The sequence below is a fragment of the Streptomyces sp. NPDC006610 genome (assembly GCF_040611575.1).
In the GTDB taxonomy this organism is placed as follows: domain Bacteria; phylum Actinomycetota; class Actinomycetes; order Streptomycetales; family Streptomycetaceae; genus Streptomyces.
The window spans coordinates 1-57,671 of sequence record NZ_JBEXOP010000027.1; the positions used below are offsets into that span (position 1 = coordinate 1).

Annotated in this window: 43 protein-coding genes and 1 riboswitch (1 of these 44 running past the window's edge); of the genes, 29 read left to right on the forward strand and 14 right to left on the reverse strand. The window is 72.9% G+C overall.

Annotation, left to right across the window (positions count from 1 at the left end):
* Window positions 1–106: 106 nt before the first annotated feature.
* Entirely contained in the window at window positions 107–1,330 is a 1,224-nt protein-coding gene (locus ABZY13_RS21630) for a hypothetical protein (RefSeq protein ID WP_356633117.1), read from the reverse strand.
* Between the two features lie 1,086 nt (window positions 1,331–2,416).
* On the opposite strand from ABZY13_RS21630, the gene ABZY13_RS21635 reads away from it, so the two are divergent.
* The 3 genes from ABZY13_RS21635 to ABZY13_RS21645 are packed head-to-tail and all read left to right on the forward strand — an operon-like array spanning window position 2,417 to window position 6,996.
* Window positions 2,417–4,165, forward strand: coding sequence for an IucA/IucC family protein (locus tag ABZY13_RS21635; RefSeq protein WP_356633295.1), 1,749 nt, complete (start codon window positions 2,417–2,419; stop codon window positions 4,163–4,165).
* A 21-nt stretch (window positions 4,166–4,186) separates the two neighbouring features.
* Window positions 4,187–4,975, forward strand: coding sequence for a GNAT family N-acetyltransferase (locus ABZY13_RS21640; RefSeq protein ID WP_356633119.1), 789 nt, complete (start codon window positions 4,187–4,189; stop codon window positions 4,973–4,975).
* Window positions 4,976–5,022: 47 nt separating this feature from the next.
* The gene (locus ABZY13_RS21645) at window positions 5,023–6,996 is read left to right on the forward strand and encodes an ATP-dependent DNA helicase (RefSeq protein ID WP_356633121.1); all 1,974 of its coding nucleotides are present in this window, start codon (window positions 5,023–5,025) and stop codon (window positions 6,994–6,996) included.
* A gap of 175 nt (window positions 6,997–7,171) precedes the next feature.
* Here the strand turns inward: ABZY13_RS21645 and lexA are convergent, their stop codons facing one another.
* Window positions 7,172–7,951, reverse strand: a complete 780-nt coding sequence (lexA, locus tag ABZY13_RS21650; protein ID WP_356633123.1) for a transcriptional repressor LexA — start codon at window positions 7,949–7,951, stop codon at window positions 7,172–7,174.
* A gap of 561 nt (window positions 7,952–8,512) precedes the next feature.
* Between lexA and nrdR the strand changes: the two genes are divergently transcribed.
* On the forward strand, window positions 8,513–9,100 hold the full coding sequence (nrdR, locus tag ABZY13_RS21655) for a transcriptional regulator NrdR (protein ID WP_356633125.1): 588 nt from the start codon (window positions 8,513–8,515) through the stop codon (window positions 9,098–9,100).
* A gap of 160 nt (window positions 9,101–9,260) precedes the next feature.
* Entirely contained in the window at window positions 9,261–12,155 is a 2,895-nt protein-coding gene (locus ABZY13_RS21660) for a vitamin B12-dependent ribonucleotide reductase (protein WP_356633127.1), read from the forward strand.
* A 117-nt stretch (window positions 12,156–12,272) separates the two neighbouring features.
* Here the strand turns inward: ABZY13_RS21660 and ABZY13_RS21665 are convergent, their stop codons facing one another.
* Entirely contained in the window at window positions 12,273–12,806 is a 534-nt protein-coding gene (locus ABZY13_RS21665; RefSeq protein WP_356633129.1) for a TerD family protein, read from the reverse strand.
* A gap of 147 nt (window positions 12,807–12,953) precedes the next feature.
* Between ABZY13_RS21665 and ABZY13_RS21670 the strand changes: the two genes are divergently transcribed.
* The 5 genes from ABZY13_RS21670 (at window position 12,954) to ABZY13_RS21690 (ending at window position 17,034) form a co-directional block, all read left to right on the forward strand.
* The gene (locus ABZY13_RS21670; RefSeq protein WP_356633131.1) at window positions 12,954–13,559 is read left to right on the forward strand and encodes a YdbC family protein; all 606 of its coding nucleotides are present in this window, start codon (window positions 12,954–12,956) and stop codon (window positions 13,557–13,559) included.
* Window positions 13,560–13,632: 73 nt separating this feature from the next.
* Window positions 13,633–14,292, forward strand: a complete 660-nt coding sequence (locus ABZY13_RS21675) for a histidine phosphatase family protein (protein WP_356633133.1) — start codon at window positions 13,633–13,635, stop codon at window positions 14,290–14,292.
* Window positions 14,293–14,304: 12 nt separating this feature from the next.
* Window positions 14,305–15,207: an ADP-ribosylglycohydrolase family protein gene (locus ABZY13_RS21680; protein WP_356633135.1), complete on the forward strand. Its 903-nt coding sequence runs from the start codon at window positions 14,305–14,307 to the stop codon at window positions 15,205–15,207.
* Between the two features lie 415 nt (window positions 15,208–15,622).
* Entirely contained in the window at window positions 15,623–16,324 is a 702-nt protein-coding gene (locus ABZY13_RS21685) for a ribonuclease HII (protein ID WP_356633137.1), read from the forward strand.
* A 68-nt stretch (window positions 16,325–16,392) separates the two neighbouring features.
* Window positions 16,393–17,034, forward strand: a complete 642-nt coding sequence (locus ABZY13_RS21690) for a hypothetical protein (protein WP_356633139.1) — start codon at window positions 16,393–16,395, stop codon at window positions 17,032–17,034.
* Between the two features lie 480 nt (window positions 17,035–17,514).
* Here the strand turns inward: ABZY13_RS21690 and ABZY13_RS21695 are convergent, their stop codons facing one another.
* A complete protein-coding gene (locus tag ABZY13_RS21695) occupies window positions 17,515–18,150 on the reverse strand; it encodes a hypothetical protein (protein ID WP_356633141.1) in 636 nt (211 codons plus the stop codon).
* Window positions 18,151–18,404: 254 nt separating this feature from the next.
* Window positions 18,405–20,570, reverse strand: coding sequence for a RecQ family ATP-dependent DNA helicase (locus tag ABZY13_RS21700; RefSeq protein ID WP_356633143.1), 2,166 nt, complete (start codon window positions 20,568–20,570; stop codon window positions 18,405–18,407).
* 118 nt (window positions 20,571–20,688) lie between these two features.
* On the opposite strand from ABZY13_RS21700, the gene ABZY13_RS21705 reads away from it, so the two are divergent.
* The 6 genes from ABZY13_RS21705 (at window position 20,689) to ABZY13_RS21730 (ending at window position 29,795) form a co-directional block, all read left to right on the forward strand.
* Window positions 20,689–22,248, forward strand: coding sequence for a DUF4192 domain-containing protein (locus tag ABZY13_RS21705; RefSeq protein WP_356633145.1), 1,560 nt, complete (start codon window positions 20,689–20,691; stop codon window positions 22,246–22,248).
* Window positions 22,249–22,423: 175 nt separating this feature from the next.
* Window positions 22,424–23,182, forward strand: coding sequence for an NUDIX hydrolase (locus ABZY13_RS21710; protein ID WP_356633147.1), 759 nt, complete (start codon window positions 22,424–22,426; stop codon window positions 23,180–23,182).
* A 69-nt stretch (window positions 23,183–23,251) separates the two neighbouring features.
* Window positions 23,252–25,153 carry an ABC transporter ATP-binding protein gene (locus ABZY13_RS21715; protein ID WP_356633149.1) on the forward strand — a complete coding sequence of 634 codons (1,902 nt, stop codon included), beginning with the start codon at window positions 23,252–23,254 and terminating at the stop codon, window positions 25,151–25,153.
* Between the two features lie 161 nt (window positions 25,154–25,314).
* Entirely contained in the window at window positions 25,315–26,202 is an 888-nt protein-coding gene (locus tag ABZY13_RS21720) for a FadR/GntR family transcriptional regulator (RefSeq protein WP_356633151.1), read from the forward strand.
* 1,002 nt (window positions 26,203–27,204) lie between these two features.
* Window positions 27,205–28,752, forward strand: coding sequence for an RNA polymerase sigma factor (locus tag ABZY13_RS21725; protein ID WP_356633153.1), 1,548 nt, complete (start codon window positions 27,205–27,207; stop codon window positions 28,750–28,752).
* Between the two features lie 215 nt (window positions 28,753–28,967).
* Window positions 28,968–29,795 (forward strand): serine protease, encoded by an 828-nt coding sequence (locus tag ABZY13_RS21730; RefSeq protein WP_356633155.1) that lies wholly within the window; start codon window positions 28,968–28,970, stop codon window positions 29,793–29,795.
* Between the two features lie 264 nt (window positions 29,796–30,059).
* Here ABZY13_RS21730 and ABZY13_RS21735 read toward each other — a convergent pair whose 3' ends face one another.
* Window positions 30,060–30,287, reverse strand: a complete 228-nt coding sequence (locus ABZY13_RS21735; protein WP_356633157.1) for a hypothetical protein — start codon at window positions 30,285–30,287, stop codon at window positions 30,060–30,062.
* A 441-nt stretch (window positions 30,288–30,728) separates the two neighbouring features.
* Here ABZY13_RS21735 and ABZY13_RS21740 point away from each other — a divergent pair, with 441 nt between their 5' ends.
* The 3 genes from ABZY13_RS21740 to ABZY13_RS21750 all read left to right on the forward strand — a co-directional run bounded on the left by ABZY13_RS21740 (window position 30,729) and on the right by ABZY13_RS21750 (window position 35,050).
* Window positions 30,729–32,852 carry a DNA topoisomerase IV subunit B gene (locus tag ABZY13_RS21740; protein WP_356633159.1) on the forward strand — a complete coding sequence of 708 codons (2,124 nt, stop codon included), beginning with the start codon at window positions 30,729–30,731 and terminating at the stop codon, window positions 32,850–32,852.
* A gap of 93 nt (window positions 32,853–32,945) precedes the next feature.
* The gene (locus tag ABZY13_RS21745) at window positions 32,946–33,461 is read left to right on the forward strand and encodes a DUF485 domain-containing protein (protein ID WP_356633161.1); all 516 of its coding nucleotides are present in this window, start codon (window positions 32,946–32,948) and stop codon (window positions 33,459–33,461) included.
* On the forward strand, window positions 33,458–35,050 hold the full coding sequence (locus ABZY13_RS21750; protein ID WP_356633163.1) for a cation acetate symporter: 1,593 nt from the start codon (window positions 33,458–33,460) through the stop codon (window positions 35,048–35,050). The genes ABZY13_RS21745 and ABZY13_RS21750 overlap by 4 nt, the downstream gene beginning before the upstream one ends.
* 115 nt (window positions 35,051–35,165) lie before the next feature.
* Here ABZY13_RS21750 and ABZY13_RS21755 read toward each other — a convergent pair whose 3' ends face one another.
* The 4 genes from ABZY13_RS21755 to ABZY13_RS21770 all read right to left on the reverse strand — a co-directional run bounded on the left by ABZY13_RS21755 (window position 35,166) and on the right by ABZY13_RS21770 (window position 39,931).
* Entirely contained in the window at window positions 35,166–35,864 is a 699-nt protein-coding gene (locus ABZY13_RS21755; RefSeq protein WP_356633165.1) for a response regulator, read from the reverse strand.
* Window positions 35,861–37,546, reverse strand: a complete 1,686-nt coding sequence (locus ABZY13_RS21760) for a sensor histidine kinase (RefSeq protein ID WP_356633167.1) — start codon at window positions 37,544–37,546, stop codon at window positions 35,861–35,863. The genes ABZY13_RS21755 and ABZY13_RS21760 overlap by 4 nt, the downstream gene beginning before the upstream one ends.
* A gap of 101 nt (window positions 37,547–37,647) precedes the next feature.
* Window positions 37,648–38,607, reverse strand: coding sequence for a sucrase ferredoxin (locus ABZY13_RS21765; protein ID WP_356633169.1), 960 nt, complete (start codon window positions 38,605–38,607; stop codon window positions 37,648–37,650).
* Between the two features lie 64 nt (window positions 38,608–38,671).
* The gene (locus ABZY13_RS21770; RefSeq protein ID WP_356633171.1) at window positions 38,672–39,931 is read right to left on the reverse strand and encodes a citrate/2-methylcitrate synthase; all 1,260 of its coding nucleotides are present in this window, start codon (window positions 39,929–39,931) and stop codon (window positions 38,672–38,674) included.
* Window positions 39,932–40,040: 109 nt separating this feature from the next.
* On the opposite strand from ABZY13_RS21770, the gene ABZY13_RS21775 reads away from it, so the two are divergent.
* Window positions 40,041–41,222 carry a citrate synthase gene (locus ABZY13_RS21775; RefSeq protein ID WP_356633173.1) on the forward strand — a complete coding sequence of 394 codons (1,182 nt, stop codon included), beginning with the start codon at window positions 40,041–40,043 and terminating at the stop codon, window positions 41,220–41,222.
* A 186-nt stretch (window positions 41,223–41,408) separates the two neighbouring features.
* Here the strand turns inward: ABZY13_RS21775 and ABZY13_RS21780 are convergent, their stop codons facing one another.
* Together ABZY13_RS21780 and ABZY13_RS21785 are read right to left on the reverse strand one after the other, a co-directional pair.
* Window positions 41,409–41,645 carry a hypothetical protein gene (locus ABZY13_RS21780; protein ID WP_356633175.1) on the reverse strand — a complete coding sequence of 79 codons (237 nt, stop codon included), beginning with the start codon at window positions 41,643–41,645 and terminating at the stop codon, window positions 41,409–41,411.
* 328 nt (window positions 41,646–41,973) lie between these two features.
* On the reverse strand, window positions 41,974–42,531 hold the full coding sequence (locus ABZY13_RS21785; RefSeq protein WP_356633177.1) for a DUF6082 family protein: 558 nt from the start codon (window positions 42,529–42,531) through the stop codon (window positions 41,974–41,976).
* A gap of 320 nt (window positions 42,532–42,851) precedes the next feature.
* On the opposite strand from ABZY13_RS21785, the gene ABZY13_RS21790 reads away from it, so the two are divergent.
* Window positions 42,852–43,955, forward strand: coding sequence for a GTP-binding protein (locus ABZY13_RS21790; RefSeq protein ID WP_356633179.1), 1,104 nt, complete (start codon window positions 42,852–42,854; stop codon window positions 43,953–43,955).
* Here the strand turns inward: ABZY13_RS21790 and ABZY13_RS21795 are convergent.
* Window positions 43,952–46,408 (reverse strand): DNA topoisomerase IV subunit A, encoded by a 2,457-nt coding sequence (locus tag ABZY13_RS21795; protein ID WP_356633181.1) that lies wholly within the window; start codon window positions 46,406–46,408, stop codon window positions 43,952–43,954. The genes ABZY13_RS21790 and ABZY13_RS21795 overlap by 4 nt on opposite strands.
* Before the next feature lie 533 nt (window positions 46,409–46,941).
* Between ABZY13_RS21795 and ABZY13_RS21800 the strand changes: the two genes are divergently transcribed.
* The 4 genes from ABZY13_RS21800 to ABZY13_RS21815 all read left to right on the forward strand — a co-directional run bounded on the left by ABZY13_RS21800 (window position 46,942) and on the right by ABZY13_RS21815 (window position 51,864).
* Complete coding sequence (locus ABZY13_RS21800; protein WP_356633183.1) at window positions 46,942–48,324, forward strand: pitrilysin family protein; 1,383 nt, start codon at window positions 46,942–46,944, stop codon at window positions 48,322–48,324.
* Entirely contained in the window at window positions 48,321–49,709 is a 1,389-nt protein-coding gene (locus tag ABZY13_RS21805) for a pitrilysin family protein (protein WP_356633185.1), read from the forward strand. Before ABZY13_RS21800 ends, ABZY13_RS21805 begins: the two co-directional genes overlap by 4 nt.
* 273 nt (window positions 49,710–49,982) lie before the next feature.
* Window positions 49,983–50,150: riboswitch (cyclic di-AMP (ydaO/yuaA leader) on the forward strand.
* 12 nt (window positions 50,151–50,162) lie between these two features.
* Window positions 50,163–50,927, forward strand: coding sequence for a M23 family metallopeptidase (locus ABZY13_RS21810; protein WP_356633187.1), 765 nt, complete (start codon window positions 50,163–50,165; stop codon window positions 50,925–50,927).
* A 241-nt stretch (window positions 50,928–51,168) separates the two neighbouring features.
* Window positions 51,169–51,864, forward strand: coding sequence for a GntR family transcriptional regulator (locus ABZY13_RS21815; protein WP_356633189.1), 696 nt, complete (start codon window positions 51,169–51,171; stop codon window positions 51,862–51,864).
* A gap of 212 nt (window positions 51,865–52,076) precedes the next feature.
* Here ABZY13_RS21815 and ABZY13_RS21820 read toward each other — a convergent pair whose 3' ends face one another.
* The gene (locus ABZY13_RS21820; protein ID WP_356633191.1) at window positions 52,077–52,358 is read right to left on the reverse strand and encodes an HPr family phosphocarrier protein; all 282 of its coding nucleotides are present in this window, start codon (window positions 52,356–52,358) and stop codon (window positions 52,077–52,079) included.
* A gap of 191 nt (window positions 52,359–52,549) precedes the next feature.
* Here ABZY13_RS21820 and ABZY13_RS21825 point away from each other — a divergent pair, with 191 nt between their 5' ends.
* The 4 genes from ABZY13_RS21825 to ABZY13_RS21840 all read left to right on the forward strand — a co-directional run.
* Entirely contained in the window at window positions 52,550–55,474 is a 2,925-nt protein-coding gene (locus tag ABZY13_RS21825) for a GNAT family N-acetyltransferase (protein WP_356633193.1), read from the forward strand.
* A 136-nt stretch (window positions 55,475–55,610) separates the two neighbouring features.
* Complete coding sequence (locus ABZY13_RS21830; RefSeq protein ID WP_356633195.1) at window positions 55,611–56,207, forward strand: DUF5998 family protein; 597 nt, start codon at window positions 55,611–55,613, stop codon at window positions 56,205–56,207.
* On the forward strand, window positions 56,207–57,400 hold the full coding sequence (locus ABZY13_RS21835; protein ID WP_356633197.1) for a nucleotide pyrophosphatase/phosphodiesterase family protein: 1,194 nt from the start codon (window positions 56,207–56,209) through the stop codon (window positions 57,398–57,400). Before ABZY13_RS21830 ends, ABZY13_RS21835 begins: the two co-directional genes overlap by 1 nt.
* Before the next feature lie 40 nt (window positions 57,401–57,440).
* Window positions 57,441–57,671, forward strand: partial view of a thymidine kinase gene (locus ABZY13_RS21840; RefSeq protein ID WP_356633199.1) — the beginning only. 417 nt of this gene lie beyond the right edge of the window; the window shows 231 of its 648 coding nt (coding positions 1–231); the start codon lies at window positions 57,441–57,443; its stop codon lies beyond the right edge, outside the window.

Genomic DNA, 57,671 nt, shown 5'->3' on the forward strand with positions numbered 1-57,671 from the left:
GGTACTGGCGCTCAAGCCAGGCGGGCGGCGAGATGAGCGGGGTCTGGTAGTAGCCGGGCCACTCGCCGGCTTCGCGGCAGCCCTTCCGCATGCCACCGTCGGCCGGTCACTGCCCGGCGAACTTGCCGCTCACCGCGTCGAACACGCCCTTGGCCTCCTCGCCGAGGCGCGGACCGGCCAGCCAGCCGCCGGTCACCGGGCCGATCGAGGTGTTGGACACCAGCGCCGGCTTGCCGTCCGAGCCCGTGGCGACCCAGCCGCCGCCGGAGGAACCGCCGGTCATCGTGCAGCCGATGCGGTACATCGTCGGGTCCGACGCCTTCAGCGACAGCCGTCCCGGCTTGTCCTGGCACTGGTACATCGTCTGCCCGTCGTACGGCGCCGCCGCCGGGTAGCCCGTCGCGGTCACGCTGTCCGTCTCGGCGGCGGACGGCGCGGCGAAGTCCACCGGCAGGGCCGAACCGACCGTCTCCTCCAGCGACTTGCCGCCGCTGCCCTCCTCCGGCGTCACATGCAGCACGGCGAAGTCGTACGCGGCGCCGTCGCCGCCCGTCGCGCCGCCCTGCTCGATCCACTGGTCGGAGGTCTGCACCCAGTCGCCCCACCAGACGCCGTGCGGAGCGACCTGCTCCTTGGCCGCGCTCTGCAGCTGCTCGGCCGTCATGCCCGAGTCGTTGTACGACGGCACGAACGCGATGTTGCGGTACCAGCCGCCGCTCTTGCCGGCGTGCACGCAATGGCCCGCCGTCCACACCAGGTTGGACTTGCCCGGGTTGGCGGGGTCGGCCACGACCGTCGCCGAGCAGACCATCGTCCCGCCCGGAGCGTCGAAGAACACCTTGCCCGCCTCGGGGACGTTGGCGTGGTACGAGGCCGGAACGGGCTGCGCCTCCACCGGCTGCGGCTCCGGGTCGGTCACGCCCTGGTCACCGGAGATGTCGCCCTCGTCGACCTCTTGCTCCGGCTCCTCGGCCTCGCGCATCCGGTCCGGGTCCCAGAGGTCCTCGATGATCGGGTTGACGAAGTCCTCGGCCTCGCGCAGCCAGTCCTGCCGGTCCCAGTCCTTCCAGGCGCCGTCCCGCCACTTGTCCAGGTCGATCCCGTGTTCCTTGAGGCGGTCCTTCAGGTCGTCGGGGATCGATATCTTGCCGTCGCCCCCCGCCACCGAGGAGGCCGACGCCTGGGCGTCCGCCTCGGAGCCGCCCGAGTCGCACGCCGTGGCGGTGAGCGCGAGCACGGAGGCCAGCGCAACGGCGCCCAGCACGGGGGAGGTTCTGCGGCGCGCGCCCCTCTCGCGGCGAGCGGTGAACGACGGCCGTGTGGATCGCATGGTGCTTCTCCCCCTGATGTGGACGAACTGATGTGGACTGATCGGCGCGGCAGTTGAGATCCCGGACCGAACCCATGGGGCTCCGGCCGGAACACACGGCCGTCCGGGAACGGCACCTCACACTATGCGCTCGCTGTGGGGGACTTCCGACGGAACGGCAACGGTTCGGATACAAGCCGTCTGACCTGGCGGTCCGTGCGGCGGACGGCCGGAATCCCGGCCGGGATCACGGTCGGGACCTCGGCCGGGGATCTTGTCCTCGCCCGTAACCCGGCGGGCGGACGGCTGTTGTAGCGGTGGGGCCCGGGGCCGCGCTCCCGTGCCCGGGCGGCGTGAGCGACCGGCGCACGGCCCCCGCAGCGCGAGGACGGGAGCCGTGACGTGACCGAGGGGACGCTCCGTCGCCGACCGGCGCCCGCACCGGCCCCACGGACGCGTGCGGTCTGCGACGCCGGACCTTCGGGGTGGGGCCATCGGCGCCCGGCCGTACGAGACGCGGTCCCCGAAGTCCCGGACATCCGCGCGTGCTCGCGCGTGCCCGACCGGGTGGCGCCGGGCGAGGGCGGCTCCCGCGCGGGGCGGCTGCCGAGGTTCCCGGCGCGAGGGGTCGCCGGGTGCGCGCGTGCGCGTCGGGGGAGCGGGGGAGCCGGCTGCGGTGGTCGCCGTCGTAGGCGGTGGATGCCGTCGTCGTCCAGCGCGGCGACCGCGTACCGGACCGCCCCGCCGACAGTTCCGACCTGCGGCGCGGCAGCCGGTCCGACGCGTCTGCCGCGGCGACCGGTCCACACATGCCGTGCCCGCCGGCCGGCCGCTGCTGCCGGTACGACGGCCAGGACTGCCCCTGCCCCGCACGCTCCGACGCCGGCCGCCGCCCACCGGGAGCGCCGCGCCGGGGCCCCGGTCGTCGGAGTGCGCCATGGCGTCGTACCGCTGCTGCCGCCCCGATCACCGGCGAAGAGCAGGCCACAACGGCGCCGGATCGGCCGGCCACCTCCCAGCCGCGGTGGCGCGCCGACCGGCGGCCACTCACCACCGACCACCCCCCCACCTCCTCAAGGACCCCGCTTGATCACCACCGCCACCCCGATCCCCCGACCCGCCACCGACCGGCAGGCTCCCGGACAGCGCAGCGGTCCGGACGGCGCCGACGCACACGCCGCGGCCCAGGCGGCGGCCGTGGAGAACCTGCTGCGCTGCTGGGTGCGCGAGACCGGTCTGCCCGCGCCGCACGACGGCGTGCTGCACGTCCCCCTGCCCGCCAGCGGCACCGCCCTGCGCGTCCCGGTGCGCCACTGGTCCCCCACAGGTCTGCACCGCTTCGGCCCGCCCTCCCCGGCAGGCGCCGCCTGCGCCCCGCCGCTCGACGCCGTCGCCCTCGCCGCCCTGCTCGCCCGCGAGCACCCGGACGGCGGTGCGGGAGCCGACCTCGTCGCCCGCGTCGCCGACTCGGTCCGCCGTACGGCAGCCTTCCTCGGCGACCGCGGACCCGACCCCGTCGACCGCTTCCTCGCGGCGGAACAGGCGCTGCTGCTCGGCCACCCGCTGCACCCCGCGCCCAAGAGCCGGGAGGGCCTGACCGAGGCCGAGGCCCGCCGGTACTCGCCCGAGCTGCGCGGCTCCTTCCCCCTGCACTGGATGGCGGTCGCACCCGGCGCCCTCGCCACCGACTCGGCCTGGACCGAGGGCGGCCGAACCGTCCCCGCCCCCGACCTGACCGCCCGCCTCGCCGGAGACGGCCTCCCCCTGCCCGACGGGTACGCCGCCCTGCCCCTGCACCCCTGGCAGGCACGCGAGGTCCGGCACCGCCCCGAGACCGCCGCCCTCCTCGACGCCGGGCTGCTCCGCGACCTGGGCGCCCACGGTTCCCCCTGGCACCCCACCTCCTCGGTCCGCACCGTCCACCGGACCCATGCCCCGGCCATGCTCAAGCTCTCCCTGGGGCTGCGCATCACCAATTCCCGGCGTGAGCACCTGCGCAAGGAACTGCACCGGGGCGTCGAGGTCCACCGGCTGCTGCGCGGCGGCCTGTCCCGGCGGTGGCGGGCCGCGCACCCCGGCTTCGACATCGTGCGCGACCCGGCCTGGCTCGCCGTCGACGGACCCGACGGCGGCCCCGTGCCCGGACTCGACGTGATGATCCGGCACAACCCCTTTTCCCCGGCCGACGACGTCACCTGCGTCGCCGCACTCACCGCCCCCGGCCCCCTCGCCTCACCGGGCTCCCGGCTCGCCCGCGCGGTGACGCGGCTGGCGGCCCGGACCGGGCGGCCACGGGAAGCCGTCACGGCCGAGTGGTTCCTGCGCTACCTGGAACAGGTCGTCCGCCCCGTTCTCTGGCTGGACGCCGAGGCGGGCGTCGCCCTGGAGGCCCATCAGCAGAACACCCTCGTCCTGCTGGACGGCGACGGCTGGCCCGCGGGCGGCCGTTACCGCGACAACCAGGGCTACTACTTCCGCGAGTCCCGGCGCGCGGACCTGGAGTCCCGGCTGCCGGGCATCGGCGCCCGCAGCGACACCTTCGTCCCGGACGAGGTCGCCGACGAACGGTTCGTGTACTACCTGGCGATCAACAACGTGTTCGGCCTGATCGGCGCGTTCGGGGCGCAGCGACTCGCCGACGAGCGGCTGCTGCTCGCCGCCTTCCGACGGTTCCTCGAAGGGGCGGCCACCGGGCCCCGCCGGCTGCGCACCCCGCTGCCCGCCCGGCTGCTCGACGCGCCGGTCCTGCGCTGCAAGGCGAACCTGCTGACCCGGCTGCACGGCCTCGACGAACTCGTCGGCCCCGTCGACACCCAGTCCGTCTACGTCGCCGTCGCCAACCCGCTCCGCCCCTGACCCCTTCGAGAGGAGCCCTCCGTGCCCCCCACCGACGCGAGCCCCGACACCGAGGACACGCTGGACCTGGGCCTGCCCGGCGAACTCGCCGCCCTCCTCGCCGCGCAGGCCGCCGAGACCACCGAGACCGCCGAGACGGCGAAGGCCACCGAGGCCGTGGAGGCCGTCGAGGCTGCCGAGGCCGGCGCGCCGCGGTACGCCGTCCCCCGCGGCCTCCCGGTCCTTCCGCCGGCCCCCGAGGCCCTGCTCGACCAGGTGGGCGAGTGGAGCCCGGCCCCCACCCCCCTCGGCGCCTTCCGCCTCGTTCCCGTACGCCTCCCGGACGACCTCCCCCTCGTCGCCCGCTGGATGAACGACCCGGCGGTCGCCGAGTTCTGGGAGCTGGCCGGGCCCGAGCGCCGGACCGAGGAACACCTGCGGACCCGGCTCGACGGCGACGGACGCAGCGTGCCCTGCCTCGGCGTCCTCGACGGCACGCCGATGAGCTACTGGGAGATCTACCGCGCCGACCTGGACCCGCTCGCCCGGCACTGCCCCGCCCGCCCGCACGACACCGGCGTTCACCTGCTCATCGGGGAAGCCGCCGACCGGGGGCGGGGCGTGGGCGCCTGCCTGCTCAGGGCCGTCGCCGATCTGGTGTTCGCGCACCGGCCGGCGTGCGCCCGCGTCCTTGCCGAGCCGGACGTGCGCAACGTCCCGTCCGTGGCCGCCTTCCTCGGCGCCGGCTTCCGGTTCGCCGCCGAGGTCGAGCTGCCCGGCAAGCGGGCCGCGCTGATGATCCGCGACCGGTCCCTGCGGCACCTCCTGTAGCGCGCGATGACCTCATTGTCAGTGGCGGGCCGTAGGGTGGTCGAGCTATGACGAAGCCCTCACTCCCCGAACTCCTGCACGCCGCCGTCGCAGCCGTCGGCGGCATGGAGCGCCCCGGTCAGGTGACCATGGCGGAAGCCGTCGGCCAGGCCATCGACGACGGAACCCATCTGCTGGTCCAGGCGGGCACCGGCACCGGAAAGTCGCTCGGCTATCTGGTGCCCGCCCTGGCGCACGGGGAGCGCGTCGTCGTCGCGACGGCGACCCTCGCGCTGCAGCGCCAGCTGGTGGAACGGGACCTGCCCCGCACGGTCGAGGCCCTGCACCCGCTGCTGCGCCGCCGTCCGGAGTTCGCGATGCTCAAGGGCCGGTCGAACTACCTGTGCCTGCACCGCCTCCACGAGGGCGTCCCGCAGGACGAGGAGGAAGGGCTGTTCGACCAGTTCGAGGCCGCGGCGCCCACCAGCAGGCTCGGCCAGGATCTGCTCCGGCTGCGCGACTGGTCCGACGAGACGGAGACCGGCGACCGCGACGACCTCACGCCGGGCGTCTCGGACCGCGCCTGGCAGCAGGTGTCGGTCTCCTCGCGCGAGTGCCTGGGCGCAAGCAAATGCGCGTACGGCGCCGAGTGCTTCGCCGAGACGGCCAGGGAGCGCGCCAAGCTCGCCGACGTCGTCGTCACCAACCACGCGCTGCTCGCGATCGACGCCATCGAGGGCGCGCCGGTCCTTCCGCAGCACGAGGTGCTGATCGTGGACGAGGCGCACGAGCTGGTCTCGCGGGTCACCGGGGTCGCCACCGGCGAGCTGACCCCGGGGCAGGTCAACCGGGCGGTGCGGCGCGCGGCGAAGCTGGTGAACGAGAAGGCCGCCGACCAGCTCCAGACCGCCGCCGAGGGCTTCGAGCGGCTGATGGAGCTGGCCCTGCCGGGCCGCTTGGAGGAGATCCCCGAGGATCTCGGCTACGCCCTCACGGCGCTGCGCGACGCCTGTCGCACGGTGATCTCGGCGATCGGCGCGACGCGTGACCGGTCCGTGGAGGACGAGGACGCGGTCCGCAAGCAGGCGCTGGCCTCCGTGGAGTCCGTGCACGACGTGGCGGAGCGGATCACCCACGGCTCGGAGTGGGACGTCGTCTGGTACGAGCGGCACGACCGCTTCGGGGCCTCGCTGCGGGTCGCCCCGATGTCCGTCTCGGGCCTGCTGCGGGAGAAGCTCTTCGCCGACCGCTCGGTGGTCCTCACCTCGGCGACGCTCAAGCTGGGCGGCGACTTCAACGGTGTCGGCGCCTCCCTCGGCCTGGGCCCGGAGGGCATGGAGGGCGAGGATCTGCCGCAGTGGAAGGGCGTCGACGTCGGCTCGCCGTTCGACTACCCCAAGCAGGGCATCCTCTACGTCGCCAAGCATCTGGCCCGGCCCGCGCGGGACGGCGACCGGGCCGACATGCTGGACGAGCTGACGGAGCTGATCCAGGCGGCGGGCGGCCGGACCCTCGGCCTGTTCTCCTCGATGCGGGCCGCCCAGCTCGCGGCCGAGGAGCTGCGCACCCGCATCCCGGAGTACCCGATCCTGCTCCAGGGCGAGGAGACCCTAGGTGAGCTGATCAAGAACTTCGCGGCCGATCCCAGGACGTGCCTGTTCGGGACGCTGTCGCTGTGGCAGGGCGTGGACGTGCCCGGGCCCAGCTGCCAGTTGGTCGTCATGGACAAGATCCCGTTCCCGCGCCCGGACGATCCGCTGATGAGCGCCCGCCAGAAGGCGGTGGAGGAGGCCGGGGGCAACGGTTTCATGGCGGTGGCCGCCACCCACGCGGCGCTGCTGATGGCGCAGGGCGCCGGCCGTCTCGTACGGGCGTCGGGGGACCGCGGCGTGGTCGCGGTGCTGGACCAGCGGCTGGCCACGGCCCGGTACGGCAGCTATCTCAAGGCGTCCCTGCCCGACTTCTGGTACACGACGGACCCCAACCAGGTACGGAAGTCGCTGGCCGCGATCGACGCCAAGGCAACGGCTGACGGGCAGTGAACGCGGCGGCGCCCTCCGCGCCCGTCGCTTGAGCAACCACTACGGCCGTCAAACAGGTCCGCGGGAGCGGCGCCGGTTCAGCCGCAAAAGCAGACCCCGGAACCGGCGCAGGGGTCCCGGGGCCCGGTCAGGGCAGGGCGGCGGCCGAGGGGACGACGGCCGCCCGCTGCAGGCGTCAGACGCGCCGCAGGACTGCCACCACCTTGCCGAGGATCGTCGCGTCGTCGCCGGGGATCGGCTCGTACGCGGAGTTGTGCGGGAGCAGCCACACGTGGCCGTCCTCGCGCTTGAAGCGCTTGACGGTGGCCTCGCCGTCGAGCATCGCGGCCACGATGTCTCCGTTCTCGGCGACGGGCTGGCGCCGCACGGTGACCCAGTCGCCGTCGCAGATCGCGGCCTCGATCATGGAGTCGCCGACGACCTTCAGCACGAACAGCTCGCCGTCGCCGACCAGCTGCCGGGGCAGCGGGAACACGTCCTCCACCGACTCTTCGGCGAGGATCGGGCCACCGGCGGCGATCCGGCCGACCAGCGGGACGTAGGACGCGGCCGGCTTGCCCGCGGTGTCGGTGGGCTGCACGGAGGCTGCCTGGTCGGAGCCGCGCACCTCGTAGGCGCGGGGGCGGTGCGGGTCGCGGCGCAGGAAGCCCTTGCGCTCCAGTGCCATCAGCTGATGCGCCACGGAGGACGTGCTGGACAGGCCGACCGCCTGGCCGATCTCCCGCATCGACGGCGGGTAGCCCCGGCGCTGCACGGAGTCCCTGATGACCTCGATCACCCGGCGCTGCCGATCGGTGAGCCCGGAGCTGTCCGCCCTGATGCCTGGAGGTCGGCCCGGCAGGGAGCGCTTGTGCCCCTCGGGATTCACGGATTCGTTCATCGCATGCACCGGCTCGAGTCGGCCCTGGGAGCGGTCCTGGGCGGTGATGGCGGCACTGTCTGCGGTGGTGGTCACGTCGGCCCCTCTCGATGGTCTCCCTGCTGGACAACGGTAGATGGTTTCGAAAGGTTGCGCCAAACACACGTTCGAGTGAAAAACCGCGAATTCGCTTACGTGACCACGTGCCTGGGTGTATGTGCTACCGACGGCACCCGCGGACAAATGCGTCCATTGCTGTACTCTTCACCGCCGGGTCGCTCCCTCGTGGGGGCGGCGCCCAGTCTGCCATCAGGCGTCGCGCGGACCGAGCACCGGCCCCCGTAGCGCGGGATTTCCCACGCCTCCTCCCTGCGGCGCTCACCGTATCTCCGCAACCGCACACGCGTTGCCTACGCACGCGTGGCGGGTCGTCGACATCGTGTGACCGGTCGCGGCCCGTGTCGCCCCGGCGACACGCGGGACAGTGCTCCCGTACGGGCCGATCCCCACATCTAGTGGTTGGATGGCTACAGCAGCCCAGAACTTGTGGTCCCCATGGTCTCCGGGCCGAAGGTCATCGCCTATGCTGGTGCTCGCTTCGAGGGGCCCAAGGGTCTGTTGAGGCTGTTGAGTCTGCTGTGAGGAGGGTTCGGAACCATGCACTGCCCCTTCTGCAGGCACCCCGACAGCCGCGTCGTCGACAGTCGGACCACCGACGACGGCACGTCCATCCGCAGACGTCGCCAGTGCCCCGACTGCTCCCGTCGTTTCACGACCGTGGAGACGTGCTCGCTCATGGTGGTCAAGCGGTCCGGGGTCACCGAGCCCTTCAGCCGCACCAAGGTCATCAACGGCGTGCGCAAGGCCTGCCAGGGCCGGCCCGTCACCGAGGACGCGCTCGCCCAGCTCGGCCAGCGGGTCGAAGAGGCGGTGCGCGCCACCGGGAGCGCCGAGCTGACCACCCACGACGTGGGTCTGGCCATACTCGGCCCGCTCCAGGAGCTCGACCTCGTCGCCTACCTGCGGTTCGCGTCCGTCTACCGGGCGTTCGAGTCGCTCGAGGACTTCGAGGCGGCGATCGCGGAACTCAGGCAGCGGCCGGAGGACTTCGCCGGCGGCGACGAGGGCGCCGGCCGGGACACCGGCGGAGACACCAGCGGGAACACCGGCGAGGGGAGCCGGAAGGACGACCGCGGGGCGGACGGGACCGGGCAGGTCCCCCAGCCCGCGGCCGCCGCCGACTGACGGCGGACCGGAGCCGGAGGCGAGATCCGGGTCCGGCCGCCTCGGCGGCGAGGAAGGTCTGTTGCGGTGGCGGCGAGGGCCCCGCAACACAGGACAGAACACCGTGTCACGGGAACATCGTGGCACTTCAGGGCGTTTTCGCCCGTACCAGGGAGGCGGCATGACAGAGACGGCGAGCGGTCCGGCACGAGGTTCCCGAGTCAAGGGCGCCAAGGCGAGCAAGGGGCTGCGTATCGAGCGCATCCACACCACCCCCGGCGTGCATCCGTACGACGAGGTGACCTGGGAGCGCCGTGACGTCGTCATGACCAACTGGCGCGACGGCTCGGTCAACTTCGAGCAGCGTGGCGTCGAGTTCCCCGGCTTCTGGTCGGTGAACGCGGTCAACATCGTCACCAGCAAGTACTTCCGCGGTGCCGTCGGCACCCCGCAGCGCGAGACCAGCCTGCGGCAGCTGATCGACCGCATCGTGAAGACCTACCGGAAGGCCGGCGAGGAGCACGGGTACTTCGCGTCGCCCGCCGACGCCGAGATCTTCGAGCACGAGCTGGCGTACGCCCTCCTGCACCAGATCTTCAGCTTCAACAGCCCCGTCTGGTTCAACGTCGGAACGCCCCAGCCCCAGCAGGTGTCCGCCTGCTTCATCCTGTCCGTCGACGACTCCATGGAGTCGATCCTCGACTGGTACAAGGAAGAGGGCATGATCTTCAAGGGCGGCTCCGGCGCCGGCCTGAACCTCTCCCGCATCCGCTCCTCCAAGGAACTGCTCTCCTCCGGCGGCAACGCCTCCGGCCCCGTCTCCTTCATGCGCGGCGCCGACGCCTCCGCCGGAACGATCAAGTCGGGCGGCGCCACCCGCCGCGCGGCCAAGATGGTCATCCTCGACGTCGACCACCCCGACATCGAGGACTTCATCGAGACCAAGGTCAAGGAAGAGGAGAAGATCCGCGCCCTGCGCGACGCGGGCTTCGACATGGACCTGGGCGGCGACGACATCACGTCCGTCCAGTACCAGAACGCCAACAACTCGGTCCGCGTGAACGACGAGTTCATGAAGGCCGTCGAGCAGGGCGGCAGGTTCGGCCTCCGCGCGCGGATGACCGGCGAGGTCATCGAGGAGGTCGACGCCAGGGCCCTGTTCCGCAAGATGGCCGAGGCCGCCTGGGCCTGCGCCGACCCGGGCATCCAGTACGACGACACCATCAACCACTGGCACACCTGCCCGGAGTCCGGCCGGATCAACGGCTCGAACCCCTGCAGCGAGTACATGCACCTGGACAACACGTCCTGCAACCTCGCCTCGCTGAACCTCATGAAGTTCCTCAAGGACGACGGCAAGGGCAACCAGTCCTTCGAGGTCGAGCGGTTCGCCAAGGTCGTCGAGCTGGTCATCACCGCGATGGACATCTCCATCTGCTTCGCCGACTTCCCGACCGAGAAGATCGGCGAGAACACCCGCGCCTTCCGCCAGCTCGGCATCGGCTACGCCAACCTCGGCGCCCTGCTGATGGCGACCGGCCACGCCTACGACTCCGACGGCGGCCGCGCCCTCGCCGGCGCCGTCACCTCCCTGATGACCGGCACCGCCTACCGCCGCTCCGCCGAGCTGGCCGCCGTCGTCGGCCCCTACGACGGCTACGCCCGCAACGCCGACGCCCACAAGCGCGTCATGAAGCAGCACTCCGACGCCAACGGCGAGGCCGTCCGCATGGACGACCTGGACACCCCGATCTGGGCCGCCGCCACGGAGGCCTGGCAGGACGTGCTGCGCCTCGGCGAGAAGAACGGCTTCCGCAACGCCCAGGCGTCCGTCATCGCCCCGACCGGCACCATCGGCCTGGCGATGTCCTGCGACACCACCGGCCTGGAGCCCGACCTCGCCCTGGTCAAGTTCAAGAAGCTGGTCGGCGGCGGCTCGATGCAGATCGTCAACGGCACCGTGCCGCAGGCCCTGCGCCGCCTGGGCTACCAGGAGGAGCAGATCGAGGCGATCGTCGCCCACATCGCCGAGCACGGCAATGTGATCGACGCCCCAAGCCTCAAGCCCGAGCACTACGAGGTGTTCGATTGCGCCATGGGCGAGCGCGCCATCTCCCCGATGGGCCACGTCCGCATGATGGCCGCGATCCAGCCGTGGATCTCCGGCGCCCTGTCCAAGACGGTCAACATGCCGGAGACGGCGACCGTCGAGGAGGTCGAGGAGATCTACTTCGAGGCCTGGAAGATGGGCATCAAGGCCCTCGCCATCTACCGCGACAACTGCAAGGTCGGCCAGCCCCTCTCCGCCAAGACCAAGGAGAAGGAGAAGGCCGAGGTCACGGAGAAGACCGAGGCGACCATCCGCGAGGCCGTCGAGAAGGTCGTCGAGTACCGCCCCGTCCGCAAGCGCCTCCCGAAGGGACGTCCCGGCATCACCACGTCCTTCACCGTCGGCGGCGCCGAGGGCTACATGACCGCCAACTCCTACCCGGACGACGGTCTCGGCGAGGTCTTCCTGAAGATGTCCAAGCAGGGCTCGACCCTCGCGGGCATGATGGACGCCTTCTCCATCGCGGTCTCGGTCGGCCTCCAGTACGGCGTGCCGCTGGAGACCTACGTCTCGAAGTTCACCAACATGCGCTTCGAGCCGGCCGGCATGACGGACGACCCCGACGTGCGGATGGCGCAGTCGATCGTCGACTACATCTTCCGCCGCCTGGCGCTGGACTTCCTGCCGTTCGAGACGCGCTCCGCGCTCGGCATCCACTCCGCCGAGGAGCGCCAGCGCCACCTGGAGACCGGCTCGTACGAGCCGCTGGACGAGGACGTCGACGTCGAGGGCCTGGCCCAGTCGGCGCCGCGCGCCCAGGAGCTGAAGGCGGTCGCCACCCCGAAGGCCGACGTCGAGGCGGCCAAGCCGGCCCCGAAGCAGGCCCACACCAGCGCCGAGCTGGTGGAGATGCAGCTGGGCATCCAGGCCGACGCCCCGCTGTGCTTCTCCTGCGGCACGAAGATGCAGCGGGCCGGTTCCTGCTACATCTGCGAGGGCTGCGGCTCGACCAGCGGCTGCAGCTGACCCGTAGTACCTGAGAAGGGGGGCGCCGGCGTACTGCCGGCGCCCCCCTTCTCCTTGGGGAATCCTCCCTGGAGGGCTTGGAGAGTCTCCTTGGGGACGGAAACGCGGTGCGCGGGCTCAGGGCTTGAGCGCCGCGCCCATCGTGCGGGTGAAGGCGACCGGGTCGTCCTCGAAGCCGTGCACGCCCGCGTGCAGGTCCCATGCGCCGCCCTCGCCCCGGACGAACTCCGCGATCCGCGCCGCGGTGGACCCGAGGACGCCGCCGAAGTCGTCGGTGGCCAGCTCCGTGTAGCCCTCGCGAATGCGCAGCGCCGGGTTGAGCACGCTGACGAAGGTGCGGCGCCCGGGGCGCTGCTGGATGATGACGCCGACGACCACGCGCGCGTACCGGGCGTCGAGCCGGTCCAGCTCCACGGTCATGACCTCGTCCCAGCCGAAGCCCTTGCCGTCCTTGCTGTCCCGGTTGAGGGTGATCGTCCCGTCGGGGGAGCGGCTGTCGAAGTGCACGAGGTAGGCGGGATCGCCGTACGGGTCGTCGGCCAGGTAGGTCCCGGCGACTATGTCGAGATCGGTGGGCGGCTGCCCCGCCGGGCTCGGGTCCCACCTGAGCGCGATCTCGACCTTGCGGATGCCCTTGCTCATGCCGTTCACAGCCTGCCCCTTCCCCGTTCGCCCGCTGTCTGAACTCCTGGGCGCTCACAGCCGGTTGTCATCCTGCCACGCGCGCGGGCTCCCTCGCGCGCAACCTCTCGGCCGGACCGTGACCGGCGCCACGCCCCGCGGCCTTACGATGGCGCGGTGCTGGTCAAGTGGATTCGCTGCACCGTGGTCGACCGCCGCGGTTTCGAACGCGGGCAGCGGAAGTGGGCGGGGCTTCTGGGGGAGCCGGGGTTTCGCGGACAGGGCGGCGGCTGGAGCCGGGCCCGTCCGTCGGTCGCCCACATCTTCGCGTTCTGGGAGAGCCGGGCGTTCTACGACTCGTTCATGGCCCGCTCGCACGACCGGCTCGCGGCGGCCCAGTCGGGGACCTTCAAGGACCGGCAGGCCAGGCTGTTCGACCACCGCTTCGACGTGAAGACCGGCTTCGAACCGCGGTTCACGGACGCCGACCTGCTGCGGGTGGCCCTGTGCCGGGTCCACGAGGAGCGCGTCGACAACTTCACGCTGATGCAGGAGAAGGTCTGGAACCCGGCGATGGCCGGCTCGCCCGGGATGATCCGCGGGCTGTTCGCGGAGGCGCCGGGGCACGAGTTCATGGTCCTGTCGATGTGGCGGTCGGCCGCCGAGCACGGCAAGTACCGCACCGAACGCGTGGAACGGCTGGCCCTGCGCGCCCAGACCGAGGCCGACGTCGCGGCCCTGACCGGCGACATCGTGAAGCTGGAGCCGAGCTGGACGGTGTGAGCCGGGTGTGACTTACGCTGTATGGGGCCCGTACGAGTGCTCGACGGGCCGTCACTCGATCTAGGGTTTCGGCATGGCACGACCACGGCGCATCGTCCTTGTCCGGCACGGCGAGTCCACGGGCAACGTCGACGACTCCGTGTACGAGCGCGAACCCGACCACGCGCTCGCGCTGACCGAGCGGGGATGGCGGCAGGCCGAGGAGACGGGCAAACGGCTGCGCGAGGTGTTCGGCCGCGAACGCGTCAGCGTGTACGTCTCCCCGTACCGCCGTACGCACGAGACGCTCCGCGCCCTCCACCTCGACCCCGGCCTGATACGCGTGCGCGAGGAGCCCCGGCTGCGCGAGCAGGACTGGGGCAACTGGCAGGACCGCGACGACGTACGGCTGCAGAAGGCGTACCGGGACGCGTACGGGCACTTCTTCTACCGTTTCGCGCAGGGCGAGAGCGGCGCCGACGTCTACGACCGCGTCGGCAACTTCCTGGAGAGCCTGTACCGCAGCTTCGAGGCGCCGGACCACCCGCCGAACGTGCTGCTGGTGACCCACGGGCTGGCGATGCGGCTGTTCTGCATGCGCTGGTTCCACTGGACGGTCGCCGAGTTCGAGTCGCTGGCGAATCCGGACAACGGCGAGATGCGGATGCTCCTGCTCGGGGACGACGGCAAGTACACGCTCGACCGGCCGTTCGAGCGCTGGCGTGATCCCGAGCCGTACGGGATCACCGGATAGGGTGGCGGGAAGATGACTGACTCCTCTCCCCAGGAGCGCCTGGAGCGTGCCCTGGCCGCCCTCCGCGGACTCGCGGTGGGAGACGCGCTGGGCTCCCAGTTCTTCGTGCCGGTGAACTACCCGCTGCTGCAGCGGCGCGAGCTGCCGCCCGCCCCCTGGCAGTGGACGGACGACACGGAGATGGCCTGCTCGGTCGTCGCCGTCCTCGCCGCCCACCGGCGCATCGACCAGGACGCCCTGGCCCGCTCCTTCGCGGAGCACCACGACTTCGACCGCGGCTACGGCCCGGCGGTCAACCGGCTGCTGCGGCTGGTCCGGGAGGGCGGGGACTGGCGCGAACTGTCCGCCGCGCTGTTCAACGGGCAGGGATCGTGGGGGAACGGCGCCGCGATGCGGATCGCTCCGCTCGGCGCCTGGTACGCGGGCGATCCCGAGCAGGCGACGCATCAGGCGGAGATCTCCGCCTATCCGACGCACCAGCACCGCGAGGCCGTGGTCGGCGCCATGGCCGTCGCCGCTGCCGCCGCGCTGGCGGGCTCCCCGGGCGGCCCGCCGAGCGCGGAGGCGCTCCTGGACGGCGTCATCGCACTGGTCCCCAAGAGCGCCGTCGCGGCCGGACTGCGGCGGGCCCGGGACATGCTCGACTACGGCGACGCCGCCACGGTCGCCGCGGTGCTGGGCTGCGGGCGGCGTACGACGGCCCATGACACCGTCCCCTTCGCGCTGTGGTCGGCGGCGCGGGCGCTCGGCGACTACGAGCGGGCCTTCTGGACGACCGCGCAGGTCGGCGGCGACGTGGACACGACCTGCGCGATCGTGGGCGGGATCGTCGCCGCGGACCGGGCGGGGGCGCCGCCGGCGGAGTGGACCGCCCGTACGGAGCCGCTGCCAGGCTGGATGAGGGGTACCGCCTGACCGGCGCGGCGACGCACGCGCACCCGGTACGGCCCCTCGGCCCCGTCGTTCACGAATGCGACACCGCGCAGGCGGAGCGCTGCCACGAGGTCGTCCTCACCGGCGTGGCAGAGCCGGCGATCCGGCTCATTCGGGAGGAGCCCGACCGGGGGACCGCGGGCGGCGAGGTGCGCGCGGGGGCGGGGACGCCTGAGCGGCGCCCGAGTCCGCTACGCCGTCCCGGCGGCGGCCGTATGCCCGCCGACGATGTGCGCAAGCGAATCGGGCCACAGGGAGAGCGGGGAGACGGCCGACCGGTCGGTCATGCCGCTGCCGCGCCCGTCGAAGGCTGATTCCGGCCCAGTCGGGGGCCCCGGGCGGATCCGGCGAACCGGGGTGTCGCGGCGGTGTGCGAGCGGCGTAATCTAAGGGCGCCATGCCGTACGAACCACCCACTCACACCGTCGAGCGCTCCCTGCGCGCCACGACCGGAGCGAAGGTCATTGCCGGTGTCGACGAGGTGGGGCGCGGCGCGTGGGCCGGCCCGGTCACCGTCTGCGCGGCGGTCACCGGACTGCGCCGGCCCCCCGAGGGCCTCACCGACTCCAAGCTGCTCACGGTCAGACGACGCACCGCGCTCGCCGAGGAACTGCGCGCCTGGGTCACGTCGTACGCCCTGGGGCATGCCTCACCGGAAGAGATCGACGAACTCGGCATGACGGCGGCGCTGCGGCTCGCGGCCGTGCGGGCCCTGGAAGGCCTGCCGGTCCGGCCCGACGCGGTGATCCTCGACGGCAAGCACGACTACCTCGGTGCGCCGTGGAAGGTCCGCACGGTGATCAAGGGAGACCAGTCGTGCGTGGCGGTGGCCGCGGCTTCGGTGATCGCCAAGGTTCAGCGCGACAAAATGATGGCCGAACTGGGCATCGACCATGCAGACTTCGGTTTTGCGGACAACGCCGGGTATCCGTCGCCCGTGCACAAGGCCGCACTGGCGGAGCGGGGCCCCACCCCGTACCACCGACTCACGTGGGCGTATCTTGATGCGCTGCCCCAGTGGCGGCACCTCAAGAAGGCCCGCACCTGGGCGGACGGAAACGTTCCGGAGATCGAGGGCCAGCTCGGCTTCGATTTCTGACGATTCCGATCGCACGTTTGTGCCACCCACCGGCGCGAGCCGAATCAGCGTTTGATAGACATCACCTCATGCCTCTCATCCCCGAGGAGCCTCAGATTCACGAGAGTGCCCAGGGTCCCCGCGCCACGCCGGCCACCGGTCGCACCGCGCCGACCCCCCGTCCCGTACCCGGCCCCCGCCCCGCGGCTCCGCCGCGTCCCGGGCGTCCCGGGCCTCTCCGGCCCACGCCGCCGGCGCAGCGCGCGCCGCGCGACGTGACCGCCACCGCCGCGCCCTCGGGCCCGGCCGCCCCTGCCGCCGCCTCCGCCCAGGCTCCGGCGACCCCGCAGATCCAGCTGATCCCGGCCTCGGTCGAGGGTGCGCTCGACGCTGCCGAGGAAGCCGTCGACCTGCTGCTGGAGACCGGCCGCGCTCCGGGTGACGTACTGGTGATCACCACCGGTGAACTCCATCCGTGGGCCGCCCACGAGCTGTCGTTCGGCGAGACGTCCTACTGGGCCCAGCACGACGCCCGCGACGACGTCTTCTACGCCGACGCCGCCGTGGCGGACCGCGCAGGATCCCGGCCCGTGGTCGTCGTGGCCGTCAACGGCGGTTCCGACTCCGTCGCCGCCACCGCCCTGCCGCTCGCCCTCCGGCGGGCCGGCGCCCTGCTGATCGTCTGCGGCGACCCGCAGAAGATCAACTCGGTGCTGGGCGCGGGCGTCTGACCTGCTCCCCGGCCCGCCCGGGACGGGTCACGGCGACGGCCTGAACGCCGCCGCGGCGGCGCGAGCACGGAGGGCGGCTCGACGTGCGCGCGGATCCGCACGCGTCCGGTGCGCCTCGGTGGGTCGGCCTCGGTGGGCTGCTGGTGGTTTGTGCGGGGGCAGCTGTGTGCCGGGTCCGTGGTTCGGCGTCGGCTGTCCGGTGACCGAGCGGCTCGGTGACCGTGGTTCGAGTCCGTTCTTCGCCGTCCGTCATCCGGGGGCTTGCCGGTCGTCGTGCCGTACGGGGCCGGAGCCGCCGTGGGAGACGGTGCCTGCCATGGCCGGTGCCGACGACGGTCGGCCGCCGTCGGCCGGAGCGGCGTTTGCGTGCCTGTTGCAGGCGATTCTCCGCTCGCGCCGGTGATGTGCGTCCCGCCCGGATTTCCGCCTGCATCCCCAGCACGCCCAGCCTGCCCGGCGGCGTGTGCGGATGCCCCGCCGTCAGCGGGCAGCCGCGCGGCGCAGGACCTCGGAGGCGGCTCCGCCGGTGCGCGGCAGCGGGGCCGGCGCCTCGGACAGGCTGAACGGCTCGGGCGCCGAGGCGGAATGGGGGCGGCGACCGCCCCGGCCCTCGCCGAGCACCTGCCAGCCGTCGCGTGTCAGCGTGATGTACGCCCCGCAGCGCAGCCCGTGCAGGGTGCAGGCGTCACGCAGTCCCCACATCCACGCGCCGTCCTCCTCGGTCCAACGCGCGTCCCCCTCACGGCAGTAGAGCAGCACGGCCGTGCGCACCGGCGTGCGCCGGCGCAGGTCGTGCGGGATGACGCGGCGCAGCTGGTCCAGCAGCGCGTTGCGGAACATCCAGCCGTCGGCGGGCGCCTGGCGCCGGGTGAACGAGGCGCTGGCGATCAGCCGTTCCTCCGGGTCGAGGACCGCGACGACGGCGGTGGCCGGCCGGGGCCGGTGCCGGGCGTGCAGCCCGCCGACGACTTCCCTGGGGTTGCGCAGCAGGGGGATGCCCGCGGCCGCCCATTCCGCGGGTTCGAGCACGCGGGCAACGGGGTTGGCGGTTGCGGCGGACAGGTCGGCGGACGTCGACGTGGATGCCGCGGAGGACGGAGCGAATCCGAAGGTCACGATCCTCCCTTCGGCTACGCGCCCACACTGCGGGCGGGGTCGGGTTCGGGGGACGCCCACCACAGCAGAGCCCTACCTGGTCACGGGCGGGCCGTGCGGGGAGCGGACTTCAATTCTTCCTGTCGAACTTGAATGCGGCAACGAGCAATTGGGGCCACAGACCCTTATCGGGAGGTCTGTGGCTTATATCCGTACCCGGTGGGGCTCGGGTAATGCCCCGGGAAGCCGCCGCACGGGCGGGGCGGGACGCGCGGTCAGCCCTGAACGGCCAGCACCAGAGGCAACACCTCCCGCGCCCCGGCCCGTCTCAGCATGCGCGCCGAGACGGCCAGGGTCCAGCCGGTCTCCGTGAAGTCGTCCACGAGGAGCACGGGGCCCGCCGTCTCGGACAGGGCCGCGGCGAGCGCCGGCGGGACGGTCAGCGCCCCGTCGAGCGCCTTGAGCCGCTGGGCGCTGTTGCTGCGCGAGAGCCGGGGCGCGTCGGCCGCGTACTCGACCGCGCCCAGCAGCGGCAGGCGGCCGACCTGCGCGATGTGGGCGCCGAGGGACTCGATCAGCCGGGGCCGGGTGCGTGAGGCGACGGTGACGACGCCGAGCGGGCGCGGCGGGGCGTCGGCCGCTCCCGAGGCCCAGCCGCCCGGCCCCTTGGCCCAGTCGGCCAGGACACCCACGACGGCCCTCGCCACGTCGTCCGGCACCGGTCCGTCGGGCGCCTGCGGCGTGAGCATGGGCCGCAGCCGGTTGCCCCAGCCGATGTCCGACAGCCGTCCCAGCGCCCGCCCCGGCGAGGCCTGCTCCGCGGCCGGAATGCGCCCCTTGAGCGGGACCCCGATGGCCGGCAGGCCGGTCGGCCACATGCGGCGCGGCTCCACCTCGACGCCGGCCCGCCCCAGATCGCCCCGCGCGGCGTCCAGTGCCGCCTGAGACGTCCCCGCCGCGAATCGGGGGCCCGCGCAGTTGTCGCAACGGCCGCACGGCCTGGCGCCCTCGTCGTCCAGCTGTCGCTGCAGGAACTCCATCCGGCAGCCCGTCGTCGTCGCGTACTCGCGCATCGCCTGCTGCTCGGCCTTCCGCTGCCGGGCCACCCAGTCGTACCGCTCGGCGTCGTACGTCCACGGCCGGCCCGTGGCGACCCAGCCGCCCTTGACCCGGCGCACCGCCCCGTCCACGTCGAGGACCTTGAGCATGCTCTCCAGCCGGGAGCGGCGCAGCTCCACCTGCGGTTCCAGGGCGGGCAGCGACATGGGTGCGCCCGCGTGCGCCAGGACGTCCAGGGTGCGGCGCACCAGGTCCTCCGGGGGGAAGGCGAGGGAGGCGAAGTACTCCCAGATCGCCTCGTCCTCCTTCCCGGGCAGCAGGACGACCTCGGCGTGCTCGACGCCGCGTCCGGCACGTCCGACCTGCTGGTAGTAGGCGATCGGGGAGGACGGCGACCCGAGGTGGACGACGAAGCCGAGGTCGGGCTTGTCGAAGCCCATGCCGAGGGCGGAGGTGGCGACGAGCGCCTTGACCTTGTTGGCCAGCAGGTCGTCCTCGGCCTGCTGCCGGTCGGCGTTCTCCGTCTTCCCTGTGTACGCGGCGACCGTGTGGCCGCGGTGCCGCAGGAACGCGGTGACCTCCTCGGCGGCGGCCACGGTGAGGGTGTAGACGATCCCCGAGCCCGGCAGCTCGTCGAGGTGGTCGGCGAGCCAGGCCATCCGGTGCGCGGCGTCCGGCAGCCGCAGCACATGGAGGCTCAGACTCTCCCGGTCCAGCGGGCCGCGCAGCACCAGGGCGTCCGAGGAGCCGCCGGTCCCGAGCTGCTCGGCCACGTCCGCGGTGACCCGGGCGTTGGCCGTGGCGGTCGTGGCGAGCACCGGGACGCCCGGCGGCAGATCGGCGAGCATGGTGCGCAGCCGCCGGTAGTCCGGGCGGAAGTCGTGGCCCCAGTCGGAGATGCAGTGCGCCTCGTCCACCACCAGCAGTCCGGTGGCGGCGGCGAGCCGGGGGAGCACCTGGTCGCGGAAGTCCGGGTTGTTGAGCCGCTCGGGGCTGACCAGCAGGACGTCGACCTCGCCGGCGGCGATCTCCGCCTGGACCGACTCCCACTCCTCGGTGTTCGAGGAGTTGATCGTCCGGGCGTGGATGCCGGCCCGGGCCGCGGCCTCGACCTGGTTGCGCATGAGCGCGAGCAGCGGGGAGACGATCACGGTCGGTCCGCTGCCGCGGGCCCGCAGCAGCGAGGTCGCCACGAAGTAGACCGCGGACTTGCCCCACCCCGTGCGCTGCACCACCAGAGCCCGGCGCTTGTGGGCGACCAGCGCCTCGATCGCCCGCCACTGGTCCTCGCGCAGCCGTGCGGCGCCGGTCGCGTCCCCCACCAGACGGGCGAGGACGGCGTCGGCGTCGCTGCGCAGATCCGCGTTGCTCGTGTGCTCCATGCGTCCATACAACAGGACGCGACGGACGGACGACGGGTTCTCCACAGGGTGACGTGTCCCTGATCGGACTTATCCACAGGTTCGAGCGGGATTGCGCGATTCGCGGGATCGTCGCCGCATGACGAATCACAGCGAAACCACCGGATCCGCCGACGCCCACCAGGTCACGCTACGGACCCCCGCCGAACTGGCCGACGCCCTGCCCTACCTGCTCGGATACCGGCCCGAGGACAGCATCGTGCTCGTCGCCCTGCACGACAGGGGCGGGCGCGGCCGGTTCGGCGGCCGGGCCAGGCTCGGCATTCCCACCCATCCGCAGGACTGGCTCTCCGCTGCCCGGCAGCTCACGCACGGCCTGGTCGCCGGCAGCGAGCGGCGGGGCGCCCGGCCCGAGGAGATGGTCGCCTACCTCTGCCAGGAGCCGGGACCCGGGGAAACGGGCCGGCAGGTCATGGAACGCCTGCGCCCGCTGGCGCACGACCTGCGCGTCGAGTGCGGACTCCTCGACATCCCGGTGATCGACGCCCTGTGCATCTCGGACGGCCGCTTCTGGTCGTACTGCTGCGACGACCAGGCGTGCTGCCCGGACGAAGGGCTGCCCATGGGCCTGCCCGGCACCTCCGTGCTGGCCGCCGCGGCCACCTACGCCGGTGTGCAGGTGCGGGGCACGCTGCGCGAGCTGAGGGCGAGGCTGCTCCCGTGGGAGACGACGGCCGGAGTCCGGGAGCAGGAGGCCGCCCTGGACGCCGCCAATGCCGCCCTGGTCCCCAGGATGCTCGACGAGGCGGGTCGCCGCGCCGTGGCCGAGGAGACGCTGGCACTCGCCCGGCAGACCATGACCCGCCTCGCCGCGGCGCCCGCCGTCACCGGCGCGGCCCCGGCCGACCGGCGCGACGACGGACTCCTCGCGCACGACGAAGCCGCCCCGTTGATCATCGGACTCCAGGACCGCACCACACGCGACCGCGCGGCCGAGTGGATGGAGGGCGACGCGGCCGGCCCCGCCCTCCGCCTCTGGCGCGCCCTCGCCCGCCGCTGCGTCGGGCCCTACGGAGAGCACGCCGCCGCGCCGCTGACCCTGGCGGGCTGGGTCGCCTGGTCGACCGGCGACGAACTGGAGGCCAGGGAGGCCCTCGCCATGGCCCTCGGCGCGGACCCCGACTACCTCTTCGCCCGCCTCCTTCACCAGGCCGTCAACGAGGGACTGGACCCGGAGGCCCTGCGCCGCTGCCTGCGCCCGGGACGGCCCGACCGCGACCGGGCCGGGGCGGACGAATCCGGAGAGGCCGAGCCAGGAGAGGGCGAATGCGGGGAGGACGAGCGCGGGGAGGGCGGGAGCGGGGAGGGCGGGAGCGCAGAGGGCCAGGCAGGAGAATCGGCGGTGCCGGATGCCGTCGACGGCCCCAAGGTGGTGGCGCAGTCCCGCGGGACACGGTCGTGCACGTCGGAGCGGAAGGCCCCGCGGCGCCGCCGCCCGACACCGGCAGCGGGAGCCGGCATCGGGCCCGGGAGCGGACGCGGCGCAGGGACGCGTCCGTGGGCGTCCGGCAAGGGGCCGTCCGGCAACGGGCCGGCCGGCAGGGCGGCGACCGGTGAGACGGTCGGCGGTGAGGCGGTCGGCGGGAAGGCGGTGGGTGGGAAGGCAGGTAGCGGCGAGGCGGTCGGGGGTGAGGGATGAGCGGCGAGACGTGATCGGCAAGAGGGCGACGCGTCGGCGTGGCGCCCGGTGGCCCGGCCCGGTAGCCGAGGGAAGCGGCGCCGGGGGAGAAGCGTGAGCCGAACCATGCCGGACCGGCCACGATGCGGCCGACGAAGGGAGTGTTTATCGTCAGGCAGACGACTATGATCGCGGCATGCCCTACGACCCGTCAGCCTTTCCGCCCTTCGCCGTGACCGTGGACCTGGTCGTGCTGACCGTGCGCAGGCATGCCCTGTGCGCGCTGGCGGTGCGCCGGGGCGAACCCCCCTTCCAGGGGCGGTGGGCGCTCCCCGGCGGCTTCGTACGGGACGACGAGGACCTGGCCCAGGCCGCGGCGCGCGAACTGGCCGAGGAGACCGGACTGACCGTGCACGACCCGTCCGTCCCCGCCCAGGACAACGGCGCGCACCTGGAACAGCTGGCGACCTACGGCGATCCCAAGCGCGACCCGCGCATGCGCGTCGTCAGCGTCGCCCACCTCGCGCTCGCCCCCGACCTGCCCGCCCCCCGCGCGGGCGGAGACGCGGCCAACGCACGCTGGGCGCCGGTCGAGGAACTGCTGCAGCAGGGCGGCTACGACCGGGACGGCGAACCCGTGGCGCCGCTCGCCTTCGACCACGCGCAGATCCTCGCGGACGGGGTGGAGCGCGCCCGTTCCAAGATCGAGTACTCGTCGCTGGCGACGGCGTTCTGCCCGCCCGAGTTCACCGTGGGCGAGCTGCGCCGGGTCTACGAGGCGGTGTGGGGCGTGGCGCTCGACCCGCGCAACTTCCACCGCAAGGTCACGGGGACGCCCGGCTTCCTCGTGCCCACCGGCGGCACGACCACGCGCCAGGGCGGCCGTCCGGCCCAGTTGTTCCGGGCCGGCGGGGCCACGCTCCTCAACCCCCCGATGCTGCGCCCCGAGGTGTGACGCCGAGGCACGTCACCGGCAGCGCCCCGATGCCCGAAAAACCGGATATGGCACGCTATCTTGCTACGGGTGATCCAGGCCTTCGGACTGACCAGCAATCCCCGCAAGGGCCTTCCGCCCGCCCTCGACGACGTCTCCTTCGAAGCCCACGCGGGCGACGTCACCGTGCTCCTCGGGGCGTCCGGCGCAGGCAAGACCACGGCGCTCAGGCTGATGCTCGAGCTCCAACAGGGCCGGGGCATCACCTACTTCAGGGGCCGCCCCCTGCACCGCATCGCCCATCCGTCGCGCGAGGTCGGTGTGCTGCTGGGCGACCTGCCGGGGCATCCGGGCCGTACCGTCCGCGGCCATGTGAGGATGCTGTGCGCCGCTGCGGGCGTCCCGGCCCGGCGAGCCGACGAAGTCCTGGAAACCGTCGGCCTCGTCAGCCTGCGCGACGAACGCCTCGGCACCCTCTCCCGCGCCATGGACCGCCGCCTCGGCCTCGCCTGCGCCTTGCTTCCCGACCCGCACACCCTGCTGCTCGACGACCCCGCCGACGGACTCTCGGGACGGGAGAGCCGCTGGCTCCACGACATGCTCCGCGCGCACGCGGCCCAGGGCGGCACGGTGCTGCTCACCACGGCCGACCCGAAGGAGGCCGCGCGCATCGCCGACCGGGTCGTCACGCTGGAGGGGGGCAGGCTGGTGGCCGAACAGGACGCCGAGGAGTTCGCCCGCACCCGGCTGCGGCCACGCGTCGCCGTCCGCACCCCGCACGCCCCTCGCCTCGCCGCCCTGCTCACCAGGGAGGCCCGCAACGCCCACCGCTCCGTCGAGGTCGTCCAGGAGGGCGGCAACCGCCTGTCGGTGTACGGCAGTACCTGCGCCGACGTCGGCGAGACGGCGTTCCGGCACGGCATCCTCGTCCTTCAACTCGCCGACGAGATCGGTGACATGGGGCCCGGAGCGGGGGACCCCACGGACAGGGAGGGCAGGGAAGGCAGGGAGGACTGGCCGGGGAGGGGACACCAGGAGGCCAAGAAGACAGGGGCGAACGAAGAGGCTCAGGAAGCAACCGATCAAGGGGCGGCGGAAGCCACGACGAAAGGGACGGCAGCAGCGACGACGAAAGATGTGACGGCAGCGACGACGGAAGAGGCGACGGCAGGCCGTACCGCGCAGCTCCCCCCGCTCCCGCCCCCCATCTCCGTCCGCCCCGCCCCCAGCCCGCTCCGCCCGCTGCGCTACGAGTTGCGCCGGGCCGCCGGGATCAGCACCGGGTTCGTCACCGCGGCCGCCGTGCTCGTCGTCTCCGCGCTGACAGCGGTGTTCCTCGCCCGCGTCGGGCACACCCCGCAGCACCGGCTGCTCACCGCCTGGCCGAGGGAGCTGCCGCTGCCGCCCGCCGCGCTCGGCGCGGGTCTGCTCGGGGCGCTGGCCTTCGGGGACGAGTTCCGCCACCCCGCGCTGGCGGCCGACCGCGGCACCGTGCCGCGCAGGCTGGGGCTGCTGACCGCCAAACTCCTCGTCACCGGGGCCGTCGCGCTGATCCTCGCCGTCCTCACGGTGGGCTGCGACGCCGAGGTGCTCTATCTCGTCTACGGGCGGGAACTCGCCCAGGTTCCCGCCGACTGGCTGTCGCTGGGCGCGAGTTGGTTCGCGCTCATGGTCGGGTGCGCCTGGGCCGGGGTCCTCGCGGCCGGTGTCTTCCGGTCCACGACCGCCGGGCTCGCCGCCGTGGCGGCCGTGCCGATCGTCGTCGTACCCCTCGTACATAAGCTCTGGGAGGGACCATCTGTGCGGACGGCGGCCGGGATGCACGGGCGGATGCGCAAGGTGCTGCTGTCGCAGTGGCCCTTCGGGGGAGAGCGCTATCTCGAGGCCGCGGCGCGGGTGATCGGTCAACCCGTCGGGGGCGCGCTGACGTTGTCGCTGACCGCTCTGCTCTGCGCTTATCTGTTCACCACCCTGCGCGGGAGGCTCCGATGACGCCCTGCGCACCCTTCCGGTCGGGGAGTGCGCACAACTCCCTTGGGGACGCTCATTTCTTTCCGATAAGGCGTCAATTGCGACGGGGTGAGCGATCACCCTTTCGTGTGCTTTTCACCAAAGACCTCAAGGGAGTTCGGAGCGACGCCGACAAAGGATCCGTGAGTACCCTTGCGCACACCATGATGACCCCCGCCCGTTCCGCGGACTCCGGCCTCGCCGGCCCGGGCGATCTCGACCGATACCCCTTCGCGGAGGCTCCCGTTCCCGACCGTGTCGCCGCCCCCTCCTGGGAGGGCGCGGACCCCGAGCTGGGCCGGGTGAGCCGGCGCGCCGCCGGCAGCCGCGGCCGCGGACTGCACGGCCAACTCGTCCAGCAGCTGGGCCAGATGATCGTCTCCGGCGACCTGGGCGCCGACCGCCCGCTGGTGCCCGAGGAGATCGGCCAGCGGTTCGAGGTCTCCCGCACCGTCGTCCGCGAGTCGCTGCGCGTGCTGGAGGCCAAGGGCCTGGTCAGCGCCCGCCCCAACGTCGGCACGCGGGTGCGGCCGGTCAGCGACTGGAATCTGCTCGACCCCGACATCATCGAATGGCGGGCCTTCGGGCCGCAGCGCGACGATCAGCGCCGTGAGCTGAGCGAGCTGCGCTGGACGATCGAGCCGCTCGCCGCGCGCCTGGCCGCCGGACACGGGCGCGAGGACGTGCAGCAGCGGCTCAACGACATGGTGGAGATCATGGGCCACGCCCTGGGACAGGGGGACGCGCTCACCTTCTCCCGGGCCGACTCCGAGTTCCACTCGCTGCTCATCCAGATCGCCGGCAACCGCATGCTGGAGCACCTCTCCGGCATCGTCTCCGCCGCGCTCCAGGTCTCCGGCGGCCCGGTCACCGGCTGCGACCGGCCGACCGAGGCGTCCCTCGCGCACCACGCCCGGATCGTCGACGCCGTGGTGGCGGGCGACGGCCCGGCTGCGGAGGCGGCCATGCGCCAGCTGCTGACGGTCCACCCCGAGGTCGAGCGAGTGGTCCCCGCGCCACGCGAACACTGACCGCGCACCCCGCGTGCCATGGCCCCGGACGCCTCCCGCCGCACGGCCACGCCGTCGACCTTCCCGGCCCCGGGTCCCCTCCCCGGTCCGGAACCGCATCGGCAGCCGACGACAGGCAGTCGTCACCGTGAGGCAGGGAATCCGTCACCCTCGGCAGGGCCGGGTGCCCCGCCCGGTCGGGGCGGTACCACGCCCGGTCGGGGACGGCCGTACTACCGGACGGTTGCCGACACCGCCCGGCCGGCGGCCGTCGTACGACCGGGAGCCGCCGGTGCCGTCCGGTCGGCGGTCGTCGTACGAGGGGCAGGGCCGGTTCGGTCCGGTACGGGGTCGTCGCGGCGGCGAAGGACCGCCGTCCGCGCTCGGCCGGGGAACGTCCGTCACCGGAGGGATGCCGTCACCGCTCGGTCGGACCTCGCCGCACCGCCCACCGGCCGGCCGGGCGCCAATGCCGTCCCCTCACCCCCTCCGTCGCCGCCGGCGGCCGGACGGCAGCCCGCACCACGCCAACCGCCTCCACACCCGCCCCGTCACCCCGGGACCGGACCGGGCGGCATCGGCGGCCTGGCGGCCTCGGCGGATGCGTGCGGCATCGGCGAGGGAGCGCCGCGGCGGCCTCCGGTGCGGCCCCGAAGCCGCGTCGAGGACGGCTGACGGCGTGCCGAGGACGGTCGACGGCGCTCCCCGTACGCTCCCCGTATGCCCGCAGGGCACCCCCGAAGGCTCCCCAGGGCCACAAGTAGACCCCTTGTGTCCGTGTCTGATCGGTTTAGACCGCTTACGGGGTGTGACTCGGGCCACGCAGATTGGGCGTAACGCTCGTGGAAACAACGCGATGACCTAAGAGGTGACAGCCGCGGAGGGAATACGGACGCCGTCAACGGCGCTGTGCATCTTCCCGGCCCCCGCCCGCGCCGTCGGCCCATCCCCAAGCCGGCGGTCGGCTCCTGTCCGTCATGGACGGGGCCGGAAGTCGTTTTCCAACGTTCCGAGAGGTTGTTCGTGTCGGCCAGCACATCCCGTACGCTCCCGCCGGAGATCGCCGAGTCCGTCTCTGTCATGGCGCTCATTGAGCGGGGAAAGGCTGAGGGGCAGATCGCCGGCGATGACGTGCGTCGGGCCTTCGAAGCTGACCAGATTCCGGCCACTCAGTGGAAGAACGTACTGCGCAGCCTCAACCAGATCCTCGAGGAAGAGGGTGTGACGCTGATGGTCAGTGCCGCGGAACCCAAGCGCACCCGAAAGAGCGTCGCAGCGAAGAGTCCGGCCAAGCGCACCGCCACCAAGACGGTGGCGGCGAAGACGGTGGCCACGCGCAAGACCGCCGCCGCCTCGGCCGCCCCCCCGGCCGCGCCCGCCGCCGACGATCCGGCAGAGGAAACCGCGCCCGCGAAGAAGGCCGCAGCCAAGAAGACGACCGCCAAGAAGGCGGCGCCCGCGAAGAAGACCGCCGCCGCCAAGAAGGCCGCGCCCGCGAAGAAGACCGCCGCCAAGAAGGACGACGTCGAGCTTCTCGAGGAAGAGGTGCTCGAAGAGGCGCCCAAGGCCGGCGACGAGCCGGAGGGCACCGAGAGCGCCGGGTTCGTACTGTCCGACGAGGACGAGGACGACGCGCCCGCCCAGCAGGTCGCCGCCGCCGGCGCCACGGCCGACCCGGTCAAGGACTACCTCAAGCAGATCGGCAAGGTCCCGCTGCTCAACGCCGAGCAGGAGGTCGAACTCGCCAAGCGCATCGAGGCCGGTCTGTTCGCCGAGGACAAGCTGGCCAACTCCGACAAGCTCGCGCCCAAGCTCAAGCGCGAACTGGAGATCATCGCCGAGGACGGCCGCCGCGCCAAGAACCACCTCCTGGAGGCCAACCTCCGTCTGGTGGTGTCCCTGGCCAAGCGCTACACCGGCCGCGGCATGCTCTTCCTGGACCTGATCCAGGAGGGCAACCTCGGTCTGATCCGCGCGGTGGAGAAGTTCGACTACACCAAGGGCTACAAGTTCTCCACGTACGCGACCTGGTGGATCCGTCAGGCGATCACCCGCGCGATGGCCGACCAGGCCCGCACCATCCGTATCCCGGTGCACATGGTCGAGGTCATCAACAAGCTCGCGCGCGTGCAGCGCCAGATGCTCCAGGACCTGGGCCGCGAGCCCACCCCGGAGGAGCTGGCCAAGGAGCTCGACATGACCCCGGAGAAGGTCATCGAGGTCCAGAAGTACGGCCGCGAGCCCATCTCGCTGCACACTCCGCTGGGCGAGGACGGCGACAGCGAGTTCGGCGACCTGATCGAGGACTCCGAGGCCGTCGTGCCGGCCGACGCGGTCAGCTTCACGCTCCTGCAGGAGCAGCTGCACTCCGTCCTCGACACCCTGTCCGAGCGCGAGGCGGGCGTCGTCTCCATGCGCTTCGGTCTCACCGACGGCCAGCCGAAGACCCTGGACGAGATCGGCAAGGTCTACGGCGTGACGCGTGAGCGCATCCGCCAGATCGAGTCCAAGACCATGTCGAAGCTGCGCCACCCGTCGCGCTCCCAGGTGCTGCGCGACTACCTCGACTGATCCGCAGTCCCCGGGTCGCGCCGGCTCCGGGACCGCACCACGCCGAAGGCCCGGCCCCCGCTCGTGTGACGACGCGGGGCCGGGCCTTCGCGCTGTGGACGTCCTGCCGGCGCGCGTCGTGGCGGCGGTCCCGCACGCCGCGCCGCGCGGGTGCGGGCATCGGTGGGGTGGATCACCCTAGGTTTCTCATGACCACCCCAGAGTGAGGAGCGCGCATGAGAGGTTCCGTTGCCCGTGCGCTGTCCCGGCCGTTGGTGCTGGCGGCCGTGGTGACCGCGATACCGCTGGCCTCCGCCACCCCGGCCGCCGCCGACCGCGTCGTCGTCGGCGGGTTCGCCGCCGACGCGTCCGACAGTCCCTGGACGGTGGCGCTGGCCAGCCGTGCCCGGTTCGGGGGCACGAGGTCGGGGCAGTTCTGCGGCGCCGTCGTCGTCGGCCGCAGCACCGTACTCACCGCGGCCCACTGTCTGTCCGAGGAGGTTCTCGGGGCGCCCCCGAAGCGGGTCGCCGACCTCAAGGTCGTCGCGGGCCGCACGGATCTGCGCTCGTCCAAGGGACGGGAGATCCCCGTGCGCAAGGTCTGGGTGAATCCGGGCTACGACGAACTCAGCAACGCCGGTGACTTCGCCGTGCTCACCCTCGCCAAGCGGCTCGAGAAGCGCGCGGTGATCCGGATGGCCCCGCCGCGGGACCCCGCCTACGCCGTCGGCACCGAGGCGACGGTCTACGGGTGGGGGGATGCGACGGGCACGGGCGCGTACTCGGACAGGCTGCGGGCCGCGCGGGTGCGGGTGCTGGCCGACAAGGTGTGCGCGAAGGCGTACCCGGGCGGCGGGGGCGGCACCTACAAGGCGGCCGCCATGCTCTGTGCGGGGCGGCAGGAGGGCGGCCGGGACGCCTGCCAGGGGGACAGCGGGGGGCCGCTGGTGGCCCGGGGCAAGCTGATCGGCCTGGTGTCCTGGGGGAGCGGCTGCGGGCGGGCCGGGAGTCCGGGCGTCTACACCCGGGTGTCCGACGTCATGCGCAAGCTCGGCTGGGTCTGAGCCCCGCAAGACCGCGGTCCTGCGGGCACGAGGACGGGCGGCAGCCCCTCTGGGAGGGACGGCCGCCCGCTCTCATCCGCCGGTAAGGAGTCCGCCGGTGCGGAGTCCATCTGCAGGGGTTCCTCCTGTCCGGGGTCCCCTCGTCGGGGGCCCGCCTGTGCGGAACCCATCTCTACGGAGTCCGTCTGCGCGGCATCCGTCTGTACGGCATCCGTCTGTACGGCATCCGTCTGTACGGAGCTGGCTCGTCGTGGACGCGAGGTGTCAGCGCTCTTCTTCGGGAGCGGCCGGAGCGGACGTGAGCCGCTCCGTCTCGTCCTGTATCTCAGCGGCGATCTTCTTGAGTTCCGGCTCGAACTTGCGACCGTGGTGGGCGCAGAAGAGCAGTTCTCCGCCGCTCAGCAGGACGACGCGCAGGTATGCCTGGGCGCCGCAGCGGTCGCAGCGATCAGCGGCCGTCAGCGGGCTCGCGGGGGTCAGAACAGTAGTCACGTCGCCTCTTCTCTAGCTCGACGAGCTGTCGTACCAGGGTCAACATCCAACCAGCCCCAAAACGTTCCCGCTCGTGGCTTCTCCTCGAAAATTTTTTCCGAGTCGGCTGTCTGCTGCCGGTTGGCGGCGAATGTGCCGTATTGCGTGTCTATGTGTCTTACGGGTTCGCACTCATGGTCGGTCCGGTCCTCCCGGCTGGGTTGCCGGTGTGTTCATGAGGACGTGCCCGGAGCCTAAATGGTTCATGCCTCGAAGGGAACGTGATATGTGCTTCACCCCAACGAGGGATCGAACAAGCATGCGACCGTGGACTAGTCTGTGTTTCCGCACGAGGGTGGCGTTACAACGGCTCTACCAGGGCTGGGTACCCTCTGAGCGGCTACCCGAGCCGCGCCCTTACCCTTCCGGGGCCGAGACAAAATTCAGCGAGGAGCGAACCGCGTGACCGCCGAGACGTCCGTGCCGTCCACAGCGCTGCTGGCAGGAGCAGACCGGGACGGTTCCAACTACACCGCGCGGCACCTGCTCGTCCTCGAAGGGCTCGAGGCCGTCCGCAAGCGCCCCGGCATGTACATCGGATCCACGGACAGCCGTGGCCTGATGCACTGCCTCTGGGAGATCATCGACAACTCCGTGGACGAGGCCCTCGGCGGATACTGCGACCACATCGAGGTGATCCTGCACGACGACGCGTCGGTCGAGGTGCGGGACAACGGCCGTGGCATCCCGGTCGACGTCGAGCCCAAGACCGGCCTGTCCGGCGTCGAGGTCGTGATGACCAAGCTGCACGCCGGCGGCAAGTTCGGCGGCGGCTCCTACGCGGCCTCCGGCGGTCTGCACGGCGTCGGCGCCTCCGTGGTGAACGCCCTGTCCGCGCGGCTCGACGTCGAGGTGGACCGCGGCGGCCACACCCACGCCATCAGCTTCCGGCGCGGCGTCCCCGGCGAATTCGCCGCCCTGGGCCCCGACGCGAAGTTCGCCCCCGGCAGCGGCCTGCGCAAGACCAGGCGAATCCCCAAGACCCGCACAGGCACCCGTGTGCGCTACTGGGCCGACCGGCAGATCTTCCTGAAGGACGCCAAGCTCTCCCTGGAGAACCTGCACCAGCGCGCCCGCCAGACCGCCTTCCTCGTCCCCGGCCTGACCATCGTCGTCCGCGACGAGTACGGCCTCGGCGACGGCGGCAGCAAGGGTGAGGAGTCCTTCCGCTTCGACGGCGGCATCAGCGAGTTCTGCGAGTACCTGGCGAGCGACAAGCCCATCTGCGACGTCCTCCGCTTCTCCGGCCAGGGATCCTTCAAGGAGACCGTGCCCGTCCTCGACGAGCACGGCCAGATGACCCCCACCGAGGTCACCCGGGAACTCGGCGTCGACGTCGCGCTGCGCTGGGGCACCGGCTACGACACCACGGTCCGGTCGTTCGTCAACATCATCGCGACCCCCAAGGGCGGCACCCACGTCGCCGGCTTCGAGCAGGCGATCGCGCGGACGATGAACGAGGTGCTGCGCGCCAAGAAGCTGCTGCGCGTCGCCGAGGACGACGTCGTCAAGGACGACGCCCTGGAGGGCCTCACCGCGGTCGTCACCGTCCGTCTCGCCGAGCCCCAGTTCGAGGGGCAGACCAAGGAGGTGCTCGGCACCTCGGCGGCCCGCCGGATCGTGAACACCGTCGTCGCCAAGGAACTCAAGGCGTTCCTGACCGCCACCAGGCGTGACGCCGCCCAGCAGGCGCGCGTGGTGATGGAGAAGGTCGTCGCCGCCGCCCGCACCCGCATCGCGGCCCGCCAGCACAAGGACGCCCAGCGCCGGAAGACCGCCCTGGAGTCCTCCTCGCTGCCCGCCAAGCTCGCCGACTGCCGCAGCGACGACGTGGACCGCAGCGAGCTGTTCATCGTCGAGGGCGACTCCGCGCTCGGCACCGCCAAGCTCGCCCGCAACTCCGAGTTCCAGGCGTTGCTGCCGATCCGGGGCAAGATCCTCAACGTCCAGAAGTCGTCCGTCACGGACATGCTCAAGAACGCCGAGTGCGGGGCGATCATCCAGGTCATAGGAGCGGGATCGGGCCGGACGTTCGACATCGACGCCGCCCGATACGGCAAGATCATCATGATGACCGACGCCGATGTGGACGGCTCCCACATCCGCTGCCTGCTGCTGACGCTGTTCCAGCGCTACATGCGGCCCATGGTCGAGGCCGGCCGGGTCTTCGCCGCGGTGCCGCCACTGCACCGCATCGAACTGGTCCAGCCGAAGAAGGGCCAGGACAAGTACGTGTACACGTACTCGGACCGCGAACTGCGCGACAGGCTCATGGAATTCCAGACCAAGGGCATCCGGTACAAGGACTCGATCCAGCGCTACAAGGGCCTCGGCGAGATGGACGCCGACCAGCTGGCCGAGACGACCATGGACCCGCGCCACCGCACCCTGCGCCGGATCAACCTGTCCGACCTGGAGGCCGCCGAGCAGGTCTTCGACCTCCTCATGGGCAACGACGTCGCCCCGCGCAAGGAGTTCATCTCCAACTCGGCGGCGACCCTGGACCGGTCGCGCATCGACGCGTGAGGGCCACGGCGGCCAGGGCGCCGGGTCACTGGATGGGGTGAAGGGGACGGGGAAGATAAGTCCTGAATCTTCCCGTTCTGTCCATGCTGGGGCATGAGTATCGAGTACGACGATCCCTGGCACGACACACCGATCTCCCAGGACGACGCACTGGCCACCGGGTGCGACGCACCGGCCTCCGGCCGGGGTGACGCGGGCGGCGGCACGACGGCGCCCGCGACCGCCGTACCGACGCCCCGCGCGGCCGTTCGCGGGCCCGCGCGCGGGGCGGTCACCGCGGCCGACGTCTATCTGGAGGTCCAGCGCAGCGCGGCCTTCCGCGAGGTGCGCAGCCGGTACCGCAGGTTCGTCGTGCCCGCCGTGGCCGGATTCCTCCTCTGGTACCTGGCGTACGTCGTCGCCGCCATCAGCGCGCCGCGGCTGATGGCCCGGCCCGTGGCGGGCGCGGTCAACGTGGCGATGCTCGCCGGGCTGGGCCAGTTCCTCACCACGTTCCTGCTGACCTGGGCGTACGCCCGGCACGCCCGCCTTCGCCGGGACCGTGCCGCCCTGGAACTGCGCTGGGACACCCAGGAACTGACCAGGACCGCGGGAAGCGGCACCTCATGACGGGCAGTCACCACACCTTCTCACTGCTCCTGTTCGCCGCGTTCGTCGCCGCCACCCTCGCCATCACCACCTGGGCCAGCCGCAACCGACAGGGTTCGGCCGAGGAGTTCTACGCCGGTGGACGTCTGTTCTCGCCGATGGAGAATGGTTTCGCCATCGCGGGCGACTACATGTCCGCAGCCTCCTTCCTGGGCGTCTCCGGGCTGATCGCCCTGTTCGGCTACGACGGGCTGCTCTACTTGGTGGGCTTCCTCGTGGCCTGGCTCCTCGTGCTCCTCCTGGTCGCCGAACTCGTGCGCAACTGCGGCCGGTTCACGCTGGCCGACGTGGTCGCCGCGCGGATGCGGGAGCGGCCGGTGCGGATCGCTGCCGGTACCTCCTGCGTCGTCGTGTCCCTGCTCTACCTGGTGGCGCAGATGGTGGGCGCGGGCAGTCTGGTCGCACTGCTGATGGGCGGGAGCGGCGAGGCGGCGCGGTCGTGGACGGTCGTCGGCGTCGGCGCGCTGATGGTGGTCTACGTGTCGCTGGGCGGGATGCGGGCCACCACGTGGATCCAGATCGTCAAGGCGGTCCTGCTGATCGGCGGGGCCATCACGCTCACCGTGCTCGTCCTGGCGCGCTTCCACGGCGACGTCGACCAGCTGCTGCGCTCGGCGGCGGCACGCAGCGGCCACGGCGAGGCGTTCCTCGCGCCGGGCCTGAAGTACGGCGGTGACTGGACGGCCCGCCTGGACTTCATCAGCCTCGGTCTCGCCCTGGTACTCGGCACCGCCGGGCTGCCGCACATCCTCTCCAGGTTCTACACCGTGCCCACCGCGCGGGCGGCCCGCCGGTCGGCCGTCTGGGCCATCGGACTCATCGGCGGCTTCTATCTGATGACGATCGTCCTCGGTCTCGGCGCCGCCGCCGTCGTCGGACCGGACGCCGTACGGGAGTCCAACGCCGCCGGGAACACGGCCGTACCCCTGCTGGCGCTCGACCTGGGCGGCGGCGCGGACTCGACGGGCGGCGCCGTGCTGTTCGCCGTCGTCGCGGCCGTCGCCTTCGCCACCATCCTCGCCGTGGTCGCCGGGGTCACCCTCGCCTCCTCGGCGTCCGTCGCCCACGACCTGTATGCGTCCCTGCGGCGCCGGGGCACCGCGCCGCGCGGCGAGGTGGCGGTGGCGCGCGCCGCGGCCGTCGGCACCGGCGTCGCCGCCATCGCCCTCGGCCTGCTCGCCCGCGACCTCAATGTCGCCATCCTGGTCGGCCTCGCCTTCGCCGTCGCCGCGTCCGCGAACCTTCCCGCGCTGCTCTACGCGCTGTTCTGGCGCCGCTTCACCACCCGGGGCGCGGTGTGGTCCGTCTACGGCGGCCTCGTCCCGGCGGTCGCCCTCGTCCTGCTCTCGCCGGTCGTGTCCGGCAGCCCCGACGCGCTCTTCCCCGGCGTCGACTTCCAGTGCTTCCCGCTGAACAATCCCGGCTTGGTCTCCGTCCCGCTGGGCTTCCTCGCCGGCTGGCTCGGCACGGTCACGTCCGACGAGGAGCCGGACGAGGCCAGGCACGCGGAGACGGAGGTGCGGTCGCTGACGGGGGCGGGGGCCGTGTAGGGCGCGCCGGTCCGGGCGGGTCCGCAAGGCCGGTCCCGGCCGGGGCTGCCCGGGCCGGTTCGGGCGGGGACCGACAGGGGGCGGACCGCGCGGGGTGTTCCGGCCGGTCCGGGGTCTACCCGGCCCGGCCGCGGGTCGCCCACGCGTAACGGTGCTCCGGGCGGCCCGCGTCGCCGTATCTCAGGCTCAGCGTGGCGCGTCCCGTGCGCTCCAGGAGCTTCAGATAGCGCTGGGCGGTCTGGCGGCTCACCCCCGTCCGCTCGGCGATCTCCTGGGCCGACAGCGGTCCCTCCGCGTTGATCAGGCACTGCCGTACCATCTCCGCCGTGGTGGGGGAGTGGCCCTTGGGCAGCTGGGGCTCGGAGGGCGTGGACAGGGCGGCGAAGATCTGGTCCACCTGCGCCTGCTCCGCCTCGCCGCCGTCGTCCAGGGTGCGGCGCAGGTGCGCGTACGCCTCCAGCCTGGCGCGCAGGCCCGCGAAGGCGAACGGCTTGACCAGGTACTGCAGCGCGCCGTGCCGCATCGCCTCCCGCACGGTGGCGACGTCACGGGCGGCCGTCACCATGATCACGTCGGTCCCGAGGCCGCGCCGGCGCATCTCCCGGACGACCGCCAGACCCGTGCCGTCGGGCAGGTAGTGGTCCATCAGCACCAGATCGACCCGGGGCAGCGTCTCCAGCCGCCGCAGCGCCTCGTCCGCGCTGTGCGCCTCCCCGGCGACGTGGAAGCCGGGCACCTTCGCGACGTACGCGGCGTTCACCCGCGCGACCCGGGTGTCGTCGTCCACGACCAAGACCTCGATCGTCCCGGTCATCGCGCCCCCTCCTCGCCGGTCGGTCGGGCGGCCGGCACGGCGAGCGCCGGCTGCGGCCCCGCCGACGGCCCCGGTTCGGTCAGCGCCTCGGGCAGGACGACGGTGAACTCCGCGCCGCCGCCCGCCGCCTCGCCCACCGTCACGGCGCCGCCCTGCCGCTCGGCCAACCTGCGCACCAGGGACAGCCCGAGGCCGCGCTCACGGTGCGCGGGCGGCGCCTTCGTGGACCACCCCTCCGTGAAGATCACCTCACGCCGGTCGGCCGGGACGCCCGGTCCCGAGTCGCGCACCCGCAGCACCACGCCCCGCCCCTCGGCGTGCACATCGACCTCCACGCGCGCGTGCGGCGCACCGGCCGCCGCGTCCAGCGCGTTGTCCACCAGGTTGCCGGCGATCGTCACCAGCTCCCTGGAGTCGACCAGCCGGTCCGGCAGCCGCGAGCCGTCGGAGATCCGCAGACCCACGCCCCGCTCGGCCGCCACGGTCGCCTTGCCCACCAGCAGCGCGGTGAGCAGCGGGTCGCCGATCCTCTCGGTCACCTCCTCCGCGGTGGCCCGGTGCTCGCCGACCGCCTCCCCCACGAACTCCAGCGCGTCGTCGTACATCTCCAGCTCCAGCAGGCCCAGGAGCGTGTGCATGCGGTTGGCGTGCTCGTGGTCCTGGGCGCGCAGGGCGTCGATCAGGCCGCGGGTGGCGTCCAGCTCCCGGCCGAGCCGCTCCAGTTCGGTGCGGTCGCGCAGGGTGGCGACGGCGCCGCCGTCGTCCGTGGGCATGCGGTTGGCGACCAGCACGCGCCGGCCGCGGACCGTGAGCAGGTCGGCGCCCGTGACCCGGCCGGCCAGCACGTCCGCGGCGCGTCCGGCGCCGAGCGCCTCGTCGGGGGAGCGGCCCACGGCCTCGTCGCCGAGGTCCAGCAGGCGCCGCGCCTCGTCGTTCAGCAGGCGGATGCGGCCGGAGCGGTCCAGGGCGACGACACCCTCCCGGATGCCGTGCAGCATCGCCTCGCGCTCCGCGAGCAGCCCCGCGATGTCCGAGAACGCCAGGTCGCGGGTCTGCCGCTGGACCCTGCGCGCGATCAGCCAGGCCGCCAGGGAGCCGACGGCGAGGGCGCCGCCGGCGTACGCCAGCAGCTCGGGGATCGCGTGCAGAAGCCGCGCGCGGACGCTGTCGTAGGCGATGCCGACCGAGACCGCGCCCACGATCCGACCGCCCGAGTCGCGCAACGGCACCTTGCCGCGCGCGGAGCGGCCCAGGGTGCCCTCGTCGATCTCCATGACCTCCCGGCCGGCGAGCGCGGCACCGGGATCGGTCGACACATGGCGGCCGATCCGCGCGCGGTCGGGGTGCGACCAGCGCACGCCCCGCCGGTCCATCACGACGACGTACTCGGCGCCGGCGGCCCTGCGGATGCGTTCCGCCTCCCGCTGGACCGGACCGTCCGCCGTCGCCGGCGTGGCACGGAGGTCCTCGGCGAGCCGGGGCCGGGCCGCGGTGGTCTGGGCGATGGCGAGTGCGCGGCGCATGGCCTGGTCGTCCAGCTGGTCGCCGAGCGGCGCGAGGAACAGCCCGGTCGCGAGCACCGCGACGCCCGCGGCGATCGCCACCTGCATCAGCAGCACCTGCGAGAACGCCCGGCGGGGCAGAACGAGACGCAGGCGGCGGGCGTGGGAGGTGGTGCGCATACCCACGACGGTACGTGGGCGCGCCCCGAGGCCGAAGACCCCGGACGGGGAGCCCACGGGGCGCGCGCGACGGCGTGAGCCCCGGCGTGCGAGCGCGAAGGTCAGCTCGCGAGCGCCGCGTGCCGCAGTTCGCGCACCGCCACCACGTCCATGCGCGCCGGAGCGCCCAGCACGGACGTCCCGCAGCTCTCGGCCCGGGGCGGCTCGGACGCGGTCTGGGCCACGACGACCCGCCAGTGGCGCCCGTCGGCGTGGGCGACGGTCACCTCCCAGTGGCGGGCCGGGCCGTCCGTCCGTGCCGCGGGCGCGGTCCGCACGACGGTCAGCGCCTGCGCGGCGTACTCCCCGGCGGCCGCGCGGACGGCCAGTTCGGCCGCCTGGCCGGGCCGCTCCCAGGCGGAGCTGCCGCGGCAGCCGTCCACCACGATCCGGCCCTCCCGGACGCCCTGGAGGACCTCCTTGACGGTGTGGGCCTCGGCCCGGCCGTAGGCGTAGCCGTACGGCAGGACGAGCACGGTCGGCGAGAAACGGTGGCCGCCCAGATGGGTGACCTCCCAGACGCCCTCCACGCCCGAGGCGGCCAGCTCGGCCGCGAGGGGGCGGCCCAGCAGGGCGCAGCAGCGGTCGCGCTTGCCGTTGGTGCAGACCAGGGCGAGGGGATCGCCGGTGTGGGGCAGGCCACCGAGGCGGGTGTCGAAAGTGTGCGAGTCACCCATGCCGAGGGCGGTGAAGTCGAGGTCGAGCAGCCCGCTCGGGTCGGTGGTCGTGGCGGTGCGCACCCATGCGTTGCCGGGCGTCGTGTGGGCGGCGTACACCCTGCGTACCTCGGGGGTGCGGCTGTCGGCGTGCCGCCCCGCGCGGCGGATGAGCGCGATGCGGACGCCCGTGCCCTTGGCAGCGGCCTCCAGCGCACGGCCCAAGCGGGGGTCCAGGTGGCTGGAGGTGAGCGCCCGCGCGCCCCAGGGACCCGGCTGCTCCAGCAGGAGCCAGGTCCTGGCGGTGGCCGCGGTTCCGGAAACGGGCTCGTCGAGGTCCCGCGAGACGGTCGCACACGTACTCACGAAGGTGAGCCTAACCTGAGTTTGTCCGACGCGCCTTTCGAATGGGACGGACGGGGCGCGTGTTCTAGTCCGGCAGGGGCTGTGGAGGCCTGGGGCCCACGTAGTGACCGCTGGGGCGCATGCGCAGCGGGCGCTCTGCGTACTCTTCCAGGGCGTGCGCGATCCAGCCCGCCGTGCGGGCCACGGCGAAGATCGTCTCGCCCGCCGCGGGGTCCATTCCGAACGACGCGGTGAGCACGGCGAGCGCCAGGTCGACGTTGGCGTGCAGCGGCGTGTGCCGGGCGGCCGTCTCGACGACGTGCCGGGCGGCGGCGAGGGCGGGCTGGGCGGCGGGGATGGCCTCCAGACGGGTGAACAGGGCCGTCGCGCGGGGGTCCTCGCCGGCGTACAGCCGGTGGCCGAGGCCCGGGATGCGCCGGCCGGCCCGCAGTTCCTCGGCGACCACGGGCATCGCGTCGCCGCGGTCCAGCACCTCGGTGAGCAGCCGGTGGGCGAGTCCGCTCGCCGCGCCGTGCAGGGGGCCCTCGATCACGCCGAGTCCGGCGGAGACGGCGGCGTAGGCGTGCGCCCTGGCCGACGCGGCGACGCGGACCGCGAGCGTGGAGGCGGCCAGGTCGTGGTCGACCAGCAGACCGAGAGCCATGTCGAGGGCGCGCAGCCCCGCCTCGTCCGGCGGGCGCACGCTCAGGCGCGCCCAGAGGCGGTCGGCGAGCGGGCCCTCGTCCTGGTTCCCGTCGCGCCCGACCGGGGGCAGGGCGGCGACGAGGGTGGGGATGAGGGTCCGCGCGGTGCCGAGCACCGCCTGTTCGGACAGGTCGTAGCGGAGCGGGTCGACCGCCGAGGCGGCGATCGCGGCGACCCGGAGCCGGTCGGTGGGGCCGCTGTGCTCGGGCAGCGCGCCGACCGCCCGCCGGGCGGCCGAGACGGCGGCCTTCGGCGCGGTGAACGTGACGCCGGGGGAGAGGACGCCGGTCCACAGCCACTCGGCGATCTCCTCGTAGGAGTGCCGGGTGGCCAGCTCCGTCGCGTCGACGCCGCGGAAGTAGTACCGGTCCTTGTCGATGAACGTGATGCGTGTGCGCACCGAGGGCTCGGCGGCCGGGGCCTGACCGCCGCCGCCGTCCCGGCGGTTGCGCCGGGCGAGCGCCTCGACCTCTTCCGCGTCGAAGGTGCTGCCCCGGCCGCCGGGTTCGCGCCTGCTGCTGAGCTGACCGCGGCTGACGTAGGCGTACACCGTCTCGGGCTTCACGCCGAGGAGTTCGGCGGCCTCCCTGGTGCTCAGCCGCCGGCCCGGCCGGGCCGGGTCGGGTTCTTGATCGCGCATGGGCTCACCGTATCGGCCTAGAGGATGCATTGACTGAACATTGATTTAATCAATGTTGACAGAGATTGAGTCAACCATGGACAGTCGAATCAAGTCCAGGGAGGAAAACATGTCCGTCAACAGGTCAGCAGCCACCTCTGTCGACGTGCCGCGGGGGCTCGCGGGCGTCGTGGTCACCGACACCCGAATCGGTGATGTGCGAGGACTGGAGGGCTTTTACCACTACCGCCAGTACTCGGCCGTCGAGCTCGCGCAGACCCGCGGGTTCGAGGACGTCTGGCACCTGCTGGTCCACGGCGAACTGCCCGACGCCGCGCGTGCCGCCGCCTTCACCGCCGAGACGGCCGCACTGCGCCGGCTGCCCGACGAGGTGTCGGCGGCGCTGCCGGTCATCGCCGCGGCCGGCGCGCGCTCCGGTCCGCTCGCCGGGCTGCGCACGGCCCTGTCCCTGCTCGGCGCGGCCCGGGGCTTCCGCCCCGTGTACGACATCGGCGCCGACCGGCGCCGCGCGGACGCCGTCGCCGCGACGGCCGCCGTGCCCACCCTCCTCACCGCGCTGCACCGGCTCGGCAGGGGGCTGGAGCCCGTACCGCCGCGCGAGGACCTGTCGTACGCGGCCAACTACCTGTACATGGTGACCGGCGAGGAGCCCGATCCCCAGCGGACGCGGGCCGTCGAGCAATACCTCATCTCAACCATTGACCACGGATTCAATGCGTCAACCTTCACCGCCCGGGTGATCGCGTCCACCGGCGCCGACGTCGCCGCCTGTCTCGCCGGTGCGGTGGGCGCCCTGTCCGGGCCGCTGCACGGAGGCGCCCCGAGCCGGGCGCTGGACACCCTGGACGCGATCGGCACGGTGGCCCGCATCGATCCCTGGATCCGGGAACGGGTCCTCGCCGGCGACCGCATCATGGGCTTCGGGCACCCCGTCTACCGGACGGAGGACCCGCGTTCGCGGATGCTGCGCGGCATCGCCCAGAAGTTCGGCGGCCCGCTGGTGGACTTCGCGGTGGAGGTGGAGCGGCGCGTCGAGGCGATCCTCGCCGAGCTGAAGCCCGGCCGCGCACTGCACACCAACGTCGAGTTCTACGCGGGCGTCGTCATGGAACTGTGCGGCATCCCGCGCGAGATGTTCACGCCGACCTTCGCGGCGGCGCGCGCGGTGGGCTGGAGCGCCAACATCCTGGAGCAGGCCGAGGACTCGAAGATCATCCGCCCGGCGGCGCGGTACGTGGGCCCCGAGGCGCCGGTGGACGTGCCCCGCGCCGGGGCGGCGCCGGCGGCCTGAGCCCGGCGGGGGCCGGACATGTGTGTGGCCTGGAGCCGTTCTGGCGCCAGGCCTCATCGGCGGGGCGTCGAGCGGGGTCGGGGTGCCGGGCTGCTCGCCGGCCCGGCTCCGGCGCGGGTGACGGTGGGCGTACGGCCGGGCGGTTGCGGGACGGACGCTCCGGGTGGACGCGTGCGCGTGCGGCGGTCATGCGTCGGGGATGTCCGCCTTGGCTCGGATCAGCGTCTCCCGGCTGACGATGACGATGCGTTCGTAGTCGGCGCGGGCGGCGTCCGCGGGCAACTCATGCTCCAGCGCCTCGGTGGCCTCGGTGCCGATCACGGCGAAGTTGCCGTCGCTCAGCTCGAAGACGTCCGGGCAGGTGGCTCCGGAGTTACTGCCCCGGGCGCTGGGAGGCACACCGATGCGGCGCACGATTTTCAAAGGTACCGATCCTTATGCAGAAGACTGGCCACAGTGGTGGGGAGAACGCTACTGGTGCGGGAGAGGCCGGTGTGACGGGATCGGCGAAAGTCACCGGTCGTCTCACCCGGTCGTCTCAATCGGTCGTCTCACCCGGTCGGCAGGCAGGTCGGCAGGCATGCAGCTCGGCAGGCAGGCAGGCAGGTCGGCAGGCAGGCAGGTCCGGCGATCGGGACGCGGATGGGTCCGCAGGCAGGTCGGCCGGTCCGCGGGTCGGCCGGCCGACGGGGCAGCGGTCGAAAGGCCGGCCGGCGGAAGCAGTCGACCGGCAGGTCAGTCGACCGGAAGGTCAGTCGCTCGGCGGGTTGCCGACCACCCACCACTCGTCCGTGTCGGCCTCGTCCAGATCACGGACCAGACCGTCGACCATGACGCCGAGCCGGGCCTCCTCGGACGACTCGTTGAGGGAGGCGCGCATGTGCCGGGACGCCTCCCAGTACTCGCGGAAGACCGGGCTCTGGAAGAACTCTCGCAGATGCCGGTACAGCTCCTCCCTGTCCAGCAGACCCGCGCGGTGCAGGTGATAGAGGTGGACGTACCAGGCGTTGGCGTAGAAGAACTGGCGGCGGCGCTCCGCCGGGATGCTCTTGTCGTAGGTGTCGATCACCGCGGCGAGCGAGGGGTCGTCGATCGCGCGGGTCAGCAGTTCCCACTGCATGCGCTGCTGGTGGGCCAGCGCCGTGCGCCTGATCGCCAGTTCCTCCAGTTCCAGCCGCCGCTCGTGCAGGCGCGCGTCGCCGTAGCGGCGTTGGCGTGCCGCCAGGGTGGCGGCGGCCGTGGCCGTGGTGGCGGCGAAGAGCGCGAGCGCGGCGGAGCCGAACCTCGCGCGGAACTTCCGTGTGGCCATGTCAACCCCCGGTTCAGGGCGGCGTCCGCCGGTCGTCGGGGTGCGGGCCGAGGGGAGGGGACCGGCGAGCGGTGGGTGGCGCTGGGCGTCTCCCAGGGTGCCGAGCGGCTCTGATCGGCGGGGAGGCGGAGAGAAGGCGCACGGAAGGAAGCGGGGTCGCACAAACCGGCGCCATGCCCAACGTCTGCCCCGCGAGCGCTGCTAACAATCGTTCACTTCGCGGTGATTCTCCGGGCTCGTATCCTGGGACGGCATTCCCATCCCGGTACGTGCGCCGGACCGCGAACCGGTGCACGCGTAGGCGTGAGAGAGGTCGCACAGTGGGGCAGAGCCCGACTCCGCAGCAGGATCCGGGCCGACGGCGGACCCCGGCCCGGCAGATCCCGGTCGTGATCCTCGCCGGGTTCCTGGGTTCCGGCAAGACGACCCTGCTGAACCATCTCCTCCACCACAGCGGAGGCAGCCGTATCGGCGCCGTCGTCAACGACTTCGGGGCGATCGAGATCGACGCGATGGCCGTGGCCGGCGCGCTCGGGGACTCCACCGTCTCGCTCGGCAACGGCTGCCTGTGCTGCGCCGTCGACGCCGGCGAACTGGACGTGTACCTCGACCGGCTGACCCGGCCCGAGGCGGGGATCGACGTCGTCGTCATCGAGGCCAGCGGGCTCGCCGAGCCGCAGGAACTGGTGCGCATGGTGCTGGCCAGTGAGAATCCGGAGATCGTGTACGGCGGCCTGGTGGAGGTCGTGGACGCGGCGGAGTTCGCCGCGACGCGCACCAGGCACCCGGAGATCGACCGGCATCTCGCCCTGGCCGACCTCGTCGTGGTCAACAAGACCGACCGCGCGCCGGACGCCGACGGCGTGCTCGCCGCCGTACGCTCCCTCGCCGACCGCGCGGCCGTCGTACCGGCCGCCTACGGCCGGATCGACCCGGAGTTCCTCTTCGACTGCAGGCCGTCGCGCGAGCGCATCGGCCAGCTGTCCTTCGACGACCTGCACGTCCACGAGGACGGCGAGGACGGCCACGCCGGTCACCTGCACACCGGGTACGACAGCCTGTCGTACGTCTCCGAAGTGCCACTCGACCCGAGGCGGTTGATGGCGTTCCTGGACAGCCGGCCGGACGGGCTGTACCGGATCAAGGGATACGTCGACTTCGGCGTCCACGACCCCCGCAACCGCTACGGCGTGCACGCCGTCGGCCGGTTCCTGCGCTTCTCCCCCGAGCCGTGGGGAGGGGCCGGGCAGCAGCACCTCACCCAGCTCGTCCTCATCGGCTCCGGCATCGACGCCGACGCCCTCCACAAGGAACTCCGGGCGTGCGAGGAGGACGCCCGCCACGCCGACGAACACGGCATGTGGGGCGTCCTGCGCTACGTACGCGACACGCAGGACCCCGATTCCGAGGAACCGCCCGTCTAGACCGGCCCGGCCACCGCCCCCACCGGCTTGGCCAGGGACACGCCCGAGCCGTCGCGGCGCGGGTCCATCTCGGGCAGGGTCGTCGGCGTGCCGTTCTTCTGCGCGGCGCGGGCCGGGGCGGCGCCCGCCCAGGCGAACGACAGGCAGTCCTCGCCCTTCAGGAACCGCTGGCAGCGGACCCCGCCCGTGGCCCGGCCCTTGCGCGGGAACTGGTCGAAGGGGGTCAGCTTGGCGGTCGTCTGGACCGAGTCGTCCAGCGTGCCGCGCGAGCCGGCGACGGTGAAGACGACCGCGTCCGCCGCCGGGTCCACGGCCGTGAAGGAGATCACCTTCGCCCCCTCCGCCAGCTTGATGCCCGTCATGCCGCCGGCCGGGCGGCCCTGCGGGCGGACCTGCGCCGCCTGGTAGCGCAGCAGTTGCGCGTCGTCGGTGATGAAGACCAGGTCCTCCTCGCCGGTGCGCAGCTCCACCGCGCCCACGATCCGGTCGCCCTCCCTGAGACCGATGACCTCCAGCTCGTCCTTGTTGGCGGGGTAGTCCGGGACCACGCGCTTGACCACGCCCTGTTCCGTGCCGATCGCCAGGCCCGGGGAGGACTCGTCCAGCGTGGTCAGGCAGATGACCGTCTCGTCGTCCTCCAGGGAGACGAACTCGGCGAGCGGCGCACCGCCGGACAGGTTCGGCGCGGCGGCCGTGTCCGGCAGCTGGGGCAGGTCGACGACGTTGATGCGCAGCAGCCGGCCGGCCGAGGTGACCGCGCCGATCTCCCCGCGCGCGGTGGCCGGCACCGCCGAGACGATCACGTCGTGCTTGGTGCGGCGGCCGTCGGAGTCCTCCGCGAACGGCTCGGCGTTGGCCGTACGCGCCAGCAGTCCCGTCGAGGACAGCAGCACCCGGCACGGGTCGTCCGCCACCTGCAGCGGCACGGTGGCCGTCGTGGACGCCGCCGACTCCAGCAGGACCGTACGGCGCTCGGTGCCGAACTTCTTGGCCACTGCTGCCAGTTCGGCGGAGACCAGCTTGCGCAGCTCCGCGTCGGAGTCGAGGATCCGCGTCAGCTCCTCGATCTCCGCGGTGAGCCGGTCCTTCTCGGCCTCCAGCTCGATGCGGTCGTACTTGGTCAGCCGGCGCAGCGGCGTGTCGAGGATGTACTGCGTCTGGACCTCGCTCAGCGAGAAGGCCTCCATCAGGCGCTCCTTGGCCTGCGCGGAGTTCTCGCTGGAGCGGATCAGGCGGATCACCTCGTCGATGTCCACCAGGGCCGTCAGCAGGCCCTCGACCAGGTGCAGCCGGTCGCGCTTCTTGCCGCGGCGGAACTCCGAGCGGCGGCGGACGACCTCGAAGCGGTGGTCGAGGTAGACCTCGAGCAGCTCCTTCAGGCCGAGGGTGAGCGGCTGGCCGTCCACCAGCGCGACGTTGTTGATGCCGAAGGACTCCTCCATCGGCGTCAGCTTGTACAGCTGCTCCAGGATCGCCTCGGGCACGAAGCCGTTCTTGACCTCGATGACCAGGCGCAGCCCGTGCTCGCGGTCGGTGAGGTCCTTGACGTCGGCGATGCCCTGGAGCTTCTTCGAGCCGACCAGGTCCTTGATCTTCGCGATGACCTTCTCCGGGCCGACCGCGAAGGGCAGTTCGGTGACGACCAGGCCCTTGCGGCGGGCCGTGACGTCCTCCACGGAGACCGTCGCCCGCATCTTGAAGCTGCCGCGGCCCGTCTCGTAGGCGTCGCGGATGCCGGCCAGGCCGACGATCCGGCCGCCGGTGGGCAGGTCGGGGCCCGGGACGTGCCGCATCAGGGCGTCCAGGTCGGCGTTCGGGTGCTTGATCAGGTGGCGGGCGGCGGCGATGACCTCGCGCAGGTTGTGCGGAGGCATGTTGGTGGCCATGCCGACGGCGATGCCCGACGAGCCGTTGACCAGGAGGTTGGGGAACGCGGCGGGCAGCGCGACCGGCTCGCGCTCCTGGCCGTCGTAGTTGGGATTGAAGTCGACCGTGTCCTCGTCGATCGACTCCGTCATCAGGCTGCTGGCCTCGGCCATACGGCACTCGGTGTACCGCATGGCCGCGGGCGGGTCGTCGTTGCCGAGCGAGCCGAAGTTGCCGTGGCCGTCCACCAGGGGCACGCGCATCGAGAAGGGCTGGGCCATGCGCACCAGGGCGTCGTAGATCGACGCGTCGCCGTGCGGGTGCAGCTTGCCCATGACCTCGCCGACGACGCGGGCGCACTTGACGTAGCCGCGGTCGGGGCGCAGGCCCATCTCGTTCATCTGGTACACGATGCGGCGGTGCACGGGCTTGAGTCCGTCACGGGCGTCCGGCAGGGCGCGGGAGTAGATGACCGAGTACGCGTACTCGAGGAAGGAGCCCTGCATCTCGTCCACGACGTCGATGTCGAGGATCTTCTCCTCGTACGAGTCGTCGGGCGGCGGGGTCTTCGTGCTGCGGCGGGCCATCGCTGCCGGCTCCTTGCTGAAGCGTTGGACGGATCTGACGCGGACCATTGTGGACCGCGGCACTGACAACGCGGACCCAGGACCCGACGTCGGCCACCCGACCCCACGCTGCCCGCAGGCTACGCGCCGTCGCCGTCGGACCTCGCGCCGCCCGCAGCCTACGGGCCGCGGCGGGCGCGTGTGCGCGGTGCGTGGTGGGCCGTCGTCCGCCCGTGGCCCGTCGCCCGTCCGTCGCCCATCCGCCGTCCGTCGGTTGTCCGCCGTCCGCCGTCCGCCGTCCGTCCGTCGGTTGTCGGTCGTCCGCCGGTGAGGGCGGGCGCGCCTCGGTCCGCCGCGCGCCCCTTGGGGCGACGCGCACCCCCCGCGGGCGATCCGCGCTCCCCGCGCGCCTCCGTCCACCCGTCCCGTCGCGTTTCTCGCTCTCGGCGTACCCGGGCCGGGAACTTCGCAGGGGGTCGCGCCGCTTGCATACAGTGGCAGGACCGGCAGGAAATCCGCGGTTTCACGACCGCATCGCGATCGAAGGGACGTACATGCCCATGGGTCACACGGCCACAGCCGAGGCAGGCTCCGGCGGCCTGACAGCGACCGAGCACCGCCTCGCCAACGGGCTGCGGGTGGTGCTCTCCGAGGACCATCTGACCCCGGTCGCGGCGGTGTGCCTCTGGTACGACGTCGGCTCCCGTCACGAGGTCAAGGGGCGCACCGGCCTGGCTCACCTCTTCGAGCACCTGATGTTCCAGGGCTCCGCCCAGGTCAAGGGCAACGGGCACTTCGAACTGGTGCAGGGCGCCGGCGGCTCGCTCAACGGCACCACCAGCTTCGAGCGCACCAACTACTTCGAGACCATGCCCGCCCATCAGCTGGAGCTCGCGCTCTGGCTGGAGGCCGACCGCATGGGCTCCCTGCTCGCCGCCCTCGACGACGAGTCGATGGAGAACCAGCGCGACGTCGTCAAGAACGAGCGCCGCCAGCGCTACGACAACGTCCCCTACGGCACCGCCTTCGAGAAGCTGACCGCCCTCGCCTACCCCGAGGGCCACCCGTACCACCACACGCCGATCGGCTCCATGGCCGACCTGGACGCGGCCACGCTGGAGGACGCCCGCGCGTTCTTCCGCACCTACTACGCGCCCAACAACGCCGTGCTGTCGGTCGTCGGCGACATCGACCCCGAGCAGACCCTCGCCTGGATCGAGAAGTACTTCGGCTCCATCCCGGCCCACGACGGCAAGCCCGCCCCGCGCGACGGCTCGCTGCCCGACGTCATCGGCGAGCAGCTGCGCGAGGTCGTCGAGGAGGAGGTCCCGGCGCGCGCCCTGATGGCCGCCTACCGCCTCCCGCACGACGGCACGCGCGCGTGCGACGCGGCCGACCTCGCCCTGACCGTCCTCGGCGGCGGCGAGTCGTCCCGCCTCTACAACCGGCTGGTGCGCCGCGACCGTACGGCGGTGGCGGCCGGCTTCGGCCTGCTGCGGCTGGCCGGCGCGCCCTCCCTGGGCTGGCTGGACGTGAAGACCTCCGGCGACGTCGAGGTGCCGGTCATCGAGGCCGCGATCGACGAGGAGCTCGCCCGGTTCGCCGAGGAGGGCCCCACGGCCGAGGAGATGGAGCGCGCCCAGGCCCAGCTGGAGCGCGAGTGGCTGGACCGGCTCGGCACCGTCGCGGGCCGCGCCGACGAACTGTGCCGGTACGCCGTCCTGTTCGGCGACCCGCAGCTCGCCCTGACCGCCGTCCAGCGCGTGCTGGAGGTGACGCCGGAGGAGGTCCGGGAGGTCGCCGAGGCCCGCCTGCGCCCCGACAACCGCGCGGTGCTCGTCTACGAGCCCACCCCCGGGGCAGAGACCCCGGCCGATGCCGCCGATGCCGCGGAAGCCGCCGAGTCCGACGACGAGAACGAGGAGGCGGCCAAGTGACCGAGCTCGCCACCATGGAATTCCACCCCCAGCCCCGCGCGGGCGAGCCCAAGCCGTGGGCCTTCCCGGCCCCCGAGCGCGGCAGCCTCGACAACGGCCTGACCGTCCTGCGCTGTCACCGCCCCGGCCAGCAGGTCGTCGCCGTGGAGGTCCTCCTCGACGCCCCCCTGGACGCCGAGCCGACCGGCCTCGACGGCGTCGCCACGATCATGGCGCGGGCCTTCTCCGAGGGCACCGACAAGCACTCCGCCGAGGAGTTCGCCGCCGAGCTGGAGCGCTGCGGCGCCACCCTCGACGCGCACGCCGACCACCCCGGCGTCCGCCTCAGCCTCGAGGTCCCCGTCTCGCGCCTGGCCAAGGCCCTCGGCCTCATCGCCGACGCGCTGCGGGCGCCCGCGTTCGCCGACAGCGAGGTCGAGCGCCTGGTGCGCAACCGCCTCGACGAGATCCCGCACGAGCTGGCCAACCCCTCCCGCCGCGCCGCCAAGGAACTGTCCAAGGAGCTGTTCCCGGCCACCTCACGCATGTCGCGCCCCCGTCAGGGCACCGAGGAGACGGTCTCCGGCATCGACGCGGCGGCCGTGCGCGCCTTCTACGAGAAGCACGTCCGCCCCGCGACCGCCACCGCCGTGGTCGTCGGCGACCTCACCGGCGTCGACCTGGACGGGCTGCTCGGCGACACGCTCGGCGCCTGGACCGGCTCCACGGCGCAGCCCCGCCCGGTGCCGCCGGTCACCGCCGACGACACCGGCCGCGTCGTGATCGTGGACCGGCCCGGCGCCGTCCAGACGCAGCTGCTGATCGGCCGGATCGGCGCCGACCGGCACGACCGCGTGTGGCCCGCGCAGGTGCTCGGCACCTACTGCCTGGGCGGCACCCTCACCTCCCGTCTGGACCGCGTCCTGCGCGAGGAGAAGGGCTACACCTACGGGGTGCGCGCCTTCGGCCAGGTGCTGCGCTCGGCGCCCGACGGCTCGGGCGCCGCGATGCTCGCCATCAGCGGCTCCGTGGACACGCCCAACACCGGCCCGGCGCTCGAGGACCTGTGGAAGGTGCTGCGCACGCTCGCCGCGGAGGGCCTGACCGACGCCGAGCGGGACGTCGCCGTGCAGAACCTCGTCGGCGTCGCGCCGCTGAAGTACGAGACGGCGGCGGCCGTGGCGAGCACCCTCGCCGACCAGGTCGAGCAGCACCTCCCGGACGACTACCAGGCCACCCTCTACCGGCAGTTGGCCGCGACCGGCACCGTCGAGGCCACCGCGGCGGTGGTCAACGCCTTCCCGGTGGACCGGCTGGTGACGATCCTGGTCGGCGACGCCGCGCAGATCAAGGCGCCCGTCGAGGCCCTCGGCATCGGTCCGGTCACCGTCGTGTCGGCCGAGTAACCGCGCCGGGCGGACGCGACGACCGCGCCGGGCGGCTTGCGCGGTACGACCGCGCGTGCGGCCCGCCCGACGGCACGCAAGCGCGTGACGGCCCTGGTGACCCGGGACGCCCCGAGTGTCACCAGGGCCGACGTATGCCCGAATTGGTCCAGGAGATGCCGCTCTGCCCTGTGGGATGCGCTACAAACCCCCGGCTGCGTTTGAGAATTGAAGACAGCCGCGCTTAGCGTCTTGCGGGCTGTCCGTCAGGCAGTGCGCCGCACCCGCGGCACCGGACAGTCATCGCCGAGTCCCCGTACGGCGCGAGCCAGGGGAGCCGGGGACCCAACCACCAAGTCCCTGGGGTGAATCGGACGCCCGCGCGCACGGCGAGGGAGTCCGTAGGAGACCTTCCTGCTCCGAACCCGTCAGCTAACCCGGTAGGCGAGAGGGAAGGAAAGGACAAGCCACTCCATGGCGTTCACCTGCGCCACCGGGAAGCACCGTCGTCCCGGCCGTATGCAGCGCACCACCGCCCGTATGGCCGGCGCCGCCGCCCTCACCACCAGCGGCGTCATGGGCATCCTCGCGGCCCCCGCGGGCGCCGCCGAACCCGCCGCCGGGCAGACCGGCCTGCTGCCGGTCGTCACCATCGGCGACTCGGTCGCCGAGCAGATCGACGCCCAGGCCGCCGCGCAGCACCAGGCCGCGGAGCGCGCCGCCGCCGAGGCGAAGGCGGAGGCCGCCGCGAAGAAGCGGGCCGAGGCCCGGGCCGAGCAGGCCCGCGCGGAGAGGGCCCGAGCGGCCCGCGAGGCCGAGCGGCTGCGCCTCAACACCTACGTGGCGCCGATCGCCGGCTCCTACGTCTCCACCGCCTACCGGGCGGGCGGCGCGGTGTGGTCCTCCGGCAGCCACACGGGCATCGACTTCCACGCCGCGAGCGGCACGCCCGTCCGCGCGGTCGGCTCCGGCACCGTCGTGGAGGCCGGCTGGGGAGGTGCGTACGGCAACCAGGTGGTCCTCCGGATGAACGACGGCACCTACACCCAGTACGGCCACCTGTCCTCCGTCGCCGTGTCCGTGGGCCAGAGCGTCACACCGGGGCAGCAGATCGGCCTGTCCGGCGCCACCGGCAACGTCACCGGGGCGCACCTGCACTTCGAGGCCCGCACGAGCGCGCAGTACGGCTCGGACATCGACCCGCTGGCGTACCTCCGCGCGCACGGCGTGAGCCTGTGACGCAACACGCCGCGTGAGCCTGTGACGGCGCCCCGCCGTGTGGGCCTCTGACGGCGCCCCAACCCGAAACACCCGCGGCCCCGGCTCCCCGAGCCGGGGCTTTCGGTCTTTTCGGACGTGCGTTGTCCAAAAAATATCCCTGGATTCCGGCCTGCCATCGGAAATTCCGGCCCGCTGCCATAGAGTCACTGAACACACGTCAATCGTCGACGTTTCACGGGGATTAAGGCGGAGGTCGGTCATGCGTATTCCGGCGCACTCGGTATGCACGGCGATCCGGGACGACATCGTCGCCGGTGTCTACGAGCGCGGCAGCCGGCTCACCGAGGAACTCCTCGCCCGCCGCTACGGCGTCTCCCGCGTCCCCGTCCGCGAGGCCCTGCGCACGCTGGAGGCCGAGGGCTTCGTGGTGACCCGGCGGCACGCGGGCGCGTGCGTCGCGGAACCCACCGAGCAGGAGGCCGCCGACCTGCTGGAGATGCGCATGCTGCTGGAGCCGCTGGGCGCCTCCCGCGCCGCCCAGCGCCGCACCGAGGCCCATCTGAAGGTGCTGCGCGGGCTGGTCCGGCTGGGCCAGGAACGGGCCCGGCGCGGCAGCAGCGAGGATCTGCGCTCCCTGGGCGGCTGGTTCCACGAGACGCTCGCCCAGGCCTCCGGCAGCCCCGCCCTGACCTCCATGCTGACCCAGTTGCGGCACAAGATCGCCTGGATGTACGCGGTGGACGCGCCCGCCAGCCCGTTGGAGTCCTGGACGGAGCACGGGGCGATCGTGGACGCCGTGGCGCGCGGCGACAGCGAGCGCGCGCGGGCGCTCACGGCGCTGCACACCGAGCGCGCGGCCGGTGCGCACCGGCTGCGTTTCTCGGGCGGCGCCGACCGCGCGGAGCGTGTGAGGACTTCGCAACATCCCGTAAACGTGACGGGCCTCCGATATTAACAAGAGGGCCGTATACAAAGAGAAGCAATTCGGCGGAGGCGTATTTCCGCTGCCCTTTTCCGGGTGCGTCGAATTCTTCCCGCACGCCCGTCGCGGAGAGTGGAAGTCGCGCCGGGCACAGAGCAGAAACCGCGCCACCCGGAACGGGCGACGCGGTTCATGGCATTGCCCCCGAGGGATTCCCGAGGGATCACCGAGGTATCACCGAGGGCTCAGACCGTCTCGGGCAGTTCCTCGAGTCCCTCCGCGACCAGCTTGGCCAGCCGGTCCAGGGCGGCGTCCGCGCCCTCGGCGTCCGAAGCCAGCACGATCTCCTCGCCGCCCCGTGCGCCCAGACCGAGAACGGCCAGCATGGAGGCCGCGTTGACGGGGTTGCCGTCCGCCTTGGCGACCGTCACCGGGACGCCTGCGGCCATGGCGGCTCGGACGAAGATGGAGGCGGGGCGGGCGTGGAGACCCTCGGCCCAGCCGACGTTGACGCGGCGCTCAGCCATGCGATGCTGCCCTTCAGGTGTTCAGGGTTGTCTAGACCAGTTTCCCATACGGTGAGCCCTGCCCGGCGCGCGGCCTGCCGGGTCCGATCCCCGGGCCGGCCCACGGTCTGCCGGCCCCCGGACCGCCGCGCGGCCCGGCAGCCCCAGACTGCCCCGCGCCGCCACCGGACGCGAGCCGTACCCTGGGGCCCATGCAGAGCCCGTCGGACCGGCACGCGTACCCCGCCCACTGGGAGGCCGACGTGGTGCTCCGCGACGGCGGCACCGCGCGCGTGCGCCCTATCACCGTCGACGACGCCGACCGCCTGGTGAGCTTCTACGAGCAGGTGTCGGACGAGTCGAAGTACTACCGCTTCTTCGCCCCCTACCCGCGCCTGTCCGCCAAGGACGTCCACCGCTTCACCCACCACGACTTCGTGGACCGCGTGGGCCTCGCGGCCACGGTCGGCGGCGAGTTCATCGCCACCGTCCGCTACGACCGCATCGGCGCCGACGGCATGCCCGCCTCCGCGCCCGCCGACGAGGCCGAGGTCGCCTTCCTCGTCCAGGACGCCCACCAGGGCAGGGGCGTCGCCTCCGCGCTGCTGGAGCACATCGCCGCCGTCGCCCGCGAACGCGGCATCCGCCGCTTCGCCGCCGAGGTGCTGCCCGCCAACACCAAGATGATCAAGGTGTTCACGGACGCCGGGTACACCCAGAAGCGCAGCTTCGAGGACGGCGTCGTACGCCTGGAGCTGGACCTCGAACCCACCGACCGGTCGCTCGCCGTGCAGCGGGCGCGGGAGCAGCGCGCCGAGGGACGGTCGGTACGGCGGCTGCTGGCGCCCGGCTCGGTCGCCGTCGTCGGCGTCGGCCGCACCCCCGGAGGCGTGGGCCGCGACATCCTCGGCAATCTCAAGGAGGCCGGTTTCACCGGCCCGCTGTTCGCCGTCAACCGCGCCCTGCCCGAGGGGCGGAAGGAGATCGACGGCGTCCCCGCCCACCGCTCGGTGCGCGACATCGAGGGGCCCGTCGACCTCGCCGTCGTCGCGGTGCCCGCGCGGCACGTGCCCGAGGTGGTCGCGGAGTGCGGCGAACACGGCGTGCAGGGGCTCGTGGTGATCTCCGCCGGGTACGCCGAGAGCGGGCCCGAGGGCCGCGAGCGCCAGCGCGAACTGGTGCGGCACGCGCGCGCGTACGGGATGAGGATCATCGGCCCCAACGCCTTCGGCGTCATCAACACCTCCCCGGAGGTGCGGCTCAACGCCTCGCTCGCGCCCGAGATGCCGCGCCCCGGCCGGATCGGTCTCTTCGCCCAGTCCGGGGCCATCGGCGTCGCGCTGCTGTCCCGGCTGCACCGGCGCGGCGGCGGAGTCACCGGCGTCACGGGTGTGTCGACCTTCGTCTCATCCGGCAACCGCGCCGACGTCTCCGGCAACGACGTCCTCCAGTACTGGTACGACGACCCGGACACCGACGTCGCCCTGATGTACCTGGAGTCCATCGGCAATCCGCGCAAGTTCACGCGTCTCGCGCGGCGCACGGCGGCCGTCAAGCCGCTGGTCGTGGTGCAGGGCGCGCGCCACGGCGGAGCCGCCCCCCAGGGACACGCCGTCCGGGCGACCCGGCTCCCGCACGCCACGGTCTCCGCGCTGCTGCGGCAGGCCGGGGTGATCCGCGTGGACACGATCACCGAGCTGGTCGACGCGGGCCTGCTGCTCGCCCGCCAGCCGTTGCCCGCCGGCCCGCGCGTGGCGATCCTCGGCAACTCCGAGTCGCTCGGCCTGCTGTCGTACGACGCCTGCCTCGCCGAAGGGCTGCGTCCGCTGCCCCCGCTGGACCTGACCACGGGCGCGTCACCGGAGGACTTCCGCGCGGCCCTGTCCCGGGCGCTGGCCGACGAGGCCTGCGACGCGGTCGTGGTGACGGCGATCCCGGCCATCGGGGAGGCGCCGGCCGAGGACGCGGCGCTGGCGCAGGCGCTCCGGTCGGCCGCCGCCGCGGTGCCGTCCAAGCCGGTGCTGGTCGTGCACGTGGAGCTGGGCGGCCTGGCGGCGGCGCTCTCCGCGGCGGCCGGCACGGCGCCGCAGCCGGCCGCGCCGCCGGAGCCGGCCGCGGCCGCGGTCCCGCAGTCGCCGGCACCCGCGCCACCACCGCCGGCGCCCGCAGTACCGCGACCGGCCGCGCCGACCGGCCCGCAGGCCCCTGAGCCGACCCCAGCCCCTGCCACAGCCCCTGCCACGCACCCGACCCCCACCCCGTCCCCCGCAGAAGGCCGCCTCATCCCCGCCTACCCCGCCGCCGAGCGGGCCGTCCGCGCCCTCGCCGAAGCCGTCAAGTACGCGCAGTGGCGGCGCGACAACGCCGACCCCGGCAAGGTCCCCGAGTACGAGGACATCGACGAGCGCGCCGCCGCCGAGCTGATCGGCGGCCTCCTCGCGCGCGGACAGGGCCTCACCCTCGGCACGGACGAGACTTGCGACCTGCTCGGCACGTACGGCATCGCCGTCCACCGCGCCCTGCCCGCACCCGCCCCGGACGACGCCGTCGCCGCCGCCCGCACGCTCGGCTACCCCGTCGCCCTCAAGGCCACCGCCCCGCATCTGCGTCACCGCGCGGACCTCGGCGGCGTACGGCTCGACCTCGCCGACGAGGAGCAGCTGCGCCGCGCCTTCGCCGAGCTGACGGAGCTGTTCGGCGACCCCGGGGAGCTGCGGCCGGTCGTGCAGCGGATGGCGCCGCGCGGGGTGGACACCGTCGTACGGACCGTGATCGACCCCGCTGCCGGAGCGGTGCTCTCCTTCGGGCTCGCGGGAGCCGCGTCCCAGCTGCTCGGCGACATGGCGCACCGGCTGGTCCCCGTCACCGACCGGGAGGCGGCCTCGCTGATCCGCTCCATCCGGACCGCGCCGCTGCTGTTCGGCTGGCGTGGCTCGACCCCCGTCGACACCCCCGCCCTGGAGGAACTGCTGCTGCGGGTGTCCCGCCTGGTCGACGACCACCCGGAGGTGGTCGCGGTCACCCTGGAGCCGGTCGTCGTCGCCCCGCACGGCCTGAGCGTCCTCGGCGCCTCCGTCCGGCTGGCGCCCCCGCCCGCCCGCGGCGACCTCGGCCCGCGCACCCTGCCCGCCTACTGAGCCCCGCCCCGCCCGTCGGCCGAGCACGACACCCGAGCACAGCCCCCGCAGCCCGGTGCCCCGCCCGCCCACCCCGGACCGGCGCGAGCGGGCGGGTGGCGCGAGCGGTGCCTCGCAGTCGGTGGGCCCCCGTAGGATGGACCGCATGGCCAAGACCAGTACGACGACCCAGGGGCTGCGTGCGGCGATCGAGCGCAGCGGCTACTACCCGGCCCTCGTGGCCGAGGCGGTGGAGACCGCCGTGGGCGGCGAGCCCATCCGGTCGTACCTGGTCCACCAGGAGACGACGTTCGACCAGAACGAGGTCCGCCGGCACGTCACCGTGCTGGTCCTCACGGACAACCGCTTCATCGTCAGCCACACCGACGAGCAGGCCGCCGACGACACCTCCCCGTCCCCGTACGCCACGACGTCCACCGAATCCGTCAAGCTCGGCCGGATCTCCTCGGTCGTGCTCAGCCGCGTCGTCGCCAACCCGGAGTCGTACACGCCCGGCACCCTGCCGCGCGAGGTCGTCCTGACCATCGGCTGGGGCGCCGTCTCCCGCATCGACCTGGAGCCCGCCGCCTGCGGCGACCCCAACTGCGAGGCCGACCACGGCTACACCGGCAACTCCACGGCCGACGACCTCAGCCTGCGCGTCAGCGAGGCCGGCGACGGTCCCGAGACGGTGCGCCAGGCCCTCGCCTTCGCGCAGGCCATCTCCGAGGCGACCGCGAACGTCGGCCGCTGATGGCGCACCCCACCGCCTGGGACGCCCACCCGGAACCCCTCGCCGTCGCCTCCGCGCCCGTGCCCGAGTACGGCGCCGGATCGCTCGCCGACCTGCTGCCCACCCTCGCCGCCGGCATGGGCGTGCCCGGCGTGACCGCCGCGATACCCGAGCTGGCCCCCGCCGACCGCGCCTGCGTCTTCCTGATCGACGGCCTCGGCTGGGAACAGCTGCGCGACCATCCCGACGAGGCTCCCTTCCTCCACTCCCTCCTCGGCAGCTCCCGCGGCGGCACCGGTCGCCCGATCACCGCCGGCTACCCGGCGACCACCGCCACCTCCCTCGCCTCCGTCGGCACCGGACTGCCGCCGGGCGCGCACGGCCTGCCCGGCTACACGGTGCGCAACCCCGACACCGGCGAGCTGATGAACCAGCTCCGCTGGCAGCCGTGGACCGCCCCGGACGCCTGGCAGCCGTACCCCACCCTCTTCCAGCTGGCCGACGCCGCCGGTGTGCACGCCGCCCAGGTCACCTCCCCGACCTTCCAGAACACCCCGCTGACCAAGGTCGCGCTCAGCGGCGGAACGTTCCTCGGGCGGCTGTCCGGCGAGGAGCGCATGGACGTCGCCGCCGAGCAGCTCGCCGCCGCCGACCGCAGCCTGGTCTACACGTACTACGCCGAGGTCGACGGCTCCGGGCACCGCTTCGGCGTCGAGTCGGACACCTGGCGCGGCCAGCTCATGTACGTCGACCGGCTCGCCCAGCGGCTGGCCGAGCAGCTGCCGCCGCGCAGTGCCCTCTACATCACCGCCGACCACGGCATGATCGACGTGCCCTTCGACGAGCAGCACCGCATCGACTTCGACGAGGACTGGGAGCTGCGCGCCGGCGTCGCCCTGCTCGGCGGCGAGGGCCGGGCCCGTCACGTCTACGCGGTGCCGGGCGCCGCGAACGACGTGCTGACCTGCTGGCGCGAGGTGCTCGGCGAGCAGTTCTGGGTGGCTTCGAGGGACGAGGCGATCGCGGCCGGCTGGTTCGGTCCGCACATCGACGAGCGGGTGTACGCCCGGATCGGCGACGTGGTGGCCGCCGCGCGGGACGACGTGCTGCTCATCGCCTCCGAGCGGGAGCCCAAGGAGTCGTCCATGGTCGGCAACCACGGCTCGATGACCCCGGCCGAGCAGCTGGTCCCGCTGCTCGAAGTACGCTCCTGACGTTTCCCGACCCGTGATGCCGAAAGGTGCTCAACCCCCCATGCCCGAGCTGGTCTTCTTCTCCGGAACGATGGACTGCGGGAAGTCGACGCTGGCACTGCAGATCGAGCACAACCGCTCCGCGCGCGGACTCCAGGGCATGATCTTCACCCGCGACGACCGCGCCGGCGAGGGCAAACTGTCCTCACGGCTCGGCCTGGTCACCGACGCGGTCGAGGTCGAGGACGGCATGGACCTGTACGCGTATCTGGTCGACCACCTCTCCCGGGGC

Excerpts from the sequence above, each read along its gene's own strand:
- ABZY13_RS21630 (WP_356633117.1), bottom strand. The coding sequence starts at position 1,330 with ATGCGATCCACACGGCCGTCGTTCACCGCTCGCCGCGAGAGGGGCGCG.
- ABZY13_RS21645 (WP_356633121.1), top strand. The coding sequence starts at position 5,023 with ATGACGAAGCCCTCACTCCCCGAACTCCTGCACGCCGCCGTCGCAGCC.
- nrdR (WP_356633125.1), top strand. The coding sequence starts at position 8,513 with ATGCACTGCCCCTTCTGCAGGCACCCCGACAGCCGCGTCGTCGACAGT.
- ABZY13_RS21660 (WP_356633127.1), top strand. The coding sequence starts at position 9,261 with ATGACAGAGACGGCGAGCGGTCCGGCACGAGGTTCCCGAGTCAAGGGC.
- ABZY13_RS21675 (WP_356633133.1), top strand. The coding sequence starts at position 13,633 with ATGGCACGACCACGGCGCATCGTCCTTGTCCGGCACGGCGAGTCCACG.
- ABZY13_RS21680 (WP_356633135.1), top strand. The coding sequence starts at position 14,305 with ATGACTGACTCCTCTCCCCAGGAGCGCCTGGAGCGTGCCCTGGCCGCC.
- ABZY13_RS21685 (WP_356633137.1), top strand. The coding sequence starts at position 15,623 with ATGCCGTACGAACCACCCACTCACACCGTCGAGCGCTCCCTGCGCGCC.
- ABZY13_RS21690 (WP_356633139.1), top strand. The coding sequence starts at position 16,393 with ATGCCTCTCATCCCCGAGGAGCCTCAGATTCACGAGAGTGCCCAGGGT.
- ABZY13_RS21700 (WP_356633143.1), bottom strand. The coding sequence starts at position 20,570 with ATGGAGCACACGAGCAACGCGGATCTGCGCAGCGACGCCGACGCCGTC.
- ABZY13_RS21705 (WP_356633145.1), top strand. The coding sequence starts at position 20,689 with ATGACGAATCACAGCGAAACCACCGGATCCGCCGACGCCCACCAGGTC.
- ABZY13_RS21710 (WP_356633147.1), top strand. The coding sequence starts at position 22,424 with ATGCCCTACGACCCGTCAGCCTTTCCGCCCTTCGCCGTGACCGTGGAC.
- ABZY13_RS21730 (WP_356633155.1), top strand. The coding sequence starts at position 28,968 with ATGAGAGGTTCCGTTGCCCGTGCGCTGTCCCGGCCGTTGGTGCTGGCG.
- ABZY13_RS21745 (WP_356633161.1), top strand. The coding sequence starts at position 32,946 with ATGAGTATCGAGTACGACGATCCCTGGCACGACACACCGATCTCCCAG.
- ABZY13_RS21750 (WP_356633163.1), top strand. The coding sequence starts at position 33,458 with ATGACGGGCAGTCACCACACCTTCTCACTGCTCCTGTTCGCCGCGTTC.
- ABZY13_RS21755 (WP_356633165.1), bottom strand. The coding sequence starts at position 35,864 with ATGACCGGGACGATCGAGGTCTTGGTCGTGGACGACGACACCCGGGTC.
- ABZY13_RS21760 (WP_356633167.1), bottom strand. The coding sequence starts at position 37,546 with ATGCGCACCACCTCCCACGCCCGCCGCCTGCGTCTCGTTCTGCCCCGC.
- ABZY13_RS21770 (WP_356633171.1), bottom strand. The coding sequence starts at position 39,931 with ATGCGCGATCAAGAACCCGACCCGGCCCGGCCGGGCCGGCGGCTGAGC.
- ABZY13_RS21775 (WP_356633173.1), top strand. The coding sequence starts at position 40,041 with ATGTCCGTCAACAGGTCAGCAGCCACCTCTGTCGACGTGCCGCGGGGG.
- ABZY13_RS21785 (WP_356633177.1), bottom strand. The coding sequence starts at position 42,531 with ATGGCCACACGGAAGTTCCGCGCGAGGTTCGGCTCCGCCGCGCTCGCG.
- ABZY13_RS21795 (WP_356633181.1), bottom strand. The coding sequence starts at position 46,408 with ATGGCCCGCCGCAGCACGAAGACCCCGCCGCCCGACGACTCGTACGAG.
- ABZY13_RS21800 (WP_356633183.1), top strand. The coding sequence starts at position 46,942 with ATGCCCATGGGTCACACGGCCACAGCCGAGGCAGGCTCCGGCGGCCTG.
- ABZY13_RS21810 (WP_356633187.1), top strand. The coding sequence starts at position 50,163 with ATGGCGTTCACCTGCGCCACCGGGAAGCACCGTCGTCCCGGCCGTATG.
- ABZY13_RS21815 (WP_356633189.1), top strand. The coding sequence starts at position 51,169 with ATGCGTATTCCGGCGCACTCGGTATGCACGGCGATCCGGGACGACATC.
- ABZY13_RS21820 (WP_356633191.1), bottom strand. The coding sequence starts at position 52,358 with ATGGCTGAGCGCCGCGTCAACGTCGGCTGGGCCGAGGGTCTCCACGCC.
- ABZY13_RS21825 (WP_356633193.1), top strand. The coding sequence starts at position 52,550 with ATGCAGAGCCCGTCGGACCGGCACGCGTACCCCGCCCACTGGGAGGCC.
- ABZY13_RS21830 (WP_356633195.1), top strand. The coding sequence starts at position 55,611 with ATGGACCGCATGGCCAAGACCAGTACGACGACCCAGGGGCTGCGTGCG.
- ABZY13_RS21835 (WP_356633197.1), top strand. The coding sequence starts at position 56,207 with ATGGCGCACCCCACCGCCTGGGACGCCCACCCGGAACCCCTCGCCGTC.